The sequence below is a fragment of the Arthrobacter sp. B0490 genome (assembly GCF_002929355.1).
GTDB lineage: Bacteria > Actinomycetota > Actinomycetes > Actinomycetales > Micrococcaceae > Arthrobacter_D.
The window spans coordinates 510,387-560,682 of sequence record NZ_PJIR01000003.1; the positions used below are offsets into that span (position 1 = coordinate 510,387).

Annotated in this window: 46 protein-coding genes and 1 pseudogene (1 of these 47 running past the window's edge); 23 read left to right on the forward strand and 24 right to left on the reverse strand. The window is 63.5% G+C overall.

The annotated features are described in order from the left end of the window. The 4 genes in view from CXQ97_RS07820 to CXQ97_RS07830 are tightly spaced (at most 43 nt apart) and all read left to right on the forward strand, a layout consistent with a single transcriptional unit that may run on beyond the window. On the forward strand, window positions 1–445 hold the 3' portion of the coding sequence (locus CXQ97_RS07820; protein ID WP_258062410.1) for a nuclease-related domain-containing protein. It extends 380 nt beyond the left edge of the window; the window shows 445 of its 825 coding nt (coding positions 381–825); its start codon lies beyond the left edge, outside the window; the stop codon is at window positions 443–445. A gap of 43 nt (window positions 446–488) precedes the next feature. After that, window positions 489–1,610, forward strand: a complete 1,122-nt coding sequence (locus CXQ97_RS07825) for a hypothetical protein (RefSeq protein WP_104180260.1) — start codon at window positions 489–491, stop codon at window positions 1,608–1,610. After that, window positions 1,607–1,771, forward strand: a complete 165-nt coding sequence (locus CXQ97_RS19790; protein ID WP_181035017.1) for a hypothetical protein — start codon at window positions 1,607–1,609, stop codon at window positions 1,769–1,771. The genes CXQ97_RS07825 and CXQ97_RS19790 overlap by 4 nt, the downstream gene beginning before the upstream one ends. Continuing rightward, window positions 1,768–2,238, forward strand: a complete 471-nt coding sequence (locus CXQ97_RS07830) for a hypothetical protein (protein WP_104180261.1) — start codon at window positions 1,768–1,770, stop codon at window positions 2,236–2,238. The genes CXQ97_RS19790 and CXQ97_RS07830 overlap by 4 nt, the downstream gene beginning before the upstream one ends. A gap of 22 nt (window positions 2,239–2,260) precedes the next feature. Here the strand turns inward: CXQ97_RS07830 and CXQ97_RS07835 are convergent, their stop codons facing one another. Genes CXQ97_RS07835 through CXQ97_RS07855 form a run of 5 tightly spaced genes read right to left on the reverse strand, consistent with a single transcriptional unit; the run spans window position 2,261 to window position 7,730 of the window. Then, complete coding sequence (locus tag CXQ97_RS07835) at window positions 2,261–3,670, reverse strand: amidase (RefSeq protein WP_104180262.1); 1,410 nt, start codon at window positions 3,668–3,670, stop codon at window positions 2,261–2,263. Next, window positions 3,667–4,896, reverse strand: coding sequence for an amidohydrolase (locus CXQ97_RS07840; RefSeq protein WP_104180263.1), 1,230 nt, complete (start codon window positions 4,894–4,896; stop codon window positions 3,667–3,669). The genes CXQ97_RS07835 and CXQ97_RS07840 overlap by 4 nt, the downstream gene beginning before the upstream one ends. A 31-nt stretch (window positions 4,897–4,927) precedes the next feature. After that, entirely contained in the window at window positions 4,928–5,656 is a 729-nt protein-coding gene (locus CXQ97_RS07845) for a hypothetical protein (RefSeq protein WP_104180264.1), read from the reverse strand. A 27-nt stretch (window positions 5,657–5,683) separates the two neighbouring features. Further along, entirely contained in the window at window positions 5,684–6,439 is a 756-nt protein-coding gene (locus tag CXQ97_RS07850) for a DUF5058 family protein (protein ID WP_104180265.1), read from the reverse strand. Window positions 6,440–6,467: 28 nt separating this feature from the next. Beyond that, entirely contained in the window at window positions 6,468–7,730 is a 1,263-nt protein-coding gene (locus tag CXQ97_RS07855; RefSeq protein ID WP_104180266.1) for a M20 family metallo-hydrolase, read from the reverse strand. A gap of 207 nt (window positions 7,731–7,937) precedes the next feature. Here CXQ97_RS07855 and CXQ97_RS07860 point away from each other — a divergent pair, with 207 nt between their 5' ends. Continuing rightward, a complete protein-coding gene (locus CXQ97_RS07860; protein WP_104180267.1) occupies window positions 7,938–8,972 on the forward strand; it encodes a LacI family DNA-binding transcriptional regulator in 1,035 nt (344 codons plus the stop codon). 107 nt (window positions 8,973–9,079) lie between these two features. Then, window positions 9,080–10,207 (forward strand): hypothetical protein, encoded by a 1,128-nt coding sequence (locus tag CXQ97_RS07865; RefSeq protein WP_104180268.1) that lies wholly within the window; start codon window positions 9,080–9,082, stop codon window positions 10,205–10,207. Window positions 10,208–10,277: 70 nt separating this feature from the next. On the opposite strand, the gene hxlA is transcribed toward CXQ97_RS07865, so the two are convergent. From hxlA to CXQ97_RS07880, 3 genes are all read right to left on the reverse strand, one after another. Then, window positions 10,278–10,901: a 3-hexulose-6-phosphate synthase gene (hxlA, locus tag CXQ97_RS07870; protein WP_104180269.1), complete on the reverse strand. Its 624-nt coding sequence runs from the start codon at window positions 10,899–10,901 to the stop codon at window positions 10,278–10,280. Between the two features lie 46 nt (window positions 10,902–10,947). Further along, window positions 10,948–11,520, reverse strand: coding sequence for a 6-phospho-3-hexuloisomerase (hxlB, locus tag CXQ97_RS07875; RefSeq protein ID WP_104180270.1), 573 nt, complete (start codon window positions 11,518–11,520; stop codon window positions 10,948–10,950). A 136-nt stretch (window positions 11,521–11,656) separates the two neighbouring features. Beyond that, the gene (locus CXQ97_RS07880) at window positions 11,657–12,508 is read right to left on the reverse strand and encodes a helix-turn-helix transcriptional regulator (protein ID WP_104180355.1); all 852 of its coding nucleotides are present in this window, start codon (window positions 12,506–12,508) and stop codon (window positions 11,657–11,659) included. Window positions 12,509–12,624: 116 nt separating this feature from the next. Between CXQ97_RS07880 and CXQ97_RS07885 the strand changes: the two genes are divergently transcribed. Beyond that, the gene (locus tag CXQ97_RS07885; RefSeq protein ID WP_104180271.1) at window positions 12,625–13,185 is read left to right on the forward strand and encodes a GNAT family N-acetyltransferase; all 561 of its coding nucleotides are present in this window, start codon (window positions 12,625–12,627) and stop codon (window positions 13,183–13,185) included. A 267-nt stretch (window positions 13,186–13,452) separates the two neighbouring features. Here the strand turns inward: CXQ97_RS07885 and CXQ97_RS07890 are convergent, their stop codons facing one another. Continuing rightward, window positions 13,453–14,781: a DUF1524 domain-containing protein gene (locus tag CXQ97_RS07890; RefSeq protein WP_258062411.1), complete on the reverse strand. Its 1,329-nt coding sequence runs from the start codon at window positions 14,779–14,781 to the stop codon at window positions 13,453–13,455. Between the two features lie 656 nt (window positions 14,782–15,437). Between CXQ97_RS07890 and CXQ97_RS07895 the strand changes: the two genes are divergently transcribed. The 3 genes from CXQ97_RS07895 to CXQ97_RS20275 all read left to right on the forward strand — a co-directional run bounded on the left by CXQ97_RS07895 (window position 15,438) and on the right by CXQ97_RS20275 (window position 18,138). Next, the gene (locus tag CXQ97_RS07895; protein ID WP_104180273.1) at window positions 15,438–16,412 is read left to right on the forward strand and encodes a hypothetical protein; all 975 of its coding nucleotides are present in this window, start codon (window positions 15,438–15,440) and stop codon (window positions 16,410–16,412) included. Then, window positions 16,399–17,862, forward strand: a complete 1,464-nt coding sequence (locus tag CXQ97_RS07900) for a hypothetical protein (protein ID WP_219815386.1) — start codon at window positions 16,399–16,401, stop codon at window positions 17,860–17,862. The genes CXQ97_RS07895 and CXQ97_RS07900 overlap by 14 nt, the downstream gene beginning before the upstream one ends. A 129-nt stretch (window positions 17,863–17,991) precedes the next feature. Continuing rightward, window positions 17,992–18,138 carry a hypothetical protein gene (locus CXQ97_RS20275; protein ID WP_258062412.1) on the forward strand — a complete coding sequence of 49 codons (147 nt, stop codon included), beginning with the start codon at window positions 17,992–17,994 and terminating at the stop codon, window positions 18,136–18,138. A gap of 249 nt (window positions 18,139–18,387) precedes the next feature. On the opposite strand, the gene CXQ97_RS07910 is transcribed toward CXQ97_RS20275, so the two are convergent. Then, window positions 18,388–18,969 carry a hypothetical protein gene (locus CXQ97_RS07910; protein ID WP_104180275.1) on the reverse strand — a complete coding sequence of 194 codons (582 nt, stop codon included), beginning with the start codon at window positions 18,967–18,969 and terminating at the stop codon, window positions 18,388–18,390. A 378-nt stretch (window positions 18,970–19,347) separates the two neighbouring features. On the opposite strand from CXQ97_RS07910, the gene CXQ97_RS07915 reads away from it, so the two are divergent. After that, the gene (locus CXQ97_RS07915; RefSeq protein ID WP_104180356.1) at window positions 19,348–20,073 is read left to right on the forward strand and encodes a hemerythrin domain-containing protein; all 726 of its coding nucleotides are present in this window, start codon (window positions 19,348–19,350) and stop codon (window positions 20,071–20,073) included. A 120-nt stretch (window positions 20,074–20,193) separates the two neighbouring features. Here the strand turns inward: CXQ97_RS07915 and CXQ97_RS20540 are convergent. Next, window positions 20,194–20,493, reverse strand: a pseudogene (locus CXQ97_RS20540) (hypothetical protein); the annotation flags it as partial. A gap of 44 nt (window positions 20,494–20,537) precedes the next feature. Here CXQ97_RS20540 and CXQ97_RS07925 point away from each other — a divergent pair. Continuing rightward, on the forward strand, window positions 20,538–21,269 hold the full coding sequence (locus CXQ97_RS07925) for a phosphoribosyltransferase (RefSeq protein ID WP_104180357.1): 732 nt from the start codon (window positions 20,538–20,540) through the stop codon (window positions 21,267–21,269). A gap of 288 nt (window positions 21,270–21,557) precedes the next feature. On the opposite strand, the gene dhaK is transcribed toward CXQ97_RS07925, so the two are convergent. Genes dhaK through CXQ97_RS07945 form a run of 4 tightly spaced genes read right to left on the reverse strand, consistent with a single transcriptional unit; the run spans window position 21,558 to window position 24,913 of the window. Beyond that, window positions 21,558–22,553, reverse strand: a complete 996-nt coding sequence (dhaK, locus tag CXQ97_RS07930) for a dihydroxyacetone kinase subunit DhaK (RefSeq protein WP_104180276.1) — start codon at window positions 22,551–22,553, stop codon at window positions 21,558–21,560. Between the two features lie 46 nt (window positions 22,554–22,599). After that, complete coding sequence (dhaL, locus tag CXQ97_RS07935; protein ID WP_104180277.1) at window positions 22,600–23,232, reverse strand: dihydroxyacetone kinase subunit DhaL; 633 nt, start codon at window positions 23,230–23,232, stop codon at window positions 22,600–22,602. Further along, on the reverse strand, window positions 23,229–24,047 hold the full coding sequence (locus CXQ97_RS07940; RefSeq protein ID WP_104180278.1) for an HAD-IA family hydrolase: 819 nt from the start codon (window positions 24,045–24,047) through the stop codon (window positions 23,229–23,231). The genes dhaL and CXQ97_RS07940 overlap by 4 nt, the downstream gene beginning before the upstream one ends. A 2-nt stretch (window positions 24,048–24,049) precedes the next feature. Beyond that, entirely contained in the window at window positions 24,050–24,913 is an 864-nt protein-coding gene (locus CXQ97_RS07945; protein ID WP_104180279.1) for a class II fructose-bisphosphate aldolase, read from the reverse strand. A 191-nt stretch (window positions 24,914–25,104) separates the two neighbouring features. On the opposite strand from CXQ97_RS07945, the gene CXQ97_RS07950 reads away from it, so the two are divergent. Continuing rightward, complete coding sequence (locus CXQ97_RS07950; protein ID WP_104180280.1) at window positions 25,105–25,542, forward strand: heme-binding protein; 438 nt, start codon at window positions 25,105–25,107, stop codon at window positions 25,540–25,542. Between the two features lie 123 nt (window positions 25,543–25,665). Here the strand turns inward: CXQ97_RS07950 and CXQ97_RS07955 are convergent, their stop codons facing one another. After that, entirely contained in the window at window positions 25,666–26,691 is a 1,026-nt protein-coding gene (locus tag CXQ97_RS07955) for an ATP-dependent 6-phosphofructokinase (protein ID WP_104180281.1), read from the reverse strand. Between CXQ97_RS07955 and CXQ97_RS19440 the strand changes: the two genes are divergently transcribed. After that, the gene (locus CXQ97_RS19440; protein WP_146069597.1) at window positions 26,690–26,926 is read left to right on the forward strand and encodes a heme-binding protein; all 237 of its coding nucleotides are present in this window, start codon (window positions 26,690–26,692) and stop codon (window positions 26,924–26,926) included. The two genes, CXQ97_RS07955 and CXQ97_RS19440, sit on opposite strands and share 2 nt — an antisense overlap. Before the next feature lie 106 nt (window positions 26,927–27,032). Continuing rightward, entirely contained in the window at window positions 27,033–27,824 is a 792-nt protein-coding gene (locus CXQ97_RS07960; RefSeq protein WP_104180282.1) for an alpha/beta fold hydrolase, read from the forward strand. Between the two features lie 48 nt (window positions 27,825–27,872). Here the strand turns inward: CXQ97_RS07960 and CXQ97_RS07965 are convergent, their stop codons facing one another. After that, on the reverse strand, window positions 27,873–29,705 hold the full coding sequence (locus tag CXQ97_RS07965; protein WP_181035007.1) for a GAF domain-containing protein: 1,833 nt from the start codon (window positions 29,703–29,705) through the stop codon (window positions 27,873–27,875). Between the two features lie 795 nt (window positions 29,706–30,500). Here CXQ97_RS07965 and CXQ97_RS07970 point away from each other — a divergent pair. The 4 genes from CXQ97_RS07970 (at window position 30,501) to CXQ97_RS07980 (ending at window position 38,581) form a co-directional block, all read left to right on the forward strand. Then, window positions 30,501–34,019 (forward strand): serine/threonine-protein kinase, encoded by a 3,519-nt coding sequence (locus tag CXQ97_RS07970; protein WP_104180284.1) that lies wholly within the window; start codon window positions 30,501–30,503, stop codon window positions 34,017–34,019. A 170-nt stretch (window positions 34,020–34,189) separates the two neighbouring features. Further along, on the forward strand, window positions 34,190–35,467 hold the full coding sequence (locus CXQ97_RS19445) for a phospholipase D-like domain-containing protein (RefSeq protein ID WP_146069598.1): 1,278 nt from the start codon (window positions 34,190–34,192) through the stop codon (window positions 35,465–35,467). Window positions 35,468–36,079: 612 nt separating this feature from the next. Further along, entirely contained in the window at window positions 36,080–37,639 is a 1,560-nt protein-coding gene (locus CXQ97_RS07975; RefSeq protein WP_104180285.1) for an HNH endonuclease, read from the forward strand. Window positions 37,640–37,648: 9 nt separating this feature from the next. Continuing rightward, window positions 37,649–38,581, forward strand: coding sequence for an HNH endonuclease signature motif containing protein (locus tag CXQ97_RS07980; RefSeq protein ID WP_104180286.1), 933 nt, complete (start codon window positions 37,649–37,651; stop codon window positions 38,579–38,581). A gap of 449 nt (window positions 38,582–39,030) precedes the next feature. Here CXQ97_RS07980 and CXQ97_RS07985 read toward each other — a convergent pair whose 3' ends face one another. From CXQ97_RS07985 to CXQ97_RS19450, 7 genes are all read right to left on the reverse strand, one after another. After that, a complete protein-coding gene (locus tag CXQ97_RS07985; protein WP_104180287.1) occupies window positions 39,031–39,924 on the reverse strand; it encodes an HNH endonuclease in 894 nt (297 codons plus the stop codon). A gap of 12 nt (window positions 39,925–39,936) precedes the next feature. Continuing rightward, entirely contained in the window at window positions 39,937–41,589 is a 1,653-nt protein-coding gene (locus CXQ97_RS07990) for an ATP-binding protein (protein ID WP_104180288.1), read from the reverse strand. Between the two features lie 3 nt (window positions 41,590–41,592). Further along, the gene (locus tag CXQ97_RS07995; RefSeq protein WP_104180289.1) at window positions 41,593–42,033 is read right to left on the reverse strand and encodes an EcoRII N-terminal effector-binding domain-containing protein; all 441 of its coding nucleotides are present in this window, start codon (window positions 42,031–42,033) and stop codon (window positions 41,593–41,595) included. Beyond that, the gene (locus CXQ97_RS08000; protein ID WP_181035008.1) at window positions 42,030–43,817 is read right to left on the reverse strand and encodes a DEAD/DEAH box helicase; all 1,788 of its coding nucleotides are present in this window, start codon (window positions 43,815–43,817) and stop codon (window positions 42,030–42,032) included. The genes CXQ97_RS07995 and CXQ97_RS08000 overlap by 4 nt, the downstream gene beginning before the upstream one ends. A gap of 165 nt (window positions 43,818–43,982) precedes the next feature. After that, window positions 43,983–44,507: a very short patch repair endonuclease gene (locus CXQ97_RS08005; protein ID WP_104180291.1), complete on the reverse strand. Its 525-nt coding sequence runs from the start codon at window positions 44,505–44,507 to the stop codon at window positions 43,983–43,985. Window positions 44,508–44,566: 59 nt separating this feature from the next. Then, on the reverse strand, window positions 44,567–45,877 hold the full coding sequence (gene dcm, locus CXQ97_RS08010) for a DNA (cytosine-5-)-methyltransferase (RefSeq protein WP_104180292.1): 1,311 nt from the start codon (window positions 45,875–45,877) through the stop codon (window positions 44,567–44,569). Window positions 45,878–46,245: 368 nt separating this feature from the next. Beyond that, window positions 46,246–47,709: a HEPN domain-containing protein gene (locus tag CXQ97_RS19450; protein WP_181035009.1), complete on the reverse strand. Its 1,464-nt coding sequence runs from the start codon at window positions 47,707–47,709 to the stop codon at window positions 46,246–46,248. Window positions 47,710–47,870: 161 nt separating this feature from the next. Between CXQ97_RS19450 and CXQ97_RS08020 the strand changes: the two genes are divergently transcribed. The 4 genes from CXQ97_RS08020 to CXQ97_RS08035 all read left to right on the forward strand — a co-directional run. Then, window positions 47,871–48,125, forward strand: coding sequence for a hypothetical protein (locus CXQ97_RS08020; RefSeq protein ID WP_146069600.1), 255 nt, complete (start codon window positions 47,871–47,873; stop codon window positions 48,123–48,125). A 2-nt stretch (window positions 48,126–48,127) separates the two neighbouring features. Next, window positions 48,128–48,553 (forward strand): hypothetical protein, encoded by a 426-nt coding sequence (locus CXQ97_RS08025; protein WP_104180295.1) that lies wholly within the window; start codon window positions 48,128–48,130, stop codon window positions 48,551–48,553. Between the two features lie 108 nt (window positions 48,554–48,661). Beyond that, window positions 48,662–49,012, forward strand: a complete 351-nt coding sequence (locus CXQ97_RS08030) for a hypothetical protein (RefSeq protein ID WP_104180296.1) — start codon at window positions 48,662–48,664, stop codon at window positions 49,010–49,012. A 565-nt stretch (window positions 49,013–49,577) separates the two neighbouring features. After that, window positions 49,578–50,296 (forward strand): hypothetical protein (locus CXQ97_RS08035; protein ID WP_146069602.1); only part of this gene is annotated, 719 nt, incomplete at its 3' end.

Below are 50,296 nucleotides of genomic sequence, written 5' to 3' on the forward strand. Positions count from 1 at the left end.
CACCTTCATGGTGGCCGGGACGCGGTATCCGTACGTCCGCAACTCGGAGCACGAAGCCGTCCGGGCGGGGAAGCTGCTCTCCGCGGCAATACGCAGCAACGTTGTCGCTCAAGCGGCGATCGTCGTCGTCGGTGCGCGTCAGGTGACGGTGAAGGAGAAGCATCGGACGGTCTCCGTGCTCACCCAGACCCAGCTGCTGCGCTGGATCACCCGGCAGCCGGTCGTCCTCTCGCCCGAGCAGGTCTCCCTCCTGTCGGCGGCGGCCGCACAGCCGTCGACGTGGCGGCGAGCGCCCTCGGCGCTGAACAACCCCAGCGACGTCGGCGGATCCTTCGAGGCGCTGCACCGGCTGGTGGAACAGGCACGACGACGACGGATCGGCTGGCTTCTCGCCGCACCCGCGGTTCTCCTGGCGTCGGTGGCCGGCGCCCTGCCGTCGTTCTGACGCTCGCTGCCCCTTCCCTCCCCTCCCCGACCGAGAGCGTTCCTTGCTGCACTTCCCCTCGACGAACAGCGCCGCCCATCGCGCGGCTCCCACCGACGTGACGCGCCTGCACCAGCTGCTGGGTGACCACGTGTGGGCCTTCAGCAACTGCCGGGTCGACGCACCCGGGCTTCCCGTCGCCGAGGTCGATTGGCTGTTCTACAACACGCTGAGGGGGACCTTCATCCTGAGCGAATGGAAGCGGTACCCGGCCGCAGTCGCCGAGGTGAAGGACGTCGGCGAACCATGGGCCCTCGCGAACGGTGCGAAAGTGGCCAACCCGATCGAGCAGGTGGCCCGGCAGCTCGACGCCGTGCGCACGGCACTCCGACTCACGGTTGCGCCCCGACACTTTCCGGCACTCGATCCGCACGACGTCAATCCCTACCAGTGCGTGTATTCGCCGCAGCTCGAGCCCGCAACGCGGATCGAGCGTCTTCGCTTCGGCGTAGTGCATGGGGCGCTCGAAGGGCTGGCGGGGACCGTCGAGCGGCGCTACACGCCCACGCCCCTCATCCTCTCCTCGCAGGCCGAGCACCTCGCCCTGGCCGGGACACTGTCCGATCTCTTCCGCTGCTCCGTACCGGAGGCGGTGCACAGCAAGCTCGCTCCCCCGGCCGTAAAGCCCGCCCCTTCCTCCCGCATCGCAGCCATTCACCGCGAGTTGGCCGCACTTCATCTGGAGTTGGCGCCGCTCCTCGAAGCGCCGGCTCCCGCGCCGGCACCGGTGCTGCTGTCGAGCCGGCCGAAGGAAAGTCCTGTGCCGCCGTCGCCTCCGACAGCACCGCCGAAGGCAGCCAAGCCCTCCGCTACCGGGCATCTCAGGCGACACGTGACTCGCCTCGTTCCGGCCTCCGAGCCGAACTCGGAGCACCTCCGAGACGCGTTCCTCGCTGCGCTGCAGGATGGCCAGTTGCGGTCGAGCGGGGTCCATATCGGACTGTTCGGGGCACTCGTCGGGCAGCACCTTACGGGTGATGTGAAGCTGGCCGACCTCGCTCCCGGCGGGCTGAGGAAGTGGTGCCAGGCGCAAGCCGAAGCTGCAGGAGTCCGAATGGTGCAGGACCCGAAAGATCCGGCAATCGTCAGGATGACCAGGACGACCGATCGGAAGCAATCCGCATGAACCGGATCGTCCTGTGCGGCGTACTGCAGGGTGAGCAGGTCATCGCCGTCGACGCCTGCATCGGAGTCGGCACGGGCTTCATCGACCTCACGAACCGGCGGGTGATCCTCCAGGACACTTCCGTCATGCGGTTACCGATGACGAAGTGTCCGCAGCCATGAGGGTTTCTCTTCTCGCGGACTCGTGCACCACGGGGTGGTTGCATTGGGGCCACGGGGAACTGTGGCTCACCCCGGAGCATCTGGTCAGGATCGGACGGCGTGAACTGACTCTTCGAGCCGCAGCCAAAGGCGGTGCTCTGGGCGGTGCGGCGGTCGCAGCGGGCGTCCTGGGCCTGCGAGCCGTTTCGGCCGCAGAGAAGGCTCTCGACGAGGGTCGCCTCAGACCGGGCGACTCGGTAGAGGTCGAGAACGACCTCTGGGCGCGTGAGGTCGGACGTCACCCGCAGCGCACCCTCGTGCTGAGCCGTGAGCTGATGACCGAGGCCGACCTGAAGACCGGAATCATCACCTCGCGTCTCAACCTTGAAATGGTCGACGGCAGGCGGCACAAGCTTCTCTGGTCGGTCAACGAGCACGCGGCTTCCCTGCTGACCGAGGCGTTCGGTCCGAGGCTCCGTCGAAGCTGAAGGACTCACGCTGGATGTCGCCCTAGAGCTCCGGCGCCCGCTTCCCCCACTCCGTCGCCTGCTCGAACGCATGTGCCACCTGCAGCAGCTCCACGTCGCTGCCGTGCGGCATCGCGAGCTGCAGTCCCACGGGCAGCCCGCTGTCGCTGAAGCCCGCCGGCACCGAGACGGCCGGCAGTCCCGTCGCCGAGATCAGGCAGGCCGAGCGCATCCAGTCGAGGTACGTCTCGAACTCCACGCCGTTCACCGACGTCGGGTAGCGCGCGGCGGCGTCGAACGGCAGCACCTGCGTGGTCGGACTCGCGAACACGTGGTACTTGCCGAAGTAGCGCCGCACACCCGTATCGAGCCGCGTCCGGGCGAGCGCTGCGTCCACCAGGTCCTGCGCCGTCAGCTGCAGACCCTGCTCCACGTTCCAGCGGATCTCGGGCTTGATCGTGTCCCCGTGCTTCTCGACGAGCTCACCGAGGCCCAGCACGAAGTCGAACGCGCGCGTCGTCCCGAACACCTGGTCCGCATCGCGCAGGTCCGGAGCCGCTTCCTCGACGATGGCCCCGAGGTCGGTGAAGACCTGTAGCTGCCCCTCGAGGACCCGCAGCACCTCGCGGTCCACGGGGACCCCGAGCCCGAAGTCGGCGGACCAGCCGATGCGTAGCCCCGTGAGATCCCGGTGCAGGGAGGCGCCGTACGAGCCCGCCACGGGGTAGGCGTAGGGAAGGGCGGGGTCCGCACCGGCGATCGCGGTCATGCCCAGGGCGATGTCCTCGACGTCGCGGGCCATCAGGCCGTTGCGGCCCAGCCACGCCCAGGCGTTGCGCGTCGGCAGCGATGGCACCACGCCGATGGAAGGCCGGTACCCGACGACGTTGCAGAACGACGCCGGGATGCGGAGGGAGCCACCCATGTCGCTGCCGTCTCCGAGCGGCTGGATGCGGGCCGCGATCGACGCCGCCACTCCCCCGCTGCTGCCGCCCGCACTCCGGCTCGTGTCGTACGGATTGACCGTCGTGCCGAACACCTCGTTGAAGGTGTGCGACCCGGCGGCGAATTCCGGCACGTTCGTTTTGCCCGTCGTCACGACTCCAGCGCTCTTGAGGCGCCCGATGATGAGGTCGTCGAACGTCGGCACGAAGTCCCTGAACACGGCGGAGCCCTGCGTGGTGCGCAGCCCCTTCGTGTTGTGCGTGTCCTTGTGCGTCATGGGCAGACCGTGCAGCGGCGGGACGTCCGCGCCGGACATCGTCAGCTCGTCGGCCGCCTCCGCGAGGGCCATGGCACCCTCCCGGTCCTCCGTGATGACGGCGTTGATCGGACCGTTGACGGCATCGATGCGATCGAAGTGCGCCTCGAGCGCCTCACGCGCGGAGACCTCACGACGGCGGATGGCACCGGTCAGCTCGACGGCGGACAGCTCGTGGAGGGTACTGCTCACGCGGCCCCCACCTTGGACAGCAGCGCCGTCATCGCCGCCCGCACACCGGTGCTCAGCGTCGGCTCGATCACCGGGGCGAAGAACGGCGAGTGGTTGCCCGGAGGGGTGCCGCCGTCGAGCCGGTCCTGCGAGTGTCCGCCGAAGAACCAGTAGACGCTGGGGACCCCGATGGCCTCGGCCAGGAGGCCGAAGTCCTCGCTGCCCATCACGGGCGGGGACTCGATGACCGCGTCCTCGCCCAGCACGTCGCCGAGCACGGCCATCAGGTCGGTGGTGGACGCGGGGTCGTTGTAGCACTGGGGGAAGCTCGTGATCTCCTCGATCCCGGGCTCGGGCGCGCCGGACGCCGCGGCCTCGGCGCTGATGATCCTGCGCAGCGAGCCGAGGACGAGCTCGCGGACCTCGGGGTCGAACGTCCGAACGTTGAGGGTGAACTCCGCCGACGCCGGGATGATGTTCTCCTTGAGGCCGCCGTGGAAGGTGCCGATCGTGACGACCGCGGACTTCATGGGGTGCACCTCGCGCGAGACGATCGTCTGGATGCGGACCACCATGTGGGCGCCGAGGACGATCGGGTCGATGGACTGCTCCGGTTGCGAGCCGTGCGCCTGCTTGCCGTGCACGGTGACCTTCCAGGAGTCGGCCATCGCCATGGCCGTGCCCTTGGTGATGTTCACCGTCCCGGCGAGCCCGGGCCACACGTGCTGCCCGTAGATGATCTCCGGTTTCGGCGCCTTGTCCCACAGGCCGTCCTCGACCATCGCCTCGGCGCCCTCTCCGGTCTCCTCGCCGGGCTGGAAGATGAAGACCACCGTGCCGGCCCACGCGTCGCGGTTCTCGGCCAGCAGCTGCACCGCGGTCAGGCCGACCGTGATGTGCGTGTCATGACCGCAGCCGTGCATGACCGGGACCTCGGTCCCGTCCGTGAGGGCGCCCGTCGTCGTGCTCGCGTAGTCGAGGCCCGTGTCCTCCTTCATGGGCAGGCCGTCGGTGTCGGCACGGTAGCCGATCACCGGTCCGTCGCCGTTGCGGAGGATCCCGACGACGCCGGTGCCACCGCAGAGGAAGGTCTCGAGCCCGAGGTGGTTCAGCTTGTCGAGGATGAAGGCGGCGGTGTGCGTCTCCTGCATGGAGAGTTCAGGATGGGCGTGCAGGTGGCGGTAGAGCTCGTGCATCGCTGTGGTGTGTGTGTCGGAGAGATCGAAGACGGCGGTGTCGATGGTCATGGTGTCCTTTCGAACGGTTCGGTATCGGAGCCTAGTTGACGAGGGTGGTGGGAGTCGCCGGAGCCTTGCGCGAGCGCAGGAACCAGGCGAGGACCGCGGTGATCAGGACGACGACGCCGGTGGCCGGTTTCGCCAGGGCCGGGACGGCCGGTACCAGCACGAACAGCACGAGCGCGGCGACGACGACGGCGATCACCGTGACGCGCGGCTGCTTCATGGTGACGACGAGCTGCACCAGGACGCCGCCGATGATCGCGGGGAAGATGTAGAGGCGTGCGACGTCGACGATGTCCGTGGGGATGATGCTGACCAGCCAGGTGCCGAGGATGCCCACGAAAAACAGCATGGAGAGCACGTGGACCATGGCGGCGCCGCAGATGGCCATGAGGGCCGCGAACTCTCCGCGCTTGGTGCCGGCCTTGGCCCCGATGGCGGCCTGCGCCACGAGCGCCGAGGGAAGGAGCTTGTTCGCGATGTTGCCGATCATGAACGCCTGGTACATCGCGGCAGGGCCGAGCACCGGGTAATAGGTGATGGGCTCCACGAACCACAGCACGAAGAAGGCGGCCGCGACGGCGAGATAGGCGGTCCAGATCATGCTCGCGGTGATGCCCAGGTCGGTGAAGAGGACGAGGTAGAGCGGTGCGGCCAGGGAGAGGAAGAGCGCCACACCCATGGTGAGCTGGCCCCAGCGGGACGTGGTGCGGTCGAACTCGGCGAGTGAGGCGTCCCGAGTGATGGCAGTATCTGCAGACGACATGGTGGATCCTTTCGGGTGAGGTACTGCCTAGGCGGCGGGGGCCAAGCCGGAGGTGTGGGCGATGTACGCGGCGATCAGTCCGACGATGATGGAGATGCCGAGGCCCCACTCCCTCAGCCAGGTCGCCCTGGTCCTGCTCGCCAGGGTGATGCAGATCGCCATCGTGATGGCGGAGACGATCACGGACAGGATGTGGACGGGGGTCTTGCCGAGCTCGGCGAGACCGAGGCTGGCGAAGGCGCCGATGAGGGCGGCCGCCGGCACGATCGCCATCAGGGCAGGGTTCACGCGGCGTAGTTTCGTGTCTCCGCGCCGCAGGATCGGGGTCAGGATCAGCGTGGCGAGCATCCAGCCCGCGCCCGACATGCTCATGGCCATGAAGGCCACCACGAACACCGCCTGCGTGTAGTCCGGCCCACCCAGCGTCGCGCCCATGGTTCCTGCGGCGAGGCTGGCGGAGGCCGATTCCGTGGCCGCGGATCCGACGAGGCCGATGCGCACGAGCACGGCGGGTGTCCCGAAGAGGGTGAGGAGGGCGATGCTCACCAGCACCACGGCCAGGGACGGGCCGATGGCCGCGATGGCTCCTGCCCGGAAGGAGGTCTTGAGCTCCTCCTCGGAGATCTCGGCGGCGGGGCCGGCCTTCCTGGCGGCCTTCATGTAGACGAGTGACTGGACGATGATGGCCGCGAAGACGCCGAGTGCCAGGACCCAGAGGACGGGCATGTTGGCGATTGCAAGGATGTCCGTGGACAGTCCTTCGGGGGTCAGTGCTGTTTCCATGGGAGCTCCAGGGGCAGGGTGGATGGGGTCAGGAGGGGCGGCTGTCGAGGGCGTCGAGCCGGCGGAGGGTCCCCACGAGCGCGTCCACGCCGGTGGCGATGTCCGCGGTGCTGCTCCATTCCTCGGGGCAGTGGCTCTTGCCGCCCTTCGAGGGGATGAAGATCATGCCCATGGGGGCGAGGTCGGCCATGTGCACGGCGTCGTGGGTGGCGCCGCTCGGGATCGGCATCCAGGGCAGGCCGAGGGCGTCGACGGCGGCTCCGGCCACGTCCTGGACACCGGGAGCGGCCTGGACCACCGCGTTGTCGGTGGACCACTCGAAGCCGACGTCGACACCGAGTGCCGCCGCCTTCGCCGCGATCTCGGCCGTCAGGCGACCCTTCACCCCGGACAGCCAGGCCGGGTCGACGCTGCGCACCTCGCTGTACATCCGGACGAGGGAGGGGACGACGTTCGGTGAGCGCGATTCCGATTCGACGCGGGTGGACGTGGCCACGCCGTGGGTCGGCGCACCGCAGCCCTCGGACCGCACCGCGAGGACGGCTTCGGCGGCCGCGACCATGGCATCGCGCCGGTCGTCCATCGACGTCGTGCCCGCGTGGTCGGCGGCTCCCGCGAAGGTGGCGACGAACCGCTCGATCCCGGTGATCGCGGTGACCACGCCGAGCGGCAGCCCCCGCTTCTCGAGGGTGGGGCCCTGCTCGATGTGCAGTTCGACGAACGCGTGCAGCGGCCGCTTCGCCCAGGGGACGTCAAGCAGCCGGGAAGGCTCGAGCCCGTAGTCGGCGTAAGCCTGCCCGAGGGTGACACCGCGGTAGTCGCGACGGTCGAGGTCCGCCGATGTCAGTTCCTGCGCGGCGGACCGGCTACCGAGACAGCTGAGCCCGAAGACGTTCGACTCCTCGCCGAGGAAGTCGACGACGACGAGGTCCCGCCGGAGCCGCGTGCCCGATTCCTGCAGCAGTCGGGCGGCCTCGATGGAGCCGAGGACCCCGACGATGCCGTCGAAGCGGCCACCGCCGTCGACCGTATCGGTGTGGGAGCCCGTGACGAGGGCGGGAGCCGACTGCTCCGTCCCGGGGAGCCGCCCGACGATGTTGCCGGCGGCGTCGACGTGGACCTCGAGCCCGGCGTCGCGCATGCGGGCCGCCGTCCAGTCGCGCGAGGCGCGGTACGGCTCGCTGAACACCTCACGGGTCCAGCCGGGGCGATCGCCGTCGTGGAAGGCGGACAGCTCGGTCACCCCGGTATCGAGGCGGTCGAGGGTCTCGCGGGAGGGTGCCTGGGACATGGAAGTAGTCCTTCCTGCAATCGTTTGCGCCTATGGGCCGGAAGGAGGCTGCGCTGCAGAGTATGGTGTACATCACACTACGGCCGCCTGGTTTCGTCAATGTTTCCGCCGGGTGAAACCTCCGTGAGAAGTCGTCGGCCGCAAACCTTTGCGCAATGTGCCGCGAGGGAGCGCATTTCGCGCGTTGGCAACCCTAGACTCGAGGCGATGAAGGAGAATCCCAGCGCCCCACCGGTACGCCCACGTCCGGTCACCCTCGCGACCGTCGCGCGTCACGCGCAGGTGCACGTCTCGACGGTGTCGCGCGCGCTGAGTGCCGATCCTGCCGGCATCGGCGCCGACACGGTGCTGCGGGTGCGCGAGCTGGCGGCGGTCCTCGGATACCGGCGCGATGAGGGCGCGGCGGGGCTGCGGACGGGCAGCTCCCGCCTGATCGGCGTCCTCGTCCCCCGCCTCACGGACCTCGTGCTCGCCTCGATCTACGAGAGCATCGACGCGGCGGCGAGCGCGGCCGGGTACGGCACCGTCGTCGCGAACACCCTGGATGATCGGGAGCACCGCCGCGTGCGCCTCGACGCGATGCTCTCGCGCAGGATCGACGGCGTCATCATCGGCGATTCGCACATCGGCGACACGGTCGCCCATGAGCTGCGCCGTTCGGGGATCCCCTACGTGCTCGTCATGCGCAAGCTCGAGGGACACCTGTCGGTCACCACCGATGACTACCGCGGAGGGCAGCTCGCGGCCGAGCACCTCCTGGAGCTGGGCCACCGCCGCGTCGGCGTCATCGCCGGGGACCAGCTGGCCAGCACCGGACGCGAGCGCACGCTCGGCTTCCGCAGGGCCTTCGAATCCGCCGGCTACCCGCTCCCGGATCCCTATGTCGTGGAGTCCGCGTTCAGTACGCCGTCCGGGCTGGTGGCAGCCGGCGAGCTGATGCGGCTGCCACAACCGCCCACGGCCATCTTCGCCGTGCACGATCTCCTGGCCCTCGGTGCCATGGGTGCCATCCGCGATGCCGGGAAGCGGGTCGGGGACGACGTCGCGCTCATCGGCTACAACGACCTCGACCTCGCCGCGACCCTTCCGGTCCCCCTGACCTCGGTCCGCTCCGACCTGCAGCGCATGGGCACCCTGAGCGTCGAGGCCCTGCTGACGGGGATCAAGGGTGAGCCCGCAGCGAGCGTCCTGCTCCCGCCGGAGCTGATCGTGCGCGCCACGACCCCTCCCCTCCGGGCATAGGCGCGTCTTCGCGGGCTGTTCACCCGTGGGCTCCGTGGAGGCCACCGGCCCGTGGCTCCCCCTCGACAGCGTGGAGGTGAGAGCACCACCGCCCGACGAGGAGCCCCATGAAAGCGATCGTCCGCGCCATCACTCTTCTCCTGTCCGCAGTGCTCGTCACCGGTGCCGCGAAGCCCGCCGTCGAGGACTTCCCCGCCACGATCGACGGCGGCGCCTGGCCCGCCGGGCACGTCCAGGGCATCGCCGTCGACACCGGGAACGAGGTGGTCTACTACTCCTTCACCTCGATGCTCGTGAAGACCGACCTCGACGGCACCGTGCTTGGCACCGTCACCGGCTTCACCGGGCACCTCGGGGACCTCGACTTCAACGAGAAGGACGGTCGCGTCTACGGGTCGCTGGAGTACAAGGAGGCCGAGTCCTTCTACATCGCCATCTTCGACGTGGACCGGATCACGGGAGTGGACATGGACGCCGAGACGGACGGCATCGTCACTGCCGTCTACCTCGACGAGGTGGTGCGGGACTTCACCGCGGACATGGACGGCGACGGGGTGTTCGACGGCAACGTCGCCGACACCCCCGACCACCGGTACGGCAGCAGCGGGATCGACGGCGTCTCCTTCGGCCCTGCGTTCGGACGCAAGAACGGCAAGCAGCTCCTCACGGTCGCGTACGGCGTCTACTCCAACACGGAGCGCACCGACAACGACCATCAGGTGCTCCTGCAGTACGACGTCACGCGCTGGAAGAAGTACGAGCAGCCCCTGACGCAGACCGCCCCGCACACGAGCGGCCCTGCGACCACCGACGGCAAGTACTTCGTCCGTACGGGCAACACCACGTACGGCGTGCAGAACCTGAACTACGACGCCTTCACCCACACCTGGCTCCTCGGCGTCTACAAGGGCGTGAAGGAGCACTTCCCCAACTTCTCGCTCTTCGCCATCGATGGCTCTTCCCGCCCCACGCGCGGCGTCCTCGCGGGACAGCCCACCCGTGAGGAAGGCCTGCTGCTGCCACTCCTTGAGCAGGGGCTGCGCCACGAGCCGACGGGCATCCGCGGTTGGAACTTCACCGCCGACGTCGGCATGGAGTCCCTCGGCAACGGCTACTTCTACATCGCCACGCAGGGTCGCGTCGTCGAGGACGGGGTCACCAAGCAGACCGCCGTGCTCGACCTGTTCCGCTGGACCGGAGCCGCGTCGTCGCCGTTCGAGCTCGTAAGCCGGTAGACCGGCAAGACAGGAAAGGCCGGCCCCGAGGGGCCGGCCTGTTCGTTGTCCTCCTGGTCGAGCGGGTTGATCAGCTGATCGCCGCGCGCAGTTCCTTCGCGGCCTTCGCGGGATCATCGGCGCTGTAGATGCCACCGCCGACGACGGCGACGTCGGCACCCGAGGCCTGGACGTCCTTGAGGGTGGCGAGCTTCACGCCGCCCGCGACCGAGAAGGCGACACCCGACTCCCTGCCGGCTGTGAGCAGGGTGTTGAGGTCGTAGCCCTCCTGCGCCTGCTCGTCGAGGCCGGCGTGGAACTCGACGAACTCGGCGCCCAGGGCGGTGACTTCCTTGGCACGGGCTGCCTTGTCGTCGACGCCGATGAGGTCGACGACGACGCCCTTGCCGTGGGCCTTGCCGGCCTTGATGGCTCCGGAGATGGTGGAATCGTCGGCGACGCCGAGGACCGTCACGAGATCGGCGCCGGACTTGAAGGCGACGTCGGCTTCGAGCTCGCCGGCGTCCATCGTCTTGAGGTCCGCGAAGACGATCTTGTCCGGGTGGGCCTCCTTGATGGCGGTCACGGCGGAGAGGCCCGCGTTCTTGACCAGCGGGGTGCCGAGTTCGATGATGTCGACGTACTGGGCGACCTTCCCGGAGAGCTCGAGGGCGTCGTCGACGGTCAGTACGTCCATGGCGAGTTGCAGTTTCATGGGGTGTCCTTTGCTAGCTGGGATCGGTCGATGGGTGCGGCGCGCGCTATTCGAGGTTCGCGTGCCGGGTCCAGAGGTCTTCGGCGGGGGTGCCGTCGGCCTGCCAGAGGGTGTGGAAGACGGCGTCGAGCACCAGGAGGAGGGACTGCTCGAAGAGGCTGCCCGAGTACTGGCGCGATGCCGTCCCGCGGTGGTCGGTCTTCTGGGCTGCGGGGATGACGACCACGCAGTCCGCGAGGTTCGCAAGCTTCGAGGTGCCATCAGTGGTCAGGGCCGCCACGCGGGCTCCGACGTCGCCCGCAGTCCCGGCCGCGGAGACCGCGCCCGCGGTCGTGCCGGAGCCGGAGGCGACGAGGAGCAGGTCGCCGTCGCCGATGGCCGGCGTCGTCGTCTCGCCCACCACGTGGACGGTCAGGCCCAGGTGCATGAGGCGCATGGCGTGCATGCGCAGGGCGAGCCCGCTGCGCCCTCCCCCGGTGACGAACACGCGACCGGCCTGCTGGATCTCGGTGACGAGTGCGGCGAGCTGGTCGTCCTGCAGGCCGTCTGTGGCGGCGACGAGTTCCTCGTGGAGCAGGCGCAGGCTGACGGGCACCGAGGGGTCGGGTGCTGCGGTCATCGGTGAGGCTCCTGCCGTTCGGGGTCGGTCCGGACTCCAGTCCATCACCCCCGCACATCCCGTCAGGGCGCTTGCCCTACCCCGCTGAACCTAGGTTGCGCAGGGCTAGGCAGATCCGTGAACCACGCCACAGGTGTCAGGCGTTGGCCGGCGACGACGACGTCGCCTGCGCCAGGCGCGCGAGCGCGGCCTCGCTGCTGGAGCCCGGCGCCCCGTAGTAGGTGCAGACGCTCTGGTCCGCCTCGCCCGGGACGAGGAGGGTCTGGTAGTGCAGCACGAACTCGCCGGCCACCGGGTGGTTGAAGCGGATCTCGCCCTGGTCCTTCTCGTGGACGTTCTGGTCTTCCCAGAAGCGGGTGAACTCGGGGCAGCCCTCGCGGAGGTCGGTGATGAGTTCGGCGAGCCGGCGGTCGTCAGGGAAGCGTCCGACATCCAGGTGGAGCATCGCGGTGGTCTGCTCGCTCACCTGTTCCCAGTCCTGGTAGAGCTCCCGGGCCTTCGGGTCCAGCAGGATGAAGCGTGCGTAGTTGCGGTGGGTGGCCGGCAGTGCCTCGAAATCGGTCATGAGCGCCCGCGCCAGGCGGTTGCTGGCGAGCACGTCCGTGCGGCGGCCGAGGATGATCGCGGGGACCGACTCCATGACGGACAGCAGGTCGTACAGTCCGGGCCGCACCCGCTGGGGCTCGTACGCGGGTGCGTGGTGTGGCGTCGGGGTGCCGCAGAGGTTGAGGAGGTGGTTCCGTTCCACCGTGTCGAGCCGGAGGGCCTGGGCGATCGCGTCGATGATCTCGAGGGACACCGCACCCCCGCGGCCCTGCTCGATCCGCATGTAGTAGTCGGCGCTCATCCCCGCGAGCCGCGCCACCTCCTCGCGGCGGAGACCGGGCACGCGGCGTACCCTGCCGTCGAAGGGAGCACCGAGGTCGGCGGGTGAGAGCCGTGCGCGTCGCGAGCGCAGGAAAGCTGAGATCTCTGCGGCCCGGTCCATGGTTGCCATTCTGCCGCACCGGGGCCGCGGGCTGGATTCCATAGCGGGCGCCCCCGGACGGCTGGGATGTGCCCGCGCATTGTCCGTGCACCCATCCCTCGGCCGACAATCATGGGATGACGATCGCCGACTACGACTTCACCAGCCTTCCGACCCTCGAGACTCCGCGCCTTCGCCTCGAACCCCAGGGGGCCGAGCATCTCGACGGTCTCTGGGCGAGCGTGAATGACGTGGAGACCCTGCGCCTGACCGGTACGCACGCGCGGTTCTCGAAGGAGCAGATCCGTGCGTGGCTCCGGACGGTGGCCGCCGCCGAAGACCGCGCCGACTGGGCCGTCGTGCGGCGTGACACGGGCCAGTACCTCGGGGAGATCGTGCTGAACGACCTCGCCCGGAACAATGCGTCGATGGGCTACCGCATCGGCCTGAGCGGTCCCGGCGCGCTCGGTCAGGGCTACGGCACGGAAGCCGGACGGGCAGTGATCGCCCATGCCTTCGACGTGATCGGGCTGCACCGGGTCGCGCTTGAGGTGTACGCGTTCAACCCGCGCGCCGTGCAGTCGTACCGGAAGATCGGCTTCGTCGAGGAGGGGCGGATGCGGGACGCGCTGCACTGGGACGGTGAGTGGGTGGATGCACTGATGATGTCGATCCTCAGCACCGACCTGCGCGGCTGAGGCTTGGTCGCCCGAGGCAATGAAACTTCTGGCGGACCTCCGCCCGTCCATCTACGGCGCCACATCGGCCAACTCACCGGAGTGGAGTCCTTCGCAGAGGACATGGTCACGGGTGGACCGCCCCTCGCCGACCTGCAGCGCATCAGGGACGAGGGGCTCGTAAGGCGTTTCGTCCTCGAGACTTCCCGCGGACGTCGGAGGCGCCGCTCGCGGCGCGGCGAGTCACCTGGGTGACCGACCCGCCGCCGTTACCTGTGGTGCGGTCCGTCAGCTCTCGCAGCCCACCCCGTCGCCGTCACCGTCGAACTTGGCTTCGAAGCCGGGCGTGCCTGCGTAGATCGGCGCTGCTCCGGCGGCGCGTACCGCGGCGCAGTTGGCGTAGCTCGCTGCTGGGGCGGGAGCGACCGGCGCAGGTGCGACCGGCGCAGGTGTGACCGGCGCAGGCTGGACCGGGGCAGGGGCGACGACCGGTGGTGCTACCGGTTCCGGCACGACGGGGACCGGGACGGGAGCGACGGGCTGCTCGACGACAGGCGCGGGCGCAGGCGTCTCGACCGGTTCAGCCGGTGGTACGACCGATGGTGCCACCTGATCGGTCGGCGCGAGGGTACCGGTGCAGTCGGAGAGGATGCGCATCATCGCGTCGTGTTCGGCCTGCGTGACCCACAGGGTGTACGTCGCCTTGACCGAGACCTGACGCGCCACGTACTCGCAGCGGTATCCGTTGTTGGGCGGCAGCCAGGTGGCAGCGTCGCCGTCGCTCTTCTGCTGATTGGTGGGGCCGTCGGTGGACTGGAGATTCAGCGGATCGTTGGCGAACGCGACTCGCTGGTCGAAGGTCAACTGCTGAGCGCCCTTTTGCCACGCATCGGACAGTGCGACGACGTGGTCGATCTGCACGTCACTGCTCGTGTCCTGACCCCGAAGGAACGGGATCTCGGTCCCGGTGTAGGGGTCGTCCAGCACACCTGACTGCACCTTGCAGGGCACGGAATTGGCGTGGACGACGTCCGTCAGATCGCGGTTCAGCATGTCGTTGCGCGTGTCGCATCCATTGCGGTCGACGTCGGCCCAGGCCTGCCCGAACTGCTCGCGGTCATAGCCGGTCTTCGGTGCGCGGCCCTTGACCGGAAGCGTCTCCAGCAGCGCGAGCGCCGTGGTGTTGAAGGCTGGCTGGTCGGAAGGAGCCTGGGGCGAGCCGCTTACGTTCGTGACAGCTTCGGAGTCGAGCGGCGCAAGGTCCGACGCCGTCGCGCTTGCGGTCGGGGACGGCTCCGGTTTCGCGGACGCGGTCGCGCTTGCGGTCGGTTCGGCTTGTTCGGTTGCTTCGGCGACGACTACCGGGGCAGATTCTGAAGCTGGCCCGGTCGCGCAAGCGGTGAGCAGAGCGACGACGGCCGCTCCTGCGCTGATGGCCCCGGCCCTGCGCCCGCCGAGGCGCACCCAGGACGGGCAGTTGGTCAGGAGTGTGTAGAGGCCCGTGAAGAGTGCGAAAAGCACGGCCACGATGAGCGCGCCGCTGAGTCCGCTGGTGATGAGTCCGATGACGACGAGGAACAGGGCCACACCGCCAACGACGGCCGTCGAGGTACGCACCTTCGATTCGGCGATACTGGACGTGAAACGGTCAGGCGGAGGTGTGGACGGCAGCATGAAACCCCATAGGTCGTAAGAAAACGGTGGGAAGTCGTCGAGTGACCAGACGGCTGTTCGAGCATAAGGCCTTCGCCGAAAACACGCCCTGTCGTAAGTAAAGCCTCACTGCGATGATGTGGACAACTAGTCAGATTGCCCCGGCAGCAGCTTCAACAAAATGCACCTCGACCGAAACCTACCTGCCGGCTTATTGGCGGCCCTGCTTGCCTCGCCGTCGTGGTCACCGCCTTGATCGAGCCCCTGAAATCCCCTCAGCGCAGGGGAACCTCAGAACTCTTGAGTTACCAAGACGCCAATCAGCGACGGAGCACAGACGCACACCGCCGTAATCGACATCCCTCACAAAGATCTGCGGTCGCGAAACGCGCTAACAACTGCCGCGATCCCTAACCTGATTGCAAAATCCCCAACCCGTGTGTAAGGCGGCCGAGGAAGAGTCAGCACACATCGCGGGCGTGAGCTTCCGGCGACTCGGCGAGCTGGCACATGAGCCTTGTCACCCTCAGTCGATACTCTTCTCTGAAGATTGAATGGAGATGGAGTTGGAAAAGAATGGCTGAACACTGTCACGTGAGCTACATCAAGGACGGCATCGCGTGAGCCGCGCTAGGGATAACCTCGGCAAAGCCCTGCGTGGCGCTTCTACGCAAATTGTCGAGCAGGCTGGAAGCGTCAAACAGACTGCCAAAGACGCTAGAGAAGCCGCCAAAGACAAAGTCGAGAAACTGGCCGTGAAGGCAGCAGACCCCTACGAGGAGGTCATAGCGGAGTACAACGCCGCCTTCACCGCGATGAGCGACAAGGGAGCTAGCCTCCTGCGTCAGCGCGAACGGTCGGCGGACCTGATTGAACTCGTCGAATTGCTGGTGAACAGCATCGCGAACACGCCGAAGTCATTCGAGGCCTCACTGGGTGAGATCGACGCCCAAAGAGCCCAGTTCCTGGATGCGGAGGAGTTTGCACGTAAGGATCTCGAAGCTGCGAAGCGTTCCGCTGCCGGCGCTGGAGCCGGTTTTGCAACGGGAGCTGCAGTCGTAAGCGTTGCACCGACGGCTGCCATGTGGGTCGCCACTACTTTCGGGGCTGCGTCCACTGGCACCGCGATTTCCACTCTCTCCGGGGCCGCCGCGAGCAACGCCGCTCTTGCTTGGCTGGGCGGTGGCGCCCTGGCTGCCGGAGGTGGAGGCACTGCCGCAGGTGGCGCTTTGCTGGCGCTGGCCGGCCCTGTTGGATGGACCGTCGCAGGAGCTTCCCTTCTCGCGTCCATCGCACTGCTTTCGAAGAAAAAGTTGGAGACGCGGGAGGCAAAGCAGGAAGCGCTAGCTGCGCTGAAGCGAAACATCGCGTCGGTCAAGGGCGGCGATGCTCAGATTGAGGATCTCCTTCAAAAAACAACGGCGCTTCGCGTCGAGCTGATGAGTTCTTATGTCGGAGCGTTGGCGTGCTTTGGCGCTGACTTCCGTTCGCTCTCGACTTCCCAGCAGGACAGCCTGGCCGTCCTGGTGAACAACACGAAGTCGTGCGCGGCCCTGCTCTCCAAGCGTGTCGAGTGGGTCGTTGTTGATGAATGACTTCACGAAGTTCATCAAGAGCAACCAGGAGCAGGCAGTTGCCTCCTGGGTGAACTATCTCAACCAGGTACGCATCGACCAGCTGCTCAGCTCGTTCAGACAGCAGGACGAGAACCTTCTGAACGCATTGAGCAGCGTCGATGAAGCGATCAAGAGGATCAATCTCGAGGTGGTTACCTCCAATCGCGGAGGTCAGCACGGCATGCACGGCTTCATCGCGGAGCTTGCGGAGGTGGGCATAGGCAACGCCCGCAAGCAGATCTTCGGCCAGGATTCTGTCTACCAATGGGTGAACGACAACGGGCCCGTGGACCTCGTCCGCAGCGGCGTGGACATCCAGCAGAAGTTCGTCGCATCGGGGGGTCGCTTCTCACTGGGAGCAATCGCCGAGCACCTTGAGAAGTACCCCGACTATGTGAAGGACGGCGGGAAGTACCAGATTCCTCGTGATCACTTCGAGGTGATCGAACAGCTGCGCTCCATGTCGCCGGAGGAAGCCGGAAAGCTGTCGCGCAGCGGTGACGGGCCGTCCTTCACGGACTGGCGACGGATCGACGCGTTCTTCCGGCAGGGGTCGATCGACCTTGAATCGCTCGAGCCCTCGACGCTTGAGTACCGTCAAGTTCAAAGGGGCGTCTACGAGTCCACCATGGCGGCCGAGGAAGACTCGCTCCGTTCCACCGATCAGTCTCTGCGCGACAACGCATATCAGGAGAGCCTGCCGACTCTGCGAGAAGGAGCTTCGGCGACCCTTACAGCCGCCGCGGTCGAGGGTGGAGCAGCCTTCGTGTTGGCCGTGGCGGCCAAGAAGCGGGAAGGAAAGCAGCTTCGGGAGTTCGGTCAGCAGGACTGGATCGACATCGCAGGCGAAACCGGCCTGAGCTTCGGCAAGGGTGGGATCCGAGGCTCCAGCATCTATGCGTTGACGAACTTCACTGCCACGTCTGCCGCGGTCGCCAGCTCAATCGTCACCGCGTCCTTCGGCATCGCGGAGCAGGCGAACAAGCTTCGCCGTGGCGAAATCGATGAGGTCGAGTTCATCGAAAACGCGGAGCTCCTGTCGTTAGAGGCTGCCGTGAGCGCTCTGTCCTCCTTTGTCGGTCAGGCGCTCGTCCCTGTTCCCGTACTCGGCGCCGTCATCGGCAACACAGTGGGCACCATCATGTACAGGACGGTCGCATCATCCCTCTCCAAACGAGAGAGCGAACTGATCGAGCGTTACCTAGACGAGCAACGCGTCCTTGACGAACAACTCGCCGCCGAGTACCAGGAACTCATACAGAAGTTGGATGAGAGCATGTCCGACTATCTCGGACTGCTTGAACGGGCCTTCTCACCCGACATGCAGATCGCGCTCCTTGGGTCAGCCGAGTTCGCACGACAACTCGGCGTCCCTGCAGACGAAATCCTGGACTCCGAGGAGAAGATTGTGGCGTACTTCCTCGACTGATTGCATGGGGAACACTCTTGACCGCCCGTACGATACACATGCTGGTCCTACAGCGCACTCTTGTGCGTCTTGCGGTGTCGGTTCCGGGCACGGCGGGCATCGCCCCACTATTACGGCCGCGCTATTGACGTGTTTTTCCGCCCGGTCACTCAGGAGAACCGGCGGCAGGGATGGATGCTCTCGCCCTGGCTGGTTGCCCACGCCGAAGACCTCGACATCCAGTACGTCATTTTCGACGAGCAGTTCTGGAGCGCGCATCTGGCCAGGGGCGGGTAGCACCCTCACGACGCGCCCGCACCAGCGACGAGATTCTGCGCCACCTCGACCATGTGCACGTCGATGTGCATGCTAGCGAGAACTGAGCTGATCGTCATGCGGCCCACCACTTAGAGAGGTGTCGCGGTACCAGCTCGCTTCCATTGGCGACCGTGGCGTCTACGTTCCGGTTGAGATGAGCGTGCAGGTGCGGAGTGCTTGAAAAGCAGAAGGGGTCATGGCGCGGCCGTCATCCGGCCTTTCACCGCATCACTGGCGTATCCGTCCGGACCGCACATCCGTACCGGCATCCCCTATTGGGAACGCCGTAGCGCCGCCACTCCCCGATGAGATCTGCCGCTTGATTTGCTCCAACTCCTCCTTGAGCGAATCGACAGTCGCGCGGTATTTCCTGAAGTCCGCCGTCCGGCGCTGCGCGGTAAGGAAGCTAAGTCCAGCGGCAAGAATGACCAGCGGGAATGACACCAACAATGCCCACCCAGAAGTGGCAAGGAAGTCCAGAGCGATGGGAAGTGCCTCTTGGAATGAGCGGAAGTCATTTACCCCTCCCACTACTCCTTCCATAGCGGAGTCGAGTGGCTCCAGGAACTCCCCCACAAGGGGCGTCTCGGAGAGTGACGGAGCGCTGAGCGGCGCCTCTCCATCCGGGGACCACCGCGAATCGCCGAAATTACTCAGGACGTAGATCCCGGCCGCTGCGTTGAACGCGGCGAAGAGCAGAACCGCGCCAAGCACGATCCAGTGAAGACTGCGCGGACGCCACAACCCGAACACCAACGCAATGACGGCGGCTGCAATCCATGGGAAGGCTCGAAGCGCGTCGGGGCTCATGCTGCCCAGTAGATCCAAGGAGTACCCCCATAGAGATGATTTGAATGCGTGCCAGCCGCCCGAGCTTTGACACACCGCCGTAAGGCTATATGTCCTCCTCGGTCGGGCCGGTCAGCGACACTGTGGCCCAGTGGTTCGTCATGGCGTGGATGAGCTCGACACCCGCTCAGACATCTGTCATCGGGGATCGAGGTGATTCGTCCGCGGACCCGTGCAGCACAAGCGAGCGGACGACCCGAAGGCAACCGGCCCGTCGTCGTGAACTGTGCTTCCAGTACGAGCAGCGAGCGCTACGAGCCGTTGTGTTGCGTCGGGCCGAAGCCTATGATCCTGCCGGGGAAGGACTTGGTCTCGACCAACTTCGTGAGGGGCAATCCCATGACCGACTTCTTCACCATGAGGCCCGGTGAGACTGCAGCGCCAGTGCCATCAGGGCCCGTTCTCTGCACCGGATCGGCGAGCATGCGGCGGATCCACCGCTTCTTCCTGTGGGCGTACGGCGAGGCGCCCGGCCTGGTGAGATCCGTCGAACCTGGCGACACGGCCCGCGCCGCCTACGTAGGCGAGGTACTGGGAAACTTCGACAAGGTGCTTCATGTGCATCATGAAGGCGAGGACCTCCTTATGTACCCAAGGCTGGCGGAGAGAGCACCGGGGTGCGCCCTGCATATAGAGCAGATGCTCGAGCAGCACAGGCAGGTCACGCAACGGCTCGAGAGTATTGAGCCGGTTCGCCTGGGCTGGATGGAGACGGCCGATGCAAGCGTGAGAGCGGACCTCGCTGATCGGTACGAGGAGCTGTCCACCGTCCTCCAGGTGCATCTGCGCCGTGAGGTCACCGAGGTGATGCCCGCGGTGGACAGGGTGATGACCGAGAAGGAGGGGAACGAGATCGGGAAGCACGGCGTGGAGACGTTCGACAAGAAGTTTCTGGTCGGGTACCTCGGGATGGTGCTGGCCACGAATCCGTCCGGCGAGCGGGAGGAGTTCTTCAAGGAAATCCCACCGCCGGTCCGCCTCGCCTACCGTCTCGTAGGGCGCCGGCTGTATCGCAGGCAGTACGCCACGCTCTTCCCGGGACGTCCCATTCCCGCCACCCTCTAGTTCCTCCTGGCGTCCGGTCGACCGGGAACGCGCCGTCGGCACCCTGATCGACGACGGCGGGCCCATGAGCAGTGACTCGATCTCGTCGTCGAGCTTCACCAGCGTGATGGACGCGCCGGCCAGGTCCAGGGACGTGCAGTACTCCCCCACATAGCTGCGGCCCACGCTGATGCCCCGCTCGGCGAGGCGCTTGTGCGCCCGCCAGTACAACTCTTTGGTCGGGTTGCCGCCGAATCCGTCGACCATTGGCACCTCGATATAAACATCGTTGCGAGGCAGTACACGTCGCTCCGCCCGCAAAACACACGGGGGACGAAAGCCTCTGAACAGCAGCCTTGGACCGGGTGAAGATCGAACCATACGTTGGCGTGGTGGTGCCGCTTCCACACAGGACAGGTCCACGGTGTCACCACTCTCCATCCAGGGCGTTGTACGGCAGCGCCAAGCATCCCGAGGAGAAGAGCGTGCCGAGGAACCAGTCCAAAACCTTTCTGGACAGGACCGACGCCGGCCGGCAGTTGGGGCAGAGGCTTGCCGGGTTGCGGGGTCAGGACGTGGTGGTGCTGGGGTTGCCCCGGGGCGGCGTTCCGGTGGCCTTCGAGGTGGCGAAAGCCCTTGATGCGCCGCTGGACGTGATCGTGGTGCGGAAGCTGGGAGTTCCGTACCGGCCGGAAGTAGCGATGGGCGCCCTCGGGGAGGACGGCACCCGCGTCCTCGATGCGCATATTCTCACGTCGGCCCATGTCACGGAGGAGGACCTGCGAACGGTCGAGACGAAGGAACGCCAAGTACTGGAGGGGCGCCGTGCCCGCTACCGGCAGGGAAGGAGTCGGACAGATGTCCACGGGCGCATGGTCATCGTCGTGGACGACGGCGTCGCCACTGGCTCCACTGCGCGGGTGGCATGCCAGGTGGCCAAGCAGCTCGGTGCGGCACGGGTGGTCCTGGCAGTGCCTGTCGCGCCGGCCCGGACTATGGACTCGTTCGAAGAAGCGGACAAGGTCGTGAGCCTGGTTTCACCGCGGAAGTTCCAGGCGGTGGGCTGCTACTACCGCGACTTCTCACCCACCGAGGACGACGAAGTGGTGAAGCTGCTCGACGCCTCCCGCTCACTGCAGGGTTCGGGAGGCATGGCTGTCCCTGCTCGCGGCAAGGGCCGTAGCAAGCCGAACCGGTCGACATCTGAGCCGGCCTGAAGACAGGAGCAGGCCCAAGGCTCCGCAGGCCCGAGACGCTGCCGACGGAGCGTACTCCCACCTCGATGTGACCGATAGGAGTGGCAGACAGCCGTCGACGCGTTCGGCGGCACTAACGCCGTCCAGAGGCGGACCGACCATCAACCTCTCCTCGATCGCCGGCATACGCGGTCATGACCAGGTCCCGGGGTATTCGGCCTCGGTCTAGCGGGCAGCGCCACCTAATGCCCCACAGAACGGCGGGCCGGTCACCGAAAGGTGAGCGGCCCGCCGTCGTACGCCGTAGATCTAGAAGGTGCGAATGGGGATCTCCGCTGGGTCCATGAGCAGCCCCTCGATCTCGTCATCGAGCCGCACCAGCGTGATGGACGCGCCGGCCATGTCCAGGGACGTGCAGTACTCTCCCACATAGCTGCGGCCCACGCTGATGCCCTGCTCCGCGAGGCGCTTGTGCGCCTGCCCGTACAGCAGGTACAGCTCGCTGATCGGGGTACCGCCGAGGCCGTTGACCATGAGCGCCACGCGGTCGCCCTCCTTGAAGGGCAGGTCCTTCACGATCGGCGCGAGCAGCTCCTCGACGATCTCGTTGGCCGGCATCATCTTCGCCCGACGACGGCCCGGCTCCCCGTGGATGCCGACGCCCATCTCGATCTCGTCGGCGCCGAGCTCGAACAGCGGGCTGCCCTTGGCCGGCGGCGTACACGCGGTGAGCGCGACGCCCATGGTGCGGGTCACCGAGTTCACCTTCTCGCCGATCCGGATGACCTCGTTGAGGTCCGCACCCCGCTCGGACGCGGCGGCCACGGCCTTGATGACGAAGAAGTTGCCCGCGACCCCGCGGCGGCCGATCGTGTAAGTGGAGTCCTCCACGGAGACGTCGTCGTTGATGAACAGTGTCTTCACCTCGATGCCGTCCGCCGAGGACATCTCCTGCGCCATCTCGAAGACCATCTTGTCGCCCGTGTAGTTGTTCACCAGCAGCAGCACGCCCTTGGGCGACGCCATGAGCTTGGTGGTCTCGTACACGTAGTCGAACGGCGGGGCCGCGAACACGTCGCCGGGGCACGCGGCGTCGAGCATGCCCTTGCCCACGATCATCACGTGGGCGGGCTCGTGCCCGGAGCCGGAGCCCTGCACGATCGACACCTTGCTCTCGTCGGGGCCGTCGGCGCGCATGATCAGGTTGTACTCGGGCACGTACTTCAGGGTGTCCGGGTTGGCGAGCGCCAGGCCCTCGAGCATCTCGGGGACGAACTGCTGCGGATCATTGACGAACTTCTTCATGGGGGCTCCACATCGTTGTGAGGGTTGGACGGGTGAGGGGGAACAGTCAGGGCCAGTCGGCCACAATGCGTTCGACGATGACGGCCACGGCCACCGCGCCGGCGTCGGGCGAGCCGATGCTGCGCGTGCCGCTGTAGCTGGCGCGGCCGCGTCTGGCCTCCATGGTCGACGTCGCATCCGCACACTCTCGCACCTTCACGGCAAATGCCTTCCGGCAGTCCTCCGGTGAGGCGCCCGCAGCGAGCTGGCGTTCGAGTTCGTCGGTGGCGGGGATGAGCGCGTCGAGCAGGGTCTTGTCGCCGAGATCGGCGTTGCCGCGCTTCTTGATGCCGTCGGTGGCTCCGCGGAGCATGGCGACGACGGCGGCCCCGTCGATGGTCTCGGTGGTCTTCGCGGCGGCGGATGCCCGCAGGAACGCCGTGCCCCACAGCGGGCCCGAGGTTCCCCCGATCCTGCTGGAGATGGCGAGCGCGATCTGCTGCAGGAACGTGGCCACGTCGTCGCGCTTGAACGAGTCCCAGTCCGCCAGCACCTTCTCGAAGCCGCGGGCGAGGGAATAGCCGAGGTCGCCGTCGCCCACCACGGCGTCGAGGTCACCGAATTCCTTCTCCTTCTCGACGGCGGTCTGTGCCAGGGAGTGGACGACGTACTCGACGTCATCGATCTTGGTGGTGCTCATGATGTCTCCGTTCCGGTCGACGATGCGTGGGAGATCGACGGCGCTGCGTCGGCGTCGAGTAACGACTGCAAGGTGGTGAGCGTTACGGCGCCACGGACCTCGACACCGAACGGGTCCGCAAGCACCTCGGCCTGCTCACCGTTCGGTTCGCCGAGTGAGCTGACGACGAGGGCGGCGCCCGTGAAGTCCTCCTCGCGGGTGAAGCTGCTGACCGTCACCACGGTGGCCAGGCGTGCACCGATGGCGGCGCGCAGCCCGTTGCTGCTGTCCTCGACGACGATCGCCTCGCGCGACGAGACGCCGAGTTCCTTCAGCGCGAGCAGGTAAATGTCCGGGGCGGGTTTCTTGGCGGGCACCACATCTCCGGCGAACACCGCGAAGTGCGACGCGAGGTCCTCTCCGACGGCGTGCGTGAGGACGGCGCGGACGGCGGGTTCCGCGGAGGTGGAGGCAACGGCAAGCGTCCAGCCGGCGTCATGCGCTTCCCGCACGATGCGGGCGATTCCTGGCCGTGCCGGCATGACGCCGCTCTCCACGAGCCCCTTGTAAATCTCGGTCTTGCGCTTGTGCCAGGCGAGGATCGCCGCGTCGGTGGAGGAATCGTCGTTCAACCCGAGCTCGGCCACCAGGGCGGGGGTCAGGATGCTGCGCATCCGCTCCTTGCCGCCGCCGATCTTCACCCGCTCGGCATACTCCTCGACGCTCCACTGCACGGGTACGCCGAACGCGGCGAAGGTCTGGTTGAAGGCGGGCAGGTGACCATACTGCTCGGTGTCGGCGAGCACGCCATCGCAGTCGAAGATGAGGGCGGGCATGCTCAGCGGCCGCCCTTGCCGGCGCTGCCGAATTGCGTGCAGAGGTCCGTGACCAGGGCGACGACGTCGGCCCGGGTGTGCTTGAACAGCGACGGGGGATCCCACTTGTTGTTCTGTTCGGCCTGCTTGAGGAATGCCAGGCTGGACTGCATGTACGTCTCTTTCAGCGCCGTGGAGATGTTGACCTTGGCACAGCCGCGGGCGATAAGGTCGGCGAACTGCTCGGCGCTCAGGCCGCTGCCGCCGTGCAGGGCGATGGGGACGCTGCGGGCCTCGACGAGCTGGGTGACGCGGTCGGCGTCGAGCACCGGGGCAGCCTTGTAGCTGCCGTGGGCGTTGCCGATGGAAGGCGCGAAGACGTCGATCCCGGTTGCGTCGATGAAGGCGAGCGCTACCTCCAGGGTCTGCTGGCGGGACACGTCGTCGGACCCGTGGTCGTCCTCGACGCCGGTGATCGCCTCGATCTCGCCCTCCACCTGCGCGTTGTGGCGGCGGGCCTCGGCGACGACCTCGATGGTCTGGCGCTGGTTCTCCTCCACGGGGAGTTCGGACGCGTCGAAGAGAACCGAATTCCACCCGACCCGCAGGCAGTCCGTGATGACCTCGCGGTCCGGGCAGTGGTCCAGGTGCAGGGTGACGGGCACCTCGATGCCGCGCGTCAGGGACTGCCACATGTCGAAGAGCACGCGGGTGCCGATGGTGCGCACGGTCTTCACCGAGGTCTGCAGGATCACCGGGGAGTTGGCCTCCACCGCGCCGGCGAGCACGCCTTCCATGGTCAGGTCGTTGAAGATGTTGATGGCGGGCACTCCGTAGCGTGCCTGGAATGCCGGGTCGACGATGTCCTTCAGTGGTACTACAGCCACGATATTTTTCCTCCTGGTCAGGCTTCCTCTCACGCTAGGCGGACGTCGTCGCGCCGGATATGGGGGTTCTCCCGCCCCTCGGCCTGGGGGGAATCACCACCCCGGGTAATCACTACCTCGCCAGCAGCGGACGCGGGTGGTTGAGTGGGCCGCGGCAATCCGGCCACCCACTTCGACGACGAAGGACACCCATGACACCCGGATCAGTACTCGAGACCATCACCTCGGAAGAAGCCCGCATCGTCATCGACGCCGCGGCAGCGAAGGCCACGGAGATCGGCCAGCCCATGGACATCGCCGTGGTCGACGCCGGCGGGAACCTGAAGGCGCACGTGCGTATGGACGGCGCGAACATCGGCAGCATCACCATTTCGATCAACAAGGCCTACACGGCCATCGCCTTCCAGTGTGAGACCGGGGACCTGCAGGGCGTCACCCGCCCGGACGGTCCTATCTACGGACTGAACGATGCCCATGGCGGACGCCTTGTGGTGTTCCCCGGCGGCATTCCGCTGGTGCGTGACGGCAGCATCATCGGCGCGATCGGCGTCTCGACCGGCACGATCGAGCAGGACCAGGAAGTCGCCTCCGCCGGAGCCGCCGCCTACCTGGAGTTCGCGGTCGCCTGACCCCGACGCCCCGGCGCTGCTATTCGCCCGCGGAGCTGGACATCCCCGGACCGTAGCCGTGAACCATACGATGGGACCTCCGCCCTGCGGGGGTCCCATCGCGTTCAATGACTCGGCCCGACCCTAGCCGAACAGGTAGATGGCCTCGTCGTAGCGTGACTGCGGGACCGTTTTGAGCTTGCCCACTGAATCGTTCAGGCTGACGCGGACAATGTTGTCCGCGCGGGTAGCGACCATCTGACCCCAGGCCTCGTCATGGACAGCGTCCACGGCGGCCAGGCCCAATCGGGTAGCCAGGACCCGGTCCGACGCACTTGGGGCGCCTCCTCGCTGGATGTGGCCCAGAGTGGTCGAACGGGACTCGATACCCGTGCGCTCTTCTATGAGGGGAGCGAGGCGTTCGCCGATACCGCCCAGCCGCGGACGGTCGAAGGCGTCCAGCCCGCGGTCCGAATGGGGTTCGGACATGCCCTCGGCGATGAATCCCTCCGCCACGACCACGAGCGGTGTCCGTCCCCGACGGAATGGGCCTTCCACCCAGGCGCAGATCTCGTCGAGGCTGGCTTTCTGCTCCGGGATCAGGATTGCATGGGAGCTTGTGGCCATCCCGGCGTAGAGGGCGATCCACCCGGCATGACGTCCCATCACCTCGGCAATCATGCAGCGGTGATGTGATTGCCCCGTGGTCTTGAGTCTGTCGATCGCCTCGGTAGCTATTTCGACAGCAGTGTGAAAGCCGAAGGAGAAGTCCGTCGCCGAAAGATCGTTGTCCACGGTCTTCGGCACACCGATGATCGGGACACCGCCGTCACTCAGGATCTTGGCGGCGGTCAATGTCCCCTCTCCGCCGATGACGATGAGGGCGTCCACACCGAGGGCGTCGACATTCTTCTGAATCTGCTCGACACCGCCCCCTTCGAGCGGGTTGGTCCGCGATGTCCCCAGAATCGTTCCTCCTAAACCCCCGATCCCTCGGACACTCACCCAGTCCAGTTCGAGGGTGTCGCGGTCCACGAGTCCACGCCAACCGTCCCGGAAACCGACGAACTCGTCGCCGTACGTACGGATGCCACGCAGAACGCAGGAACGAATGACGGCGTTGAGCCCCGGACAATCGCCTCCGCTCGTCAGAATGCCAATTTTCGCCATGAGTCTTTATCCACCATTCTCGTCGAATGCCCGGTACGCTCCGGATTCCACTCAACAAGAGAAACCCGCTCTTCGAAATGAGGGTTTCCCCACCCCTGCACTACGGGAAAACCCCACTGGAGACGCCGACGGCAGCTTCATCGGCGCCGTCGGCGTCTCCGCCGGCACTAACGAGCAGGACCAGGAAGTCGTCTCGGCCGGCGCCACCGCCCATCTGGAGTTCGCGATCGCCTGATTCTGGTGACGGTCTCCTTCCCAATCCCTCGCCACCGCGGGGATCGGCTGCAGCGCTCTATGCCCGCATAGACTGGGCTCTCGCGCCGGCTACGAAAGGCCCCCACATGTTGAACACCGAACGAACCGGCGCCGGAAAGCCACTCGTGCTCGTGCATGGGCTCGGCTCCAGCATCCGCACCTGGGACCCCATTTTCCCCCTGCTGCAGGAACAGCGCGAGGTCATCGCCATCGACCTCCCCGGGTTCGGCAGCAGCGAGCCGCTCGCAGGCGAGGTGACCATCGCGACCCTCACGGGCGCCGTCGCGCAGTTCCTCGAGGAGGAGAACCTGCGCGATGCAGATCTCGTCGGAAGCTCGATGGGTGCACGCATCGTGGTCGAGCTCGCGCGGCGGGGTCACGTCGGCCACGTCGTCGCCCTCGATCCCGGAGGATTCTGGAGCGACACCCAGGCGCGCATCTTCAACGGCAGCATCACCGCGTCCATCGCGCTGGTACGGCGCCTCCAGTCCGTCCTGCCGTCACTCGTCCAGCAGGCTGCGGGCCGGACGGCGTTGCTCGCCCAGTTCTCCGCGGCCCCCTGGAAGCTCGACCCGGACCTCGTCCTCACTGAGCTCCGCGGATTCGCCACCTCGCCCAGTCTTGACGAAGCGCGGAAGTCGCTCGCGCACGGACCGCGCCAGGCAGGCGCGCCGCAGGGGACGATCAAGGGCACGCTGGCGTTCGGCTGGGGCCGGGCGGACAGGGTCACCCCGCTCAGCGAGGCCGCCGTCGCCATGTCCCTCTATCCGGACGCCACCCTGCACGTCTTCGAGGACTGCGGGCACTTCCCGCACTGGGACCAGCCGCAGGAGACAGCCCGGTTCATCCTCGACGCCACCGCCGCTGGGTCTTCGTAACTATCCTCTGAGCCGCACACCTGGCAGGCGTGCTCGCGGTGCTGCTGCCTACCTGGAGTTCGCGATCGCCTGACTTTGGCGCTGCAGGCCGACCAGCATGGTGCGGTTGCGGGTCCCGGTCTTCCGGAGCATCGCGCTCACGTGCTTCTCGACGGTCTTGACCGAGATGACGAGCCGCGTGGCGATCTGCTTGTCTGCCAGGCCTTCGGCCAGGAGGTCCCGGACCTCGAGTTCGCGGGCGGTCAGCTGGATCACCTCGCCGGCGTCCGTCGCGCGGGTCTCCGTGAGTCGAGTGAACATCGCCCCGTCCAGCAGGGCGTCGCCGCGGGCGGCGGCGACGACGACGCGCGCCACCTCCGCGGGTGCGGAGGAGAGGGAGAGGAACCCCCGTACGCCCGACGACGCCGCTGCCGCCAGCTGCTCGTCGGTGGGGCGGTCGACGACGGCGACCACCGGCCGCTCCACGGTGTCACTTTCTTGCGCCCGGGCTTGGGCGTACTGTGCGAGCAGGTGTTCGTCGAGGACGAGCATGTCCGGCTGCAGGAGGGACACCGATTCCGTGAGGTCCTCGAGCGTCCCCACCTCACCCAGCACCTGCACCGACGGCTCGGACGTCTCGAGGAGCCGGACCAGGCCGGCCCGCAGCAGGGGCTGCGCGCAGGCGACGAGAACCTTCCATCGTTCCCGGGATGCGTCACCGTTCGAGGAGTAGGGCACCTCGGCGCGGACGCTCGTGCCCCAGCCCGGCGTCGAGTCCACGTGGAGCTCGCCGCGCAGGAAGTGGGCGCGGGCGGCCATGCCGTGCAGCCCGAGCCGGCTCCCCTTCAGGCTCGTCGTCTCCTGGTCCTCGAACCCGCGGCCGTTGTCCTCGATGACGGCCGTGATGCCGGTGGTGTCGTAGAAGATGCCCACCCGGCACGTCCTCGCGCCTGCGTGCACCACGACGTTTGCGATCGCTTCCTGGATGATCATGAAGAGCTGGTGAGCCACCGCCGGCGCCAGGTCGTGGGGCTCGCCGGTGACGAGGAACGTCACGTCGATCGGGTAGCTCGCGTTGATCCGGTCGACTTCCTGACGGACCGCTTCCTCGAGCGTGCGCCCGGCCAGGCTGGAGGGACCGAAACCCAGCACGGTGCGGCGCGTCTCGAAGAGTGCCTCGTGGGCGAGCACGCGGGCGGCGTCGATGTGCGGGATGGACGGAAATCCGCCCGGCGTCGCCTTGTCCGCGCGGTCGAGGTGGAGCAGGAGCGAGCCGAGAGACCGGCCGATGGTCTCGTGGACCTCCTGCACCGCGCGTTCGCGTTCACCGGCGACGGCGGCCTCGCGTTCCTTCGCGGCGGCAGCCTGGTGGAGCCGGGAGTTCATGATCGCGATGGCGGCATGGTTGGCGAAGAGTTCCACGAGGGACGCGTCGGCCGGGCTGAAGACCCGGCCGGGACCGTCACTGAAGATGGCGAACGTGCCGATGATGGTGCCGGCCCATGTGATGGGCACGCCGATGACGGCACTCCCCCACCGTGGGTCGTTCGGGTCGATGTGGCCCATCGGCACGGACGCGTAGCGGTCGAGGATCACGGTGCCACGGGTTTTCACGATCTGCCCGGTGAGGCCTTCGGTCAGGGGGAAGGTCTGGCCCTCGCGGCAGCCGACGCCCTGATCTACTTCCTTGCAGTAGTAGCCCTCGGCTTCGTGGACGATCGAGATGGAGCCACTCTCACATTCGAGGAGGGCAGCAGCATGCCCGAGGACACGTTCGAGCAGCGGGACCAGTTCGAACTGGCCGGCGAGATCGCCAGCCAGTTCGGTGATGCGGTCGAGCTGCGACGGCGGGGTGTGGCTGCTTTGGTTCTGCGTGATGCTGGGCGTGGGAAGCTGCTGCATGGACGGCACCTGTCTTCTGCAACCGGGCGCGACGCTGCGCTCGGAGTTCCAGGATAGCGGCCCACCTCCCGCTCGAAGGTCCATTGGTTCCACTTCTACTACCCGCGACCGCCCCTAAGCCCAGAGGGCGTGATCAAGGTGCTTTGGGCTCTCATTGAGCGCCGCTGCCACCGCGACCACGATTTCGCGTGCCTCGTGCGGCTGACCTTGCGAGTCACGGCCCGGCTGACTGCTGCAACTATCCGGTAATAGCCTCCACGCCGGGCGTCCCAAGAAGCCTGCAGGACCGCGTCGATCAGACCGGCCTCAATACCTCCAACACGTACACCAGGCCAAACAACCCCATCTTCTCGAGGATGCTCGTTCAGTGTCATGGTTGCAGACGTAAACCCGAGGAACAGAACCAGGGCATCACGGGCGACTGGCCATAACCGGATGCTCGAGTAGCCCGTGCTTTCATCTTCGTAACATGGTGTCGCCGGCGTCCCGCTATCCGCGGGCGGTCACCGCATCAAGGGTCCCGACGCTTCAGTCCGAACAGTCCAACAGCTGTACATCCTCCTCCGTGATCAGGACCAGCGTCCTACCGCCGCGCACTGTCCAGCACCATCAAGATCCACGGTGGCCGGCTAGTACGCACCGAATACTGCGAGACGGTACTCCCGCTACTACACCCTCGACAGCAAAGAACCTGAACAAAAATGGAACTATGAAGGCAGCTTTGACCAGAACGACAAGATACTCGTGATGTGGTTTCCCGGATGATGAGCAAATCAGACTGCTACAATCTCGTACGTGCCGCAGATTATCGAAGATCGCTTCGTACTACAGCCTCAACCTCTCGCCAGTGGAGGGCACAGCGTACTCTTTTGCGGCGTTGATCTGGAACGAGGAAACTGCAACGTTGCAGTCAAGCTGTTCCGACCGCCGCACATTCAAGACGAGCGAGTACTCACAAGATCATGGACCAATGAGCTGGAGGCATATCAAGCTCTTGGTAAGCACCCCAACTTAGTCCGCCTTATTGATTGGGGCAAGACCAAAGAATCTCGTCCGTTCTTGGTATTCGAATGGCTTCAGAAAGACTTGCGGCAACACCTAGAGCAGACTTTCATCGAAGGATGGGACGATCTGTGGCCAATAGCGAAGGGAATCCTGACCGGGCTGAGCGTGCTGCATGAGGCCGGCTACGTGCATCGGGACTTGAAACTAGAGAATATTCTGCTCGATGAAATAGGCACGTACAAGATATCTGACTTCGGCACTACGCGATTAACGGAATCGGTCACTCTCGGCCTTACAATGGCCGCTCTTGGCACACGGCCGTATGCACCGCCCGAGCTTGGAACCCCAACCCCGCTACCGGCGTACGACATCTACTCATTCGGAGTGCTCTGCGTAATCGCGATGAACGGGAAAACGCCGTCCTCCAATGAGGAGGTCAATGAGATGTTACGGCAATCTGATTTTCCACGGGATATCGCGTCCATCATAGCGCGTTGCATCGCAGAGGACCCAAAGGAACGCCCCGAGAGCGCTGCAGTCCTTCTCGCCGAACTAAACGAAACTCAGAACAGTCGAGAACGCGGCCGCCAAAAACTGCGAGACATACACATCGACATACCCGAATCCGTTGGCAAAGCCACTGAACAGCTCTTCGGACTTCGACCCGGCACTGGTCTCGACTACCTGAAAGCCGAACTCAACGAAATGTTAGGGCTGTCGTTCACACGAGGAACCGAGAGCCAACAACCCGATCTCCGCCTCGCTTGCCCTACAGTGCAGATGAGACTCCAGCCGCACTCCTTCAAGATCGGATTCCTACGAATCCAACGAGTCATACGACCAAACCCGCAACAAACGGAGACTGCGCGCACTGACTGGTACAGGCCGACAGTAGCTTTTCGCTACACCTCGCCGAGCGATTCCAGCCGCGCGGCTTACAACCTCGACGCATTGCTCGAAGAGATCCAGGAGGCAGATCTGGCGCTCTCCGAATCGGACATGACGACGACCACTGAATTTTTGAACTGGCGGCAACTACTCAGGGCCAAGTTCGATGTTGAGGACAATCGCGCGGCATCGTTGCGTTATACGTCCTTTAGTGCAAGCGGAAATCGGATTACCTTTGCTCTCGATAGTCAGATCACGGACTCGCAAATCGGAGAGAGCAGGCTCGTGAGAAGTGGTAGGCGGTCTGTCGTCTTCGGGGACATTGAAGCAATCGGAAAGTCAGAACTGGTTCTGTACCTCACGAAGGGAAAGTCGGGTGACTTGCCCACCTCAGGGACCTTGGAACTCGACACCGAAGCAAGCAAATCTAAGATAAGACGAGAACAGTATGCTTTCGACCGATTAACAGCGAGCAAGACCGCACGAACCGATTTGAAAGAACTGCTGCTGGACCCCAGTCGAGCTGCGCCACCGCAACTTGTTGTCGTCGATCGGTTCATCAACGATAATCTCGACGAAACCAAGAAGGAAGCCATTCGGAGAGCGCTGGGAGCCCGCGACTTCTTGGTAGTCCAAGGTCCTCCCGGAACCGGTAAGACTACTTTTATCGCCGAGCTTGTAGCACAAACACTCGCTGGCAATCCAGATGCCCGCATATTGATTGCTTCCCAAACGCATATTGCACTGGATAACGCATTGGCGAGGATAAAAAACACGTTGCCCTCCGCAAATCTCCTGCGTATTGGTCGTGCTGACCAACTCACGGCAGAAAGCCAAGCTTTCAGCATGGAGGCAGCGACTGAATACTGGCGTGACCAGGTTAAGGTCTCGGGAACCGGGTTCATCAAGCAGTACGCCCGAGCTCTGGGAATCAACCTAGAAGCCGATAACATCCCAGCCTTGGTGAATGAACTCTCCTCGAAACTTGAGCGGATTTCCGCACTACGGTCCAAATCGTCGCTCCACCAAGCGCGACGGCGTAAACTCCAGACTGAGATCGAAGAAAGAAACAAACATGCCGCTAAGCTCATCGAGGGTGCTCAAGCGGTCGAGGCGCTACGAAACAACTCCAGCTCCACTGAGATCGACGAGGCTGTCCAGAGGTTCGTTTCTGCCGGCGTCGAGGCCGCTGCAGGTCTTGAATCGAGCGCAGCACTGACAGAGGCTTTGGCGACCTTAGAGTCATCACTGGCTCAGTGGAGGAATGAGATCTCGTCCCTGACGGATCAGCAAGCACAATGGCAGCAAAAGCTTGCACGTACTCTCGACCTGCCTGTGGAATCCACTCCTAAATCGCTTTTGGAGGCGGCAGCGGCTGTGAGTCCCGCCGCCCATCCTCAGTTGGTTGCACTGAGGGAACTCGCCGAGGAGTGGAACGAGCGGTTCGGCTCAGGTCGAGAGTTTCAAGCAGCGTTGCTCGCAAGCGCCGACATCGTCGGGGCCACCTGCGTCGGTTTGGGTTCGATACGGGGTGCTGAACACGTGACCTTTGACCTCTGCATCGTGGATGAGGCGTCGAAGGCAACCGCCAGTGAGACTCTGGTTCCGCTTGTGAGCAGCAAGCGCTGGATACTCGTCGGTGACCAGAATCAATTACCACCGTTTGTTGAGCACGTACTCGACAGCCCCGCACTCCTACAGAAATTTGAACTGGAGAAGGGCACAGCCTCCGAAACCATGTTCGACAAGCTCGTCGACCAACTGCCTGGGTCCGCTATCATTTCGCTTACTCATCAACATCGCATGCATCCGGCTATCGGGACGTTGATCAGCAAGTGTTTTTATAACGGCGGACTCACCAGCGCCTCCCGTGAAGGCAATAAGGCAGTCGAACTAGCTTTCGGCGCACCGGTCCTGTGGTTCGATACCGGTGCCAGAACTGATCGGCGAGATGTGAAGGAAGGACACAGCTTCCGGAACAGAGGGGAGGTTCGCTCCATCGTGAAACTGGTTGATCGTCTGCAGTGGACCGCCCAGCAAGTCGATATGAGGCTCTCTGTCGCCGTTCTGACAGGTTATGAAGCTCAACGTCGAGACTTGGAGGAAGCACTGGCGACAGGAGAACTCTCCCGACACAACCTCGATCTGAGAATTGCCAACGTCGATGCCTACCAGGGACAAGAATCAGATGTGGCAATTTTCAGTGTGACTCGATCGAATGACAATTTTGATACAGGTTTCATAGGGAATAACAACCGGATCAACGTCGCTCTCTCCAGAGCACGAGACGGTCTGATCGTCGTCGGTGATACCTCATTCATCGATGAGCTTCCAGAGGGCAGGAGCGCACTTCAAGTGGTACTCAATCACGTCCGGATCAATACGGTCGATTGCAAAATTGAGATGGCGGACGAGGACTGATGACTCCAGAACAGATTGTGTCACGTCTGGGCAGTCGGCCAGGGGAACGACTCCTCACGTACCGGGAGGTCGCAATACCGTGCTGGGAAGTACCAATAACCTGTCGTGTTCAAGAAAGGAAAAACATTCCGGTCATTACTGAGTTCGTTCTTCGGACAGTAGCAGTCGGTTTGAGTAATGCCCAGGATATTATTTCTTTCCTCGGCTTGGACGAAGCAGTTATCGTACCGATCATGGCCGACCTCGTCCGCTCCGGGGATCTGGCTCCTCGCCTTAATCCTGATGGTTCTGTCGATTATCAGCTCACGCAGCAGGGAAAACGATCCGCAGAAGACCTGGAGCTTGTGACGCCGAAGCAAGCAACGATCGAGCTGTCATTCGATGGAATCACGCACAACTACATCTCCGTCAGTCCTTCCGAAAGGTGGCGTCCTCAAGATCTGAAGAAGGAAGATATTCTTGAGATTCCGGCGTTTCCCGCGGATCCGCCATCTCTTGGGCCGGCCGATACCCAAATGATCTCGCGGGCCGTTCAGCAGCTGATACAACAAGAACCTCCTGAAATTCTCTCAGTACTGGGCGTGACTGGTCGCCGCACGAAATTTTTCGTCAGAGCGATTGCGCTGGTGTTCCAATCATTGGACGCCCTGCAGGAAATCAGTGTGCAGTTCGCCATCGATGGTCGACGCAGTCCAGATCATGAACGTGCCTTCGCGGTGGCGGAGGGCCAGCGAAAACTCGGTATCCTCGACGTCCTCGCAGACACGCCCGTCCAACCAAGCGATCATTTCTCGCCCACCACCCTCGGCAGGATGTCAGAAGAGTCTGACGTTCGATCTCTTCGACTAATCACTCGGAATCTTCAGACCCAAATCTCATCCTTCGGTAATCAAGAAGAGATCTCGAATGATGAATCCTTCTCGGCCGTTGATCGGTTGACCGAGAAGTTGCACACCGCTCAATCGACGCTGGAACAGATGCAGGTTCGGGTACTTGAGGTCGAAGAACATCCGACTTTCCTCGAAGATGCGGTCTCCAGCGCGAAGTACCGCCTAATGATCATTTCGCCCTGGTTGCGGACGGCAGTCATCGATACGACCTTCATCCACAACTTGACCGAACGGCTCAAAGCTGGGGTACAGGTTCTGATTGGTTACGGCATCGGTGATGATGCAAAGAACAAAGATCTGGATGAACGAGCATTGAAACTTCTGACGCCGCTGTCCCGATCCTATCCGAATCTTCGGATAGCTCGTTTGGGCAATACCCATGCCAAAGTACTGATAAAGGACGATGACTACGTCATCATCACCAGCTTCAACTGGCTCTCGTTCAGGGGGGATCCAAACAGGCCCTTTCGGGATGAACGAGGGACATTGGTACGAGTACAATCCGAGATTAACGCCGTGCACCAAAGTTACGAGCATAATTTCCAACTTCAAGGTTAGTCGCGAGCCTCTCGGCTAGATGTACTGCCCAAGGTGATTGGTTGGTCGGGTCACGCGTGGTATACCTCCAACAGTTGTCTTGGCCTGCGTTGATCGTATCCATTGTGGTACAGGGGTAGTTCCGCCCAGCGGGTTGCGTCATGTCGGTTGGGCGTCGCGAATATAGGTCGCAGGGAAATGTGCGCCTGACGGAGACCCTGAGAACAGTCGTCGCTCAATTCGGGGTTCCGTCGGCCCCATGCAGCTCGCGGTCGTCCTGTTCGAACTCATGCGTTCGTCCGACTTCTCAAAGTGCTTACGCCGTAAGCGTGCCTGTTATCAGCGTCGGCTATTCCTACCCAGAACCGTCACGCTTCTTCCCCTCGGGTGCGACCGGCATCCGGTGCGGCCCGCTCCACCACTGAGACGGGCTGGACCGTCTCACCAGGCGACGTCCTTCGTCTGGTTAGACGGGTCGCGTGGTGGGAGGGACGCGACCGTACTGCGGTTCGCTGAAGTGCCTGCACAGCGCGACTGGGCGGGATCGTTCATCAGCGGTGTGTACGGAACTGATTTGTATGGACCGGGCTGCCCCTGACATCCCATAAGGTAGATCTCGACGAAGGAGAATCGGTGCCGATCAACATCTCGCAGGCTATGCGCAAGAAACTCCCGGAGGGGGAACGAACCACTGCTGATCAGGCCCTCTGGGATAAATCGGGCGGTCGCTGCCACCTATGCGAAGAGCCCCTCAACCGCGCATCGGATGACATTCAGGCCGATCATGATGTTCCTGAAGCGGAGGGTGGGGCCACCGATCTGACCAATCTCAACCTCGCCCACGGGTCGTGCAATAAGGCAAAACGCAATGCGAAAACCGTTCCGATCAGGCCCTACCTCAAGCTGACCGCGTTCGCCAAGAAGAGGGGCGGCCGCATCAAATATGACGGCTTCCTCGAACACTTCGGGATTGTACCGATCCCGAGCGTAGTCACCGTCAATGAAGCTACGGCTACATTCGAGCTACCGGATAAGTCCGCCGCTACGATCCCGGTCTTCGAGGAGACGAACACGACCGGCACCCATCGGTACGTCTTCCTGACCCTTCCACGAGAGGCAATTTTCAACGACGATGACTGTCAGCCGCGCGTGGTCCGCACTGATCACGCTTGGTCCATCTACGTTGACATGCAGCGAAATGTGCTGCATGAACCGCCGAGTTGCCGACTCGAATCACTTGACTTCGGGAAACCTGTCCGTCTCCTCCTCTTCGACGGTCAACACAAGACACTGGCGAGCTGGATGATGGGCCGGACCAGCGTGACCGCAAAGGTCTATTTGGACATGACAACGGCCCAAGCAAATGAGCTTGTCAACTCTATCCAGGCAAAAATTAAGAAGCTGCCGCTGTCTCCGTTCGAGCTTGCGGGCAAGATGGCTGACGAGTGGGAAAATAAATTCACGGAGTACGAGGAGGAAGTGGGGACTGCGGCGGTCTCGGAAGCTGGCTTCCTTGCGTGGCTTCCCCAGACCGAGCGTGCCCGAGGGAAGGCTGCGCTTCAGTCAGCGTTGGTCCAGAACGTACTGAGCTCCACCGACTTGCGCATCACCTCGCATGTCAAGCGCCCGGGCACCGTGGCAGCCTCATTCAGCTTCACCGAGCAGACGCTGAAGGCAAAGGTCATTGAGCGCCTCGTGGCCAAGGAGGCCCAGTCGACCAAGGGCGTCTCGGCCCAGACAGGCCGGGACATCGAGGCGTCCAATGTTGTGACCCTTCTGAACACCCTCAATGACAACGCTTTCGAGCCTGGCGACGATGATGCCGCACTCACCACCATCGAGGTCGAGCGTGCCCGCCGAATGTGTTATCAGGGGTCACTTTCCTACATTGCGGATCTCATTCGACGCATGTACGAGCGGGTGGTCATCACTGCTACTTCGAAGAGCCCGATGTCCGCGACACTGACTGAGAATCAGCAGACGGAGCTTAGCACTGCGATCAATCGAATTATCAGTCACCCCGTATGGACGGCTGATTTCGATCGTGATGCGAAAATGAAGGCAGTCAAGACCGCATTGGAGAAGAACCAGGACATTGCCGAGGCATTTGAGGACGTCGGCCTGGATCTTTCGTTCTTGGTCATGGGCAAGGATGCAACACCCTACAAGACCTACTGGGCTTCATCCCAGTAAGGTAAGCAGATGACAAAGGCGTGGCTGCTTCTGGCCGTTGGAGACGACCGCCAGCACGGCGGCAATGACGGGTATGACGACGAGCCCGATGCCCACTACAGCTGGGATAGTACGGTCGGGAACTCCGAGGCCTTGGCAGTTGGGGATGCGATCGTGCTATGGGACAAGAAGAGGTCCCTTGGCATGTCGGTCATCGAGTTCATCGAGACCGGTGAGGATGACAAGATTTTGCGCCGATGCTCGAACACCACATGTCTTAAGGCCGGCATTAAGGCGCGGAGCACAATCCGACCACTTTATAAATGCTATAAATGCGGCGAAGAATTTGACGACCCCATCACTCGAATCGAGCGGGTCAAGACATACAGGTCCCGCCACGACGGAGGCTGGGATAACCTCGAGGGCATCCTGACGGGAGACGAGCTCCGCCAGCTGGCGATGGCGCCAAAATCCCAGCTGAGTCTCCGCCCTTTGAACTGGACTGCCTTCGAGTCTGCTCTCGCGTCGAAGGGGCACCTGTTGTCGACCGCCGCAGTCGGGAAGAGGCTTGCTGACCTGCCCTATGGTGGCCATACGGAAGCCACTGTTCGCGTCCGCGTCGGTCAGGCTAAATTCCGCAGGGCCCTGTTGGATAGACAGGGTCTACGTTGCGGCCTGACGGGCGATGCCCCGGAGGAAGTCCTGGATGCCTGCCATCTTTACAGCTTTGCCGCCCTTGGTGTTCATCACGAACACGGTGGTTTGCTGCTCAGGCGCGACATCCATACCCTGTTCGATCGTGGTCAAATTGCCATCGATCCAGTGACACAGGAAATCGATGTGCACGCTGACCTTGCTATGTACCCTCAGTATGCGTCGTTGGCCGGCCGCCAGCCGGCTATTGCGCTCTCACCGGGTCAGCTCAAATGGGTGGCGCGGCACTGGAAGCAGTATCGACCGTAATCCGAATGAATGATCGTACAGATTGAGCCACCGAAATACCCCTTCACGAGATGCGCAGGAAATAATGAGGGCGCATTCAATGGAACATGTCGAACACTCGGTGAACTGGTTACGGGTCCGGCCTACCTCCAGTAGCCACTACTACCTCCAACAATCAGGTGTTGCGACGACCGGCTGAAACTACAATGAACCCCTCCACCTACTCGGGAGAATGCGGCGCCCACCCACCGGCAGCCTGGCCCTGATGACCTAGTTCAGCACCGTGGTCAGGATCGGGCCATTCTGTCGCCGCAGGCGGCCCCGCGATGTCACAGCGGGAATCGTGCAAACGGATACAAGGTAGTCGTTAGACCTGCCACTGATCCCGCCGATCATGTCGGTGGGTTAGTCAACCTTCGGGGCTGCCGCCACACTCCGCGTATGAAAAGCAGCCTGTGCCATGACGCTCCTCAGGTCTCCTGCAGGGAACTGCAGGTGGTGGAAGAACCTTCCAGAAGAGGAAGTGGTGGAAATTTTAGTGGCAGTCCGAGGAGTTCGCGTATTTCCGCCGGCTGGTATGGCGGGGTCCGGCGGTGTGCCACCGAGTGGCAGTTGCTACAGAGTGGCACGAGGTCGCGGATGGGATCAACGAGGTACTGGCCGCCCATGGCCGAGACGGGAATCCGGTGGTGGACTTCGATAAATCCTGCAGCGGTTGGACCATAGCGTTCTCCGAAATCGAGTTCGCAAACCCAGCATCGGGCATCGTAGTGGCTGATGCATCGGAGGCGGTTGATGGGGTTGCGTTCGTAGCGGTTTACTTTGATGTTGGTTAGTGCGCCCTCGGGCAGCGGGTCGAAGGGGAGAATCTCTGGCTCTTCGTCTTGGTCGAGGAGCCCGCTTAGTGCCAGGACGAGGGCCGGCGATGCCACGGTAAGGAGGCTGCGGGTGACCTCGTCCGGTGTCAGTGCGGGGATCCGTGCCCAGCATTCGATACCGAAGGACCGCCAGAGGCCACCGGGCGGATTGCGCGGGTCGTCGAGTATTTCCTGGTTGACGGTGATGGTGAGCGTCACCTCATGGGAACTGATTTCCTCGACGGCGTCGCGCCACACGTTCGGGTTGTCCTGGGCCCACCGCCCGAGCTGGCGAACGAGCGCGCCGGCATATTCTTCGGGCAATACGGTTGCGGCGGCACTGGTCATTGTCCGGGACAGCGCGATGACCAGTCCGCGGCCCGGCTCGATACCGGCCAGACGTGCTCCGGCGCCGGCGATGCCCGCCTGGGAGATTGTGCATGGGTCCAGTGACAGGGTTGTGAGGGCGCTCAGTTGCGCCAGTGCGTCGTCGAGGGTGCGGTTCACGGTGTGCCGTGGTCAGGCGTCGTCGGGGGTGTTGGGGGAGGGCAGGTCCTTAACGAGCTTGCGCAGGTTGCGGCTGATGTCGACGCGGATTTCCTCGAACATTTCCTGCGAATCGGCATTGGTAGCGTCGAGCTCGGCCTGCGCCATCGCGTAGAAGAGGAATTCAATGGCCTGAGCCATGGTGCTGTTGGAGGCGACCGGAAGGTAGGCCTTCTGGTACCAGTCGTGACCGGTGTTCAGTTCGACCTGAAGGATGTTGTTGGTCGAGAGGGACATGTCCCAGAGCACTCCGTCCTTCAGGGATTCCCGGCGGACGACGTTCATGGTGGTGAATTCGTCCTCGACCGTGACGTTGATGATTCCGGATGGTTGGCCATCGGGTCCGATGACCGGGACGTTTCCGGTCTTGTTCACCATCATCACAGCACCGTCGGTGCCCGCAGTGATGGTCGGAATGGTGAGGGTGCTTTTGAGACGGCCGAGGGTAACCTCGGTTGGCCGGGTGCCGCTTAGACCGATGGTGGCGGCTTTTGCGTTTCCGGCCCTGGAGCGCTTGTTGGCTTCACGCCTGAGCGGTGCGAGGATGTCGGTCAACTGCTCGATGAGTGTTTCATCGATATGCACACCGGACTTCTTGATCCCGACACCGAAGACGGGATCGAGCTGGGCGTCGAATGACAACTCTACGCGGAGGTTATTGATGTGTGTCTCGGCGGCTCCGGTGCCAAGCCAGCCAGGCCCGTCGATGAGCCGCCCTTCCCTGTAAAGGTAGATTCCCTGACGTCCCAGCGATACCGCGGCTTCGTGCCATGCTTGCAAATCCCCGACTTCGTCCTTACGGGGCAGGATGAAGGCGCGCAGCACGGCGGTATGGGGGTCTCCCTCGGCGATCTCGAAGGTGAATTTCTTTTCCTTCACCATGTCCCCGCCTGTGGCTTCGGCGAAGGGGTCCCATGCATTGAGCTTCTCGCCGTTGAGGTAGATGTTGACAGTGCGGGCCCTGCTGTCCTCCGGGTCCAAGAAACGCTGGAAGACCATTCGCAGGTGCTCGCGCAGCACCGTTTCGCTGCGTTTCATGGCGATCGAGCGGTTCTTGGCCTCCTTGCCGTTGCGTGTCCTGAGAAGCCTGTCGATCTTGTCCCACAGGATGAGCGTGCCCGATCCGGGGTCAGTGCCGGCAAGGGAAGACAGCTCGTCCAAAGCGTCGTCGAGGACTGCCTTCTCGGTCCCGTCGGCAGTGTCATGTTCGAGAACCCAGTTCCCTGTTGCGACGACCGTGTCAAGATCCCATGCCGCTGCGTAGGACTGCGTGTCGTCGAGCGGACGTGAGATTACGACCAGGCGCTTGCAGAACTGTGTGGATGCCGTTTTCAGACCGAGGCCGAACTTGCTTAGGCTGTTCTGGTCCTCCTGCCTGTCGGCGCCGTATCTCATGGCATTTTCCAGACCGTCAAGGTCCATGCCGACGCCATCATCGGCAACGTCCACGACGGGATTGTTTTCTGTGTCCAGTCCTATCCGGATGGAGATGTTCTCCGCGTTGCCCGGGCCGATCGAGTTGTCGACGATGTCGGCGATGGATGCCTCGAAGGTGTATCCGGTATCCCTGAAGCCTTCGATGACTCGGGTAGTGTCCGGGATGACGATTTTGGTGTTTTTTGCCATGACTCAGTCCTCTGTGTCGGTGATGATCATGCGCCATCCATTGCGCAGTATTGTTTCTGTCCGCATTGGTACCGCCGGATTTTCGGCGTCGTGAAGCACCACTTCGATGTCGCCGGAGCCGTTCCGCCGGAATGCGAGTACGTCTCCCGCCGTTGCTGACAGGGCGCGCAGCATCTGGGTTGTGTGCGTCAGCCGGTATTCGTTTCGGGTGCCTTGGTCATGCGTCTTGTTGTTGTAGTAGATGAAGCGCAGCGGCCATTGCTGGCCTGTCTGCGGGGTTGAGACTGTCATCCAGAAATCAGGGTTGTAGGAGGCAGCGTCTAGGGGGGGAAAGAACCCGAGGATGTCCAGGTTCTTTGGAATGGTGATTCCTGCTTGGTGGGCCCCTGTGAGACCAAGATCGTTTGCACTCAGGAGTTTTCTAACCTCTGCGGGCCATGTCATTGTGCAGGTCCTTTCTTCGTGGTCGTCGCCCCGTCATCCACGCGGCCCGCGAGGGCGCGTTTCCAGTCGGAGCGCAGAAGCGCGTCCTCTTCCACGGTCTTTTCGTAGAAGAGGTGGTGAACGGTCACCGGCAGGGTTTGCTTTCTGCGGTGGGCCCGTGCCGTGGCCTGGCTGGTTAGTGCCGGGTTCCACTCGGGGTTGAAGTGGACAACATGGTTCGCTGCGGTGATGTTCAGCCCGACGCCGGCGGCCTGGGGATTCATGAACAGTGCCCCGGCTCCGGAAAAGCTGGTGAAAAGATCGATGGTGGCTTGACGGTCTGACGGTGGAACCCTCCCGTCCAGGACAGCAAGGAAAGCATCGGGGTGACCGGTTCGCGCGGCGTCGAGCAGCGAATCGAGAGCCTGTTGGAAGGAGGCGTATACCAGGACCTTCTCCCCCCTGCTGAAGGCCTCTGCAATGATCCGCAGGGCGTGTTCGGTTTTGGGGGCCATGTTTTGCCCATTGTCCCAGCCATGCCCGTCCGCATGGGCGCACAGGACCCGCAGTGCCGTGATGGCGGCCAGGGGGCCGGCGCTGCTGGCGGCCACATGTGAATATCGGCTGGCAGTGTCAGCCGGGAGTTCGAAGGCGGTTTCGATATTGACCAGTTCGGGCAGGTCGGTTGCGACGTCCGCGACCAGACGCCGCAGGGTGACAGGGGAAATGATTCGCCCCAGGGATTCGGCCCGTTCAAGTTCATCGGGGAAGGCCTGCTCGAAGGCCTCCCTGCTGCCGAGCAGGGCCGAAACGACGAACTCAGAAATAGACCACAGGTCAAGAAGGCGGTTCTCCACAGGGGTTCCGGTCAGGGCGAGGGAAACTCTGCGCTTCAGGGCCTTGACGCTTCGCGCCCGGCCCGTCTCCGGGTTGCGGATCATCTGGGCTTCATCTAGAGCGAGGATATTCCACTGGATGTCCGCGAGGAAGCTCAGGTCGCTTGTCAGGGTTTCATAGGAGGTGATGACGACGTCGTAGCCGATGAGGGAACCAGCCACACCGGTGCGCAGAGGACCCGCATGGATGACGGGCCTCAGAGCCGGTGCTAGATGTCCGATTTCCCGGAACCAATTGCGCAGCAGTGACGCGGGACAGACAATCAGGGAAGGACCACGGCTGTACTGGTCCAGAAGCAGGGCGATCGCCTGCGCGGTTTTGCCAAGGCCCATCTGGTCCGCCAGAAGCACTCCCACACCGCGTTCTGCCATGGCTACCAGGAACTCCGCTCCATCCTGCTGGTAGGGGAAAAGATCGATCCCCAGACCCATGGACGGGAAATCTCTGGTCGCCCTAGCCGGCGCCGGCCCGTCATATGATTCGGTGTCATCCACCACCAAGCCCGTTCCGCTCGCATCGGTCATCACGGCTAGGTAGGTCCCAAGCGGGACTCTGGAATCTTGGCTTATGGCGTATTTGTCGAGGAGCGCGAAACAGGCCCTGACCGCGATCTCGTTTAGTGGATACCAGCGGGAGGCGTAAATGACACCCTGGGCGTCCATGCCCGGAACCGGGATGAAAGCCGCACCCCGACGTACACACACATATACACGCACCTCATCAGGCAAGGTTCCGCGAAGAATGACTACCGGGGCCACTGCGATGCGGCCGAAATGCAGGCCCGTTGTCCGGCGGATCTCCTGCTCGGGGTCAGCAGCGGCCTGGGTGATCTCCTGCACTGTGGCTGGCCGCCAGATCACCCGCTCGCGCATGAGGATCTGGGCATTCAGGACTTTCCACTTATCCATGTACGGCCCGCTCCTGGCGGTTGGGGCCGATCCGGCACGTCTGGATCCCATCTAGATATACGGCAGACCTAGCATCTCTGACCATGGCCCATGCGTCGTGAGCGAGGTCCGCAGCTGATGACCTGTACGTCTGGCTGAAGCTGTAGCCGGAGAGGTGCCCGGGCCTCATGCCCGCCATTCCTTCATGTACTGCTCCCCTATAGTCTGGCTGCCAATCTGCTCCGCTGCAGGCCGGATGGAGCGTCCTTCGGGACCCTGCTGCCCAGATGGTTCAATCCTGACCCATCCCGCGACGTCGTCGAGCAGTGCCACCGGATCCTTGCCTGCGGCCTTGAGACCACACTCCCAGACGATACCGACCCGCCACCCGCTGCCCGCGAGCTCGGCGATGACACGCCGGTCTCGTTTCCTGTTCTTTGCGAGCTTGTCCCGCCAAAATTCCTCGCGGGTCTTCGGCCACCGGAACAAAGGGCAGTCATGCTGGTGCCAGAAACACCCGTTGAAGAACACCACAGCATGGTGCCGGGGCAGAACAATATCCGGCTTCCCCGGCAGGTCCTTCACGTTGAGCCTGTACCGCAACCCTCGGGCGTGGAGGCCCTTGCGGATCACAAACTCCCCTTTGGTATCTTTCCCGCGGATCCCGGACATCATCCGCCTTCGGGTCGCAGGATCCACAACATCAGCCACCCCACACCCCGGCTCCCACCCGACCGGTCACCGTCCTCGCCTCCGTCTCCGGGATGGGGTTAACTGCTGACCATGTCGGTGAAGAGAGGAACATCCGCCCTGCCCGTCCCGGCCTCCACCGCACTGTCCACGGCTGTCGCCTGCGCGGCCTCTCTGGCCTTAATGGCTGTCACATGGGGGGCAACAATACGGGCGACTTCCTGCATGACCGGCGCAACGACGCTATTGCCGAACTGACGATACGCCTGGGTGTCACTGACCGGTATCCGGAAGGAGTCGTCGAACCCCATCAGGCGCGCGCACTCCCGCGGAGTGAGCCTGCGTGGCCGATCCGCTCCCTGAGCGACGAGGATCTCGGAACCGTCCTTGTAGTAGCGGGCGGACAGTGTCCGGGAGGTACCCGTCGGGTGAACCAGCCCGAAACCAAAACCATTGCCGGCGGCCCTGTGCTTGGCAGCGTACGTCTGCAGGTACGCCCACAGCCGCGGAGTCAGGGTGAACTTGTCCTGCACCTTCTGGTTGTCATGGTCGAAATACCGGTCACCGTCCCACTCCAGCACAGGCTCCGTCCCGTCGGTGCGGTGCAGGATCGTGTCCAGTTTCGGGCCCACCGGTGGCAGCTCAAGGTCGTCCCAGGTGAAATCGGTCGGCTCCCGGAAACCCACGATGATAATGCGTTCGCGGTGCTGCGGGGTGAAGCTGATTCCGTCAATGATCTTCGTGTGGACCTCGTACCCGAGTTCCTCCTCGAGGGTCGCCATGATCACGGCAAAAGTCTTCCCCTTGTCATGGGAACGAAGATTCTTGACGTTCTCGAGCATGAACGCGGCCGGGCGTTTCTCATCGATAATCCGTGCAACATCGAAAAACAGGGTCCCCTGCGTTGCGTCCTCGAACCCATGCGCGCGACCCAGAGCGTTTTTCTTGCTGACACCGGCGATCGAAAACGGCTGGCACGGGAACCCGCCGAGCAGGACATCGTGGTCCGGTACCAGATCAGCCTCGTACTGCTGAATGTCCCCGATGAACGTGTGGCTGGCGTCCTCGTCGTCCGGAAAGTTGGTCAGATACGTCTTCTCCGAAAACTTGTTCCACTCACTGGTGAAGACGCATTTGCCGCCGTGTGCCTCGTAACCCATCCTGATTCCGCCGATACCGGCGAACAGGTCGATGAACGTGAATTCCGGGTTGTCCTCCGGCTGCCTCAGCCCGAGTAGCTCCCGCAGGGCTGGCGCGAGCATCGTCGGCAAGGCCGTCTCGTGATGTTCCCACCGGGCGACGGTCCGGACCGACATCCCTAGCATCTCGGCCAGCTGCCGCTGGTTGTACCGGGCGCGGGCAAGGTCAAGCAGTTCATATACGCTGTTCATTTCATCCTTTGCGGGGTCACCTTCAAGCCATCTTGTCACCCTTTTTACCCCAGGTGTGACGGGCTCGTCCGCAGTCATTTGACCCACCAGTTGTGCGCTTGCCGAGCTGAGTGAGGCCGTGGCAAAGCTAACGGCTGCCGAGCTGGAGGGTGCCATGCATCAGCTGGAGGGCATCATGGAAGCCCTGCCCGTTGACGTCGAGAGCGGGGCCGACAGGCGGATCCGGTACGGGATAGAAGCCCTGAACACGGGATATCACATTGGGCGTATACCTACGGCCGTATTGGAAAGTAAGGCCCACCTGCGCTAGGTCAGTGGTTTCTAATCACACCGGGTCGGCCATCTCCACCCCCGCGAAGGCGGCGTTTCTACCGTTCCCCAGACTGTGTTTTCTTTTGCGCTTCGGGAGCACATCCCAAGACTCGGAGGAACTGTGCGCGGACTATCCCGTCCAGTAGGCGAACAACGTCGAGGAGCTCGCGAGGGTCAAAACCTCTATTCCCATGAGCAAGATCATTTCGAATGACGCGAAGAGCGCCCGCCCAATCTGTCGGTCCGTCGGGTTGATCTATAACTGATTGCACCAGCGCAGTCCGTGCCAGTTTTGGTGCGAAATCAATCGGCGCTCCGGCGGCAACAGCTTTGAGTCGCTTATCTAGGTTCTCGGGAGGTCGATTGGAAATACAGTTCTTGATAAACTTGAAGTGATCTTTACTTAGGGGAGTTTCTTTCAGTGCGCTTAATACGCACTTGAGCGTTTCCTTGTGTTTATGCAGACGTTCAGCATAGGCGTCTTGGTCCTCATAACCGTGGAGACCCTCGATGGCCTGTATGAGAAGTAGATAAGTGGATCTAGGGTGCTGGATAGGTGCAAACATCATCGACCCGTATGTCTCTAGGAGCGGATGATGCTCGGCTTGAAGCTCTTGCCAGCGCCGTATCAAAGCAAGCACCCCGTGGCCGTCCTCGGAGAACGTGAAGGATTGCCGAGCCTTCCGAACTACGCTGTCTCGGGACGCGAATGGAGCTTGAGTTAGAGCGGAGCCGTAAACTTGATGCGAGCCCCAGATAGACCTATTCTCGTCACCTTCAAGCCCCACTGCGAGATACGTAGTTGCTGCCTGCTTCCGCGTCGCCAGTGAGATGAGCCTCCTCATGGGTTCGAGCCAGCCCGAAAGGGCCGAATCGAAGGAAATGGCCTGCTTGAAGCTAACCACGATTAGCGGACTGAATGCCACTCGAAAGAAGTACCCGTCGGCTGAAGTGGATGAGGTTACGTACCGAAATTCCACCTTAGCGGTGTGATCCGTCCACTCTAGATTGCTTCCGGGATTGGTTTCCGCGCCGAAGGACAGTCCCTTGTTGAGCTGAGCACTTACATTGGGAAGAGTTACAGATTTGATCGGCGTAACCCCACTTACAGCATCTAGGTGCTCGAATTGCATTTCGAGTCTACTGATCAGGGGTTCGTCGTCTTGGTGCTCCTGACGACCGATCAGAGCGGCTCTCGCATTAATCACAGCGCGCTCGGGATCGACTATTTGCAGACGCGCGTCGAGCAGGATCACATTCAGGCCGTTGAGCAGGCGCCCTCTTAAGTCTCGATGCTCGACGAACTGTGGGAAGGATGCTTTGCGTTCGTCGATTCCCTCTTCGACGGATTCCCACAGACAGGGAACATCACCGTAGACCTCCGCTATCGGTTGAGTATCTGCTTCGAGCGTCAGATCCCCGCTGAGGATTTGCAGTCGTCCGTCCATTCCCGGGATCGACCATTCGACTCGGTAGAGGCCGGGCTCCAGAGCCATGCTGAGTGGTACACCATCAGTCACCGTGGGTCCGCCTTTCGCAATTTGTTCCTTTAGGTCAGGTCGGACAGTACCGTAAGTGACTCTTAGACAGACGTGAGTTCGCATGCGGCCCGCAACCTCCTCGCTGCTCGGTGAGACCGCCGATACCCTCAGTCCGAGTCTGCCACAGCGACAATGGGTTGGTGATTGAAGTCGAGAAGTACGGGTACAAGCAGGGCGCGAAGGGCGATTTCGTGCCGGTGGAGTTCATCAGACGCGGCCGCGGGAAGCAGACTAGGGTGCTCATCCGGCACCTGACGGAAGAAATGGACAGCCTCGAGGAGTGGGTTCCACCTGGCCGGCTGCAGGTCCCTTGGGCGGACGTCGACCAACGGCGCCTAGATAAGGCGAAGTGGAGAAAGCTGACTGCCGACTCGAGGCCAATCAGCGAGGCCTGAAGATGGCTATCAGCTGGACTGTGGATATCATCCTCGAGCCCGGACTCATGGAGCACTGCTTAGACCAAGGTGAGGGAATGAGCTTGATCTTGGACATCCCTGCCGTAGAGCAAGCGATCGACTCCCCGGTACCCAGCCACACGATCGCCTACAGCTCCGACCGCGGGATCTTCGTCCCGAGGGACGTCACCCCTACGATCGCCCGGGTCCTCGCTGCCCGGAACGCTGACAGGATCAACTGGCTAGTCGAACAGCAGCAGGCCGAGCGGCGGGAGATAGAGCTACGGAACACCGTGCTAAGGGGTAGGACCCCCAAGCACCGTCAGGACGTCGCCGACGAGGAGGACCTGCTCCTGTCGTGGCGCTACCTGCGGGAGTGGTCCGCAGCCAGTCCGCAAGAAGTCCGCGAAAGCCCAGATCCGGGCTAAGTCGCCCAACCACGAGAAGCCCGGAATCTAGCGGAAGGCAGCACCTTTCAACGTTCCACAATTATTAGCCCGGAGTTCTGGATCAATCCCTCGACCGGTACGTCTCCATTGGCCAAGACTGTCTACGTGGTGATTCGGCAGACGAGCTCCACCGCCTCGGTCACGCTCATCTCGGATGAGTCCAACTCGAAGTCGTCGCTTGCACGTGTCGCTAAAGAAGACGGCTTGTGGCTGCTGTACTTCGTCTATACGAATGAGCCGCGCCTGGAGGTGCGAGGACGCAGCCCGATTCACTACGGGTCAGCCGTGCTATCTGCCACTGGTTCGCCTGCGAAACGCCTAGAGGGTGGCTACTGGAGCGACCGTGACTCCAAGGGTCAGCTTAAGCTGACGATGCGATCGAAGAAGCTCGCCGAAGACTTCGAGGAAGCAGGAGACGCTTTGAAGAAACTGAACTAGGGCGTGTCTCCTAATGATGCCGGATGGTGTGCGGGACGATATCGGAGTGTCACGTGATGCTGTTCCAACGGATGCCCATGGGCTCGGATTCGTCCTTTGCTGCCCTCGTCCTCCGGCCGGGCGGAGCGCCTGTTCAGGATTCCCTTATCGGATCAGTATTCGTAATCATCAGCCGGGTACGGGCCGCGCCTAGTGCACGTCGACGGTGTCGTTGATGGTCCACCACAGTGATACGGCATTCCTCCACGGCCTATGGACCACGGTCAGGCCCGGGCGGGCCGGGCCCTGATCGCACCATTCATGGCATCAATGCGGCAAGCGTTACTATCCCCGAGCTCCCCCCCCCCCCCCTTGAGTGAGACCGCTCAAGGGCTCACCCACATCGGCGGGGATCCAGAGGCGCTCATGCCCCTGCATGAAAGCCGGTGTTGGAGGTTGCTGGGCCAGGGTTCCAACCGGTGCGCCAGCGGCTCTTGCCGGAGATTTGCCTTATAGATTTGGCTTGGTTGGCTGGTAGTTAGAAATGCTGACGTCGTGATGGGTGGCTGAGCGGTGGCAGGAGAGCATGTTGAGGAGACTGGACGGTAAGGTGGAGCTTGCTACCGAGCTCGACCGCCTTTCGGCTGAAGACCCGGTTGCGGCCGCCGCTCCGCGTGCAACCGGCATCGCCAGCTACCTGACCCACGGCATCAACACCGAGATGGCAGCCGGTAACGATGATGGCCCACACTGGCGGCTGACACTCCAGCTGCTCCAACGGCTGAGTATCTGGTGGCACCCCGGCGGATACGCACAATTGCCGACCATGACGCCGTGGTGCATCCGTGACCGCTCCGCCCGATACGATCAGGGGCCCGAATCCTGGGGAGCCCCACGCGAGGACGGGTACCTGCGTGATGACAACAGCATCATCAAAAAACTGCCGCTTGCCTTACCTGTCATCGCTGCGGCTGATCACATTTACACGGATGGCAAGGCATGGCGCGGCTTTACGGCTTGTCATATCTGGCGCAACCTAGCCGACGGCGGAGTTGGGGGAACCGACCCATGGATCTATTCCTTCATGGCCAACCTCGTGTGGATTCCCTCGCCGCTCAACTCTCTGACCGACCACCACCCACGTGTGCAGGCACTGCTGCAGGTCACCAGCCAGGTTATCTTTCGCGGGCACGAAGGAACATCCACGGCCGCCTACACGGACCACGTATGGAACCGCCTGGTTCCCCCCGGTAACCCGACATCCGTAGTGCCGGAGATGGATCTGGATGAGCTCGCGTTCTTCGA

Excerpts from the sequence above, each read along its gene's own strand:
- CXQ97_RS19790 (WP_181035017.1), top strand. The coding sequence starts at position 1,607 with ATGAACCGGATCGTCCTGTGCGGCGTACTGCAGGGTGAGCAGGTCATC.
- CXQ97_RS07830 (WP_104180261.1), top strand. The coding sequence starts at position 1,768 with ATGAGGGTTTCTCTTCTCGCGGACTCGTGCACCACGGGGTGGTTGCAT.
- CXQ97_RS07840 (WP_104180263.1), bottom strand. The coding sequence starts at position 4,896 with ATGACCATCGACACCGCCGTCTTCGATCTCTCCGACACACACACCACA.
- CXQ97_RS07845 (WP_104180264.1), bottom strand. The coding sequence starts at position 5,656 with ATGTCGTCTGCAGATACTGCCATCACTCGGGACGCCTCACTCGCCGAG.
- CXQ97_RS07850 (WP_104180265.1), bottom strand. The coding sequence starts at position 6,439 with ATGGAAACAGCACTGACCCCCGAAGGACTGTCCACGGACATCCTTGCA.
- CXQ97_RS07855 (WP_104180266.1), bottom strand. The coding sequence starts at position 7,730 with ATGTCCCAGGCACCCTCCCGCGAGACCCTCGACCGCCTCGATACCGGG.
- CXQ97_RS07860 (WP_104180267.1), top strand. The coding sequence starts at position 7,938 with ATGAAGGAGAATCCCAGCGCCCCACCGGTACGCCCACGTCCGGTCACC.
- CXQ97_RS07865 (WP_104180268.1), top strand. The coding sequence starts at position 9,080 with ATGAAAGCGATCGTCCGCGCCATCACTCTTCTCCTGTCCGCAGTGCTC.
- hxlA (WP_104180269.1), bottom strand. The coding sequence starts at position 10,901 with ATGAAACTGCAACTCGCCATGGACGTACTGACCGTCGACGACGCCCTC.
- hxlB (WP_104180270.1), bottom strand. The coding sequence starts at position 11,520 with ATGACCGCAGCACCCGACCCCTCGGTGCCCGTCAGCCTGCGCCTGCTC.
- CXQ97_RS07880 (WP_104180355.1), bottom strand. The coding sequence starts at position 12,508 with ATGGACCGGGCCGCAGAGATCTCAGCTTTCCTGCGCTCGCGACGCGCA.
- CXQ97_RS07885 (WP_104180271.1), top strand. The coding sequence starts at position 12,625 with ATGACGATCGCCGACTACGACTTCACCAGCCTTCCGACCCTCGAGACT.
- CXQ97_RS07910 (WP_104180275.1), bottom strand. The coding sequence starts at position 18,969 with ATGAGCCCCGACGCGCTTCGAGCCTTCCCATGGATTGCAGCCGCCGTC.
- CXQ97_RS07915 (WP_104180356.1), top strand. The coding sequence starts at position 19,348 with ATGACCGACTTCTTCACCATGAGGCCCGGTGAGACTGCAGCGCCAGTG.
- dhaK (WP_104180276.1), bottom strand. The coding sequence starts at position 22,553 with ATGAAGAAGTTCGTCAATGATCCGCAGCAGTTCGTCCCCGAGATGCTC.
- dhaL (WP_104180277.1), bottom strand. The coding sequence starts at position 23,232 with ATGAGCACCACCAAGATCGATGACGTCGAGTACGTCGTCCACTCCCTG.
- CXQ97_RS07940 (WP_104180278.1), bottom strand. The coding sequence starts at position 24,047 with ATGCCCGCCCTCATCTTCGACTGCGATGGCGTGCTCGCCGACACCGAG.
- CXQ97_RS07950 (WP_104180280.1), top strand. The coding sequence starts at position 25,105 with ATGACACCCGGATCAGTACTCGAGACCATCACCTCGGAAGAAGCCCGC.
- CXQ97_RS19440 (WP_146069597.1), top strand. The coding sequence starts at position 26,690 with ATGAGTCTTTATCCACCATTCTCGTCGAATGCCCGGTACGCTCCGGAT.
- CXQ97_RS07955 (WP_104180281.1), bottom strand. The coding sequence starts at position 26,691 with ATGGCGAAAATTGGCATTCTGACGAGCGGAGGCGATTGTCCGGGGCTC.
- CXQ97_RS07960 (WP_104180282.1), top strand. The coding sequence starts at position 27,033 with ATGTTGAACACCGAACGAACCGGCGCCGGAAAGCCACTCGTGCTCGTG.
- CXQ97_RS07965 (WP_181035007.1), bottom strand. The coding sequence starts at position 29,705 with ATGCAGCAGCTTCCCACGCCCAGCATCACGCAGAACCAAAGCAGCCAC.
- CXQ97_RS07980 (WP_104180286.1), top strand. The coding sequence starts at position 37,649 with ATGACAAAGGCGTGGCTGCTTCTGGCCGTTGGAGACGACCGCCAGCAC.
- CXQ97_RS07990 (WP_104180288.1), bottom strand. The coding sequence starts at position 41,589 with ATGGCAAAAAACACCAAAATCGTCATCCCGGACACTACCCGAGTCATC.
- CXQ97_RS07995 (WP_104180289.1), bottom strand. The coding sequence starts at position 42,033 with ATGACATGGCCCGCAGAGGTTAGAAAACTCCTGAGTGCAAACGATCTT.
- CXQ97_RS08000 (WP_181035008.1), bottom strand. The coding sequence starts at position 43,817 with ATGGATAAGTGGAAAGTCCTGAATGCCCAGATCCTCATGCGCGAGCGG.
- dcm (WP_104180292.1), bottom strand. The coding sequence starts at position 45,877 with ATGAACAGCGTATATGAACTGCTTGACCTTGCCCGCGCCCGGTACAAC.
- CXQ97_RS08025 (WP_104180295.1), top strand. The coding sequence starts at position 48,128 with ATGGCTATCAGCTGGACTGTGGATATCATCCTCGAGCCCGGACTCATG.